This window comes from Streptomyces sp. NPDC012474, assembly GCF_042955185.1.
Taxonomy (GTDB): domain Bacteria; phylum Actinomycetota; class Actinomycetes; order Streptomycetales; family Streptomycetaceae; genus Streptomyces; species Streptomyces cahuitamycinicus.
Map to the genome: position 1 here is coordinate 394,548 of NZ_JBIBEP010000003.1, position 55,774 is coordinate 450,321.

Consider the following 55,774-nt stretch of genomic DNA (forward strand, 5'->3'; position numbering starts at 1 on the left):
CGAAGCGCCCGACCTCCAGGAAGTACCGCAGCTCCTCCGGCGTGCCGTCGATGACCTCCTCGGCGGCGGCCCGGAGCGCGTCGCTGATGGTCGGGTCGGCCAGGATGCGGGCGACGGCGACGCGGTCGTCCTCGGCCTGGGCGAGGCGGTGGCCGGTCTCCAGGAACGCGCGCAGTGCTTCCGGGGTGTTCACGTCGAGGGCCTTGCCGGCTTCCCGCTTGACGCCTCGGCCGGATTTCGGGTCGCTCAGGATGCGGACGACGGCGACGCGGTCGTCCTCGGCCTGGGCGAGGCGGTGGCCGGTCTCCAGGAACGCGCGCAGTGCTTCCGGGGTGTTCACGTCGAGGGCCTTGCCGGCTTCCCGCTTGACGCCTCGGCCGGATTTCGGGTCGCTCAGGATGCGGACGATGGCGACGCGGTCGTCCTCGGCCTGGGCGAGACGGTAGCCGGTCTTCAGGAACTCCCGCATGTCCTCCACGGTGCCGTCGAGCGCCTCGTTGGCCTCGCGGGTGACTCCGCGGCCGGTGTCCTCGTCGGCCAGGATGCGCAGGATCGCGATCCGCAGCTCCTCCTCCGACATCTGGTCCACGGGGGTGTCGTCCGCCGGTGCGGCCGACACCCCCGACCCGGGAGCCGTGCCGGTGGCGAAGGCCGGGGTGCTGAACAGGAGGGCGGGGGCCAGGGCGCCGGCGGCGACCAGCAGGGCACCACGGGTGAGTCTCATGTGCGAACCTCTCTCTCCAACTGACGGGAATCGAGAGCATGTTCGCATGCCCCGCTCGGCTGGACCGGCCATTTACGACGGCGCCTCGGCCACCCTGGCGTGGAGTTCACTTCCGGCCCTCGGGTGCGTACTCCGCCAGGAAGTGGGCGACGCGGTCGGCGTATGCGCGGACGTCCGGGGGCACGCCGCCCGCCGCGTTCACCGTGCGGTACGACCTGCGGTACGCGGCGGCTACGAGGACCCGCCGGTCGCCCGGCAGGTCACCGTGCAGGCGCGGGGCGATCCAGCACAGGTAGCGGCCCATCGCCGGGATGGATTCGGCGGGCGGGAAGGGAGGCTGGGGGACCGTCTCTCCCGGAGTGCCGTCCTCGTTCATCCACCAGCGCAGGACGCGCGGGGTCCAGCGGGCGATGCCGTACTCGTCGTTCGCGGGGTCGGAGAGGTCCGGTTCGAAGTCGCTCTCCACCTTCAGCATGGCGGCGATCAGGACCGGGCTGACCTCTTCCTGGTCGCAGTCGTGCGCCGTCTCGACGATCAGCAGGCGGTAGGCGGGCGGCACGCCCCGGTCGGTGCGGAGCTCCGCGGCGCCGTACGCGGCGGCCGAGACGTTCGCGGTCGCGCCGGCGCCGCCACCGGCTCCGCGGCCTCCGGCCCAGACGCCGGTGCCGTAGGCCAGGGCGGCCAGGGCCGCGACGGCTCCGGTCGCGACGGCCACGACGGCCGCGACGGACCTGCGACGGAAGCGGTGGCGGGCGGGACGCAGAGGGGGCAGGCGGAAGGCGCTCCGGCCCTGGCCCGCGACCGCCGTCACGCGGCGCAGCAGCGCCGTGCCGCCGATGCGCTGCTGGTGCGTCCGCGTCAGACAGGCGCGCACGATCTCCCGCCAGCCGTCGGGAAGTTCCGGCGACAGGCGCAGCTGGTCGACGCCGCGGGCGTAGGCCGCCGCCGCGTCGCGACGAGCTGCCGGGGTGGCGCCGGGCAGCGGGAAGGCGTCGGTGAGCACGAGGTGGGCGAGGACGCCGAAGGCCCAGATGTCGGCGGAGGGGCGGATGCGGCGGCCGCGTTCACCGATCTCGGTCCACAGGAGTTCCGGCGGGGTGTAGTCGGGGGTGGAGAAGGCCGACGTGTAGGCGTGGGTTCCCTCCAGCTCGGCGGCCAGGTTGAAGTCGGCGAGACGGACCGAACCGTCCGCCATCAGCAGCACGTTGGCCGGCTTCAGGTCGCCGTGCACCCAGCCGGCGTCGTGCAACTGGGCGAGGCCCTCGGCGATCTGCGCGAGCAGTGCCGGGCCGGCCACGGGGCGGGGTGTGGTGGCGAGCACGGCCGACAGGGAGCCCTCGGCCTTCTCCAGGACGAGGACGGTGGCGCCGTCCAGCTCCGGGCGGCCCGGGTCGTCGACGGTCAGCGTCTGGTACATCCGCACCAGCCGCGGACGTCTCAGCCGCCGGTACAACTCGACCTCACGCTCGATCAGCTCGCGCAGGTGGGACAGCCGGCGCGGCGTGGCCGTCCCGGTGGGCAGGAACTTCAGCGCGGCCGTGGACGGCAGTCCGGTGCCGTCACCGACGCGCCGGGCCGCGTACACACTGCCGAAGGCGCCCGTCGCGATGGGCTCGTACACCTCCCAGTCGCCGACCCGGTAGCCCTTGGGCACGGGTACGGCGTAGGCCTCGCTCACCGGGTCGCCCCGGGCCCGTGTGGACGGCCGGGGATCCGGAAGGGGCCGTGCGCGGACGCGCTGGACGTGCCGGACGCGCCGGATCCGCGGCGTTCGCCGGGCGCGCGGGTGATGGGGGTGCGGGTGATGGGGGTGCGGTTTCGCTCGTCCTCCGTGGTCGGCGGAGGTACCACGATGATGCTGTACAAGGTGCTCTCCCCGTGCCTGAACAGCTACCACTGTCAGGTTAGGGCGACGCACCAGGGCCGTGCCCCCCTCGTACGGGTGAGACACGGCCCTTGGAAGTGAATGGCGTGAACCGGTCCGGTCGACCGGGTCCGGTTCAGTGCTTGGGGCGGTTGAACCAGGCCTTGCCGTTGGCGTTGCCGACGAACACCGCGACCAGGACGGCCAGGACGGTGTGCACCAGGCCGACGATGACGAACGGGTAGATGCCGAGCACCGCCGTGATGATGGCGAACACCATGATGGTGACCCGGGCGCCGTTGCCGCCGCTCTTGAACTTCGTCGCCAGGACGGCCGCGAACACCAACCAGGCCAGGCCGAACACGACGTAGCCCCAGATCAGGCCGGTCGAGTCGCCGACCAGGTCCTGAAGGGCGGCGTTCTCCTGCACGGTCGCGTCGTTCTTCGCGGCGTTGATCGCTGCGGCGCCGATCCCGAGGATCACCACGGCGACGACCTGCAGACCGACGATGACCCACATCATCACGCGGGCCGCGCTCACCGAGCCGGGCATCGTGGTCGGCGCGGCGGGGCCGCCGTAGGGGGAGACCGGAGGGGCCTGCGGGTAGCCGTAGCCGGGAGCCTGACCCTGGTTCTGCGGGTAGCCGTAGCCCGGCTGCTGCGGCTGCTGCTGCGGCTGCCCCTGGGGAGCGCCGTAGGGGTTGTTCGGGTCGCCGTAGCTCATGGGGGACTTTCCTCCGTTGGTCCGAGTGCGGGGACGACGCGTGACATCCGCACGGAGGAAAATCTTCAGTATTGCGACCGTCCCCCCGTTGAGCTGCCCGCGGCACTTGTCGGGTCATCGTTCTTCACCACTGACCGGCTTGTCCAGCCGCATTCCCGATGTGTTGTGCAAGTGCAACATCGCTGATCATGGGCGGATAGGGGAGGACGGGCCCCGCGGTGCCCGGATTGCGGCCGGATTGGAACCGTGGCGGGTTCATCCGCGAGGATGGGGCCATGACCGCCCAGATTCTCGATGGCAAGGCCACCGCAGCCGCGATCAAGTCCGACCTGACCGCCCGCGTGGCGGCGCTGAAGGAGAAGGGCGTCACGCCCGGCCTCGGCACGATCCTGGTCGGGGACGACCCCGGCAGCCAGAAGTACGTCGCCGGCAAGCACCGCGACTGCGCGCAGGTGGGCATCGCCTCCATCCAGCGCGAACTGCCCGCCACGGCGACCCAGGAGGAGATCGAGCGGGCCGTCCGCGAGCTGAACGACGACCCGGCCTGCACCGGGTACATCGTGCAACTGCCGCTGCCCAAGGGCATCGACGAGAACCGCATCCTGGAGCTGATGGACCCGGACAAGGACGCGGACGGACTGCACCCGATGAACCTGGGGCGCCTCGTCCTCAACGAGCCCGCCCCGCTGCCCTGCACCCCGAACGGCGTGCTGACGCTGCTCCGCCGCTACGGCGTGGAGATCAAGGGCGCGGAGGTCGTGGTCGTCGGACGCGGTGTGACCATCGGCCGGCCGATGCCGCTGCTGCTCACCCGCCGCAGCGAGAACGCGACCGTGACCCAGTGCCACACCGGCACCCGTGACCTGTCGGCCCACCTCAAGCGCGCGGACATCATCGTGGCAGCCGCCGGCTCCGCCCATCTGATCCGCGCCGAGGACGTGAAGCCCGGCGCGGCCGTCCTCGACGTCGGCGTCTCCCGCAGCGCCGAGGGCAAGATCGTGGGCGACGTCCACCCCGACGTGGCCGAGGTCGCCGGCTTCATCTCCCCGAACCCGGGCGGCATCGGCCCGATGACCCGCGCCCAGCTGCTCATGAACGTGGTCGAGGCGGCGGAGCGCAGTGTCGGCTGAGCCCCGGACCCCGAGCGGGCACGAGACGCCCACCAGGCACGAGGCGCCGGGCGGGCACGAGACCCGGGACGGGCACGAGACATCGGGCGGGCACGAGACGCAAAACGGTCCTGACGCGCCGGGCGGGCACGAGGCGCCGGAGGACATCACCGTCCGGGACCCCATCAGCGCGCCCGACGCCGAAGGGCGGCCGCGGCGGGTCACCCGGCGTTTCCCGCTGTTCACCAAGGACACCGCGCGGCCCGAGGGCGGCGGCCGGGCCGCGTCCGAGGACGCTCCCGCGCCTGCGCGGCAGTGGCCCGTGCTCGCCGTGCTGGGACTGGCCGGGCTCGGACTGCTGGTGACCGCTTTCGGCCTGTTCCGGCTCGGAACGCTGCTGATCGGTGTCGCCCTGCTGGGCGGCGGAGCGATGCGCTGGCTGCTGCCGGATGTCGGCATGCTCGCCGTCCGCTCCCGGTTCACGGACATCGTCACCTACGGCCTGCTGGGCCTGGTGATCGTCATGCTGGCGCTGATGGTCCAGCCGAATCCGTGGCTGCAGATCCCGTTCCTGAAGGACACGCTGCACTTCACGGTCACCAACGAGTGACGGACGGCGGCCCGTCCTCTCCCCCGAGGAAGGACGGGCCGCCGTCACGCACCACCCTCCGGCACGGCGAACGGCCTGTTCAACGGCTGTCAGTGCGCTGTGGCACGGAAGTGACAGTTCCGGTACGTCTCGCTTCCGATACTGCACAAAGTGGTGCGACGCGGGGATTGGCAGGGACAATCAGGACGGTCCAGGGTGTACCGCGCGCGGTGACCATGCTCCTGTGCGCCCCCCGTCAGGGAACTGAGATCCTGACTGGGCGCATCCCTGTGGGTATCCAGAACGGGGACTCGGCCAAGGCCGCCACGCGCGGGGCGAACAGCGCGAGAAATATCAGCACGTACGGGGGGAAGAGGGGGAGCAATGCCTCGTTGGAAGGCCTTGCCGGATGAGCTCGATCCGCAGATCAGGGAGTTCACCAGTCAGCTGCGCAGGCTCGTGGACCGCAGCGGTCTGAGCATCGCGTCGGTGGCGGACCGCACGGGCTACAGCAAGACGTCGTGGGAGCGTTACCTGAACGGCCGGCTGCTCGCGCCGAAGGGCGCGATCGTGGCTCTGGCCGAGGTCACGGGCACCAATCCGGTGCACCTGACCACCATGTGGGAGCTCGCCGAGCGCGCCTGGAGCCGCTCGGAGATGCGGCACGACATGACGATGGAGGCCATACGGATCTCCCAGGCGCGCGCCGCGCTCGGGGAGTTCGGCGGGCAGGACTTCACCGACCCCTCGGCCGGTGGCAAGGCGGCCTCGGCGGGCGAGGGCAGAGCGGCCTCCGCGGGCGGCGGCAAGCCCGCCCGCCGGAGCGGCGGCACCACGATCACGCCGGGCGTCGCGGGACCGGCCGGTGTGGCCCCGACCGTGCCGCCGCAGCCGACGGCCCCCGAGGTCCAGGACTCCAGCGGCGCGGGTGTGCGGGAGGAGAGCGGCCGGGCCGCGGCGCCCGAGGTCAACTCGTGGGGACTGGCCGGGTACCAGGGCCCGTCGTCGACGGCAGGCCGTTCCGCCGGACCCGGTGCGGACCGGGGATCCCGGCCCGGCTCCGGTTCCGGAACCCCCACCGGGTCGCCCGGCGGGGGTCGCGCGGCCGGAGCCGGGCCCGGCTCGTACGGCGAACCGCAGGACGCCGTCCCGGCGCGGGCCGGTGGCGCGGGCGGCAGGGGTGCCGGCGGGACCCGCCGTGCCCCCTCGGCCCCCGCGGGCAAGAAGCGGACCGCGACCTTCGTCGCGGGTGTCGTGGGCGTGCTGGTGGTGATCGCCGGCGCGTTCTACCTCACCGGCGGCGGTGGCGACGACGAAGCCGGGGGCGGCGCCAAGTCGCCCTCGCCGACCGTCAGCACCGACCCGAAGCTGCCGCCCGGCGTCAAGTGCAGCGGCGCCGACTGCACCGGCAAGGACGCGGAGGCCATGGGGTGCAGCGGTGACCTGGTGACCACGGCCCGGACCGCGACCGTCGGCACGACCGTCGTCGAGGTCCGTTACAGCGAGACCTGCAAGGCGGCCTGGGGGCGTATCACCCAGGCCGCACAGGGCGACGAGGTCGAGATCAGCTCGGGCAAGGCGAAGCAGACCGGCAGCATCACCGCCGCCGGGGACGCCATCGCCTACACCCCGATGGTCGCCGTGAAGGGCGCCGCCGACGCCAAGGCCTGCGCGACCCTGGCGGCCGGTGGCCAGGGGTGCACCGACTAGGCGCGAAGGAGGTGCCGCCCGCCCGGGTGAGGAATTTCCGAGGGGGAGGAATGTCCGCACGGATCGGGGGCACGCGAACCGTACCCCCACGGGAGTCCGGCATGGTCGGTATCCCCCAGGCGGCCGCCTTCGTCCTCCTCTCCCGGACGGGGCGGCCGCCTTTTGCCCGGGGTGGGTGCGTGTGCGAGGGCGGGGCGGAGTTGTGGGCCGGGCCACATCGACCCGGACGTCCGGGATCCCGGATGCGCGGTAGCCTGACGGCTGAATGGATCTCTTGACGCCAAGAGATCGATCAAACGTCCGGGGCAGGGACCGCCCCACCGCCAGCTGTCATACGGAGAACGCCATGACCCGCACTCCCGTGAACGTCACCGTCACCGGCGCGGCCGGCCAGATCGGTTACGCCCTGCTCTTCCGCATCGCCTCCGGTCAGCTGCTCGGCGCGGACGTGCCGGTGAAGCTGCGCCTGCTGGAGATCACGCCCGCCCTGAAGGCGGCCGAGGGCACGGCCATGGAGCTGGACGACTGCGCGTTCCCGCTCCTGCAGGGCATCGACATCACCGACGACCCGAACGTCGCCTTCGACGGCACCAACGTCGGCCTGCTCGTCGGTGCCCGCCCCCGCACCAAGGGCATGGAGCGCGGCGACCTGCTGGAGGCCAACGGCGGCATCTTCAAGCCGCAGGGCAAGGCCATCAACGACCACGCCGCGGACGACGTCAAGATCCTGGTGGTGGGCAACCCGGCCAACACCAACGCCCTGATCGCCCAGGCCGCCGCGCCGGACGTACCGGCCGAGCGGTTCACCGCGATGACCCGCCTGGACCACAACCGCGCGCTGACCCAGCTCGCGAAGAAGACGGGCTCGACGGTCGCCGACATCAAGCGCCTGACCATCTGGGGCAACCACTCCGCCACCCAGTACCCCGACATCTTCCACGCCACGATCGCCGGCAAGAACGCCGCCGAGGTCGTGAACGACGAGAAGTGGCTGGCCGAGGACTTCATCCCGACCGTCGCCAAGCGCGGCGCCGCCATCATCGAGGCCCGTGGCGCCTCGTCGGCCGCCTCCGCCGCCAACGCCGCCATCGACCACGTCCACTCGTGGGTCAACGGCACCGCCGACGGCGACTGGGTCTCCATGGGCATCCCGTCCGACGGTTCCTACGGCGTGCCGGAGGGGCTCATCTCCTCCTTCCCCGTCACCACCAAGGACGGCGCGTACGAGATCGTCCAGGGCCTGGAGATCAACGAGTTCTCCCGCGCCCGGATCGACGCCTCCGTCAAGGAGCTGGAGGAGGAGCGCGAGGCGGTCCGCGGCCTCGGCCTCATCTGAGCGAGCCTCTCGCCGTTGTCGTTCGCAGGCCCCGCCCCGGTTCCCCGGTGCGGGGCCTGCGGGCTTTCCGACGGCCCGACCAAGCGCACACCTTTTGTTCCCGTTTGCCCGCATCTCCCGTGACACAGCGCACTTTCGGCCATCGACGCGCATGCATCCGGGGGAGTCGGGCAGGCGACCTCGGTCTCTTAGTGACACGCATGTGACACAGGGGCGCTGATCAGGAACGGAAGGCGAACAGCGATCATGGCGGAAAGTACCGAACTTCAGGCGCGTCAAACCATCCATGCGGGAGGAGAGTGGCGGGCGGCCACCTCCGGGGCCACCCGCGAGATCCTCGACCCCGCGGACGCCCTGCCCTTCGCCGTGGTCTCGGAGGGTGACGAGAAGGACACCGACCTGGCGATAGCCGCCGCCCGGCGCGCCTTCGACGAAGGTCCGTGGCCGCACACCCCCGCCACCGAGCGGGCCGCGCTGCTGAGGCGTGTCGCCGACCTGCTCGTGCGGGACCGTGAGGGGCTGGGCCGGCTGGAGGCCCGCGACGCGGGCAAGACCGTCGAGGAGGGCCGCGTCGACATCGACTGTGTCGCCGACGCCTTCCGCTACTTCGCCGACCTGGTCGCCGGCGAGGCTCCCGGCAGGGTCGTGGACGCGGGCTCGACCGACATCCACAGCGTCGTCGTGCACGAGCCCGTCGGCGTCTGCGCGATGATCACGCCCTGGAACTACCCGCTGCTCCAGGCCAGCTGGAAGATCGCCCCCGCCCTCGCCGCCGGCAACACCTTCGTCATCAAGCCGAGCGAGATCACGCCGATGACGACGATCGCGGTCATCGAGCTGCTCGTCGAGGCCGGGCTCCCCGCGGGCGTCGCCAACATCGTCACCGGCCCGGGTCACTCCGTCGGCGCACGCCTGTCCGAGCACCCCGACGTGGACCTGGTCTCCTTCACCGGCGGCACGGTCAGCGGCGTCAAGGTCGCCGAGGCCGCCGCCCCGACCGTCAAGAAGGTCGCCCTCGAACTCGGCGGCAAGAACCCCAACGTCGTCTTCGCGGACGCCTGCGCCACCGAGGAGGGCTTCGACACCGCCGTCGACCAGGCCCTCAACGCCGCATTCATCCACAGCGGCCAGGTCTGCTCGGCCGGTGCCCGCCTCATCATCGAGGAGTCCGTCCGGGACCGCTTCGTCACCGAACTCGCCCGGCGCGCCGAGAAGATCCGCCTCGGCCGCGGCACCGAGGACGGCGTCGAGTGCGGCCCGCTCGTCTCCGAGCAGCAGCGCGCCAAGGTCGAGATGTACGTCGAGTCCGCCCTCAAGGAGGGCGCCGTGCTGCGCTCCGGCGGCAAGCGCCCCGAGCCGTCCCCGCAGCGTCCGGAGAGCGGCTACTTCTACGAGCCGACCGTCCTCGACCACTGCCACCGCGAGATGCGCGTCGTACGGGAGGAGGTCTTCGGGCCGGTCGTCACCGTCGAGACCTTCCGGACCGAGGACGAGGCCGTCGCCCTCGCCAACGACACCGAGTACGGACTGGCGGGCGGCGTCTGGACCTCCGACGCGGGCCGCGCCCGCCGCGTGGCCGGGCGGCTGCGCCACGGCACGATCTGGATCAACGACTTCCACCCCTACCTGCCGCAGGCGGAGTGGGGCGGTTTCGGCAAGAGCGGAGTGGGCCGCGAACTCGGCCACGCCGGACTCGCCGAGTACCGGGAGACCAAGCACGTCTACCAGAACCTCGCTCCCAAGCCGGTGCGCTGGTTCGCGGGCTGATCCCCGCCGGGCCGCCGACTCTCATCCCGGGCCGACCCCCCCACACCCCGGGCTGAGCGTCCCCGCCCCCCAGCTCGTTCACTTCATCCCCACTGGAGCAAGTACCCCATGTCCCACACCAGCCATGAGTACGACTATGTCGTGATAGGCGGCGGAACCGCGGGTTCCGTCATCGCCTCACGCCTGACCGAGAACCCGGACGTCACCGTCGCCGTCATCGAGGGCGGTCCCAGTGACGTCGGCCGTGACGACGTACTGACCCTGCGCCGCTGGATGGGCCTGCTCGGCGGCGAGCTCGACTACGACTACCCCACCACCGAACAGCCACGCGGAAACTCGCACATCCGGCACAGCCGGGCCCGCGTCCTGGGCGGCTGCTCCTCGCACAACACCCTCATCGCCTTCAAGCCGCTGCCCGCCGACTGGGACGAGTGGGAGGACGCCGGTGCCAAGGGCTGGGGCGCGGTGCAGATGGAGGCGTACTTCGCCCGGCTGCTCAACAACATCGTCCCGGTCGACGAGAAGGACCGGAACGCCATCGCCTGCGACTTCGTCGACGCGGCCCAGGAAGCCCTGGGCGTGCCGCGCGTCGAGGGCTTCAACAAGAAGCCCTTCACCGAGGGCGTCGGCTTCTTCGACCTCGCCTACCACCCCGAGAACAACAAGCGCTCCTCGGCGTCGGTCGCGTACCTCCACCCGGTGATGGAGGAGCGGCCCAACCTGACGATCCTGCTGGAGACCTGGGCGTACAGGCTGGAACTCGACGGCAACCGTGCCGAGGGCGTGCACGTACGCACCAAGGACGGCGAGGAGATCCTCGTCAAGGCCCGGGGCGAGGTCCTGCTGTGCGCCGGCGCCGTCGACTCGCCCCGGCTGCTGATGCACTCCGGCATCGGCCCGAAGACGGACCTGGAGAAGCTCGGCATCCCCGTCGCACACGACCTGCCGGGCGTCGGCGAGAACCTGCTCGACCACCCCGAGTCGGTCATCGTGTGGGAGACCGACGGCCCCATCCCGGAGAACTCCGCGATGGACTCGGACGCGGGCCTGTTCGTGCGCCGCGACCCCGAACTGGCGCACCCCGACCTGATGTTCCACTTCTACCAGATCCCGTTCACGGACAATCCTGAGCGACTGGGCTACCGGCGGCCGGAGTTCGGCGTCTCCATGACCCCGAACATCCCCAAGCCGAAGAGCCGCGGCCGGCTGTACCTGACCAGCGCCGACCCCGAGGTCAAGCCCGCCCTGGACTTCCGCTACTTCACCGACGAGGACGACTACGACGGCAAGACCCTCGTCGACGGCATCAGGATCGCCCGCGAGATCGCCAAGACAGAGCCGCTGGCCGGCTGGCTCAAGCGCGAGGTGGCCCCGGGCCCGGACGTCAGCGGTGACGAGGAGCTCGGCGAGTACGCCCGCAAGGTCGCGCACACCGTCTACCACCCGGCCGGCACCTGCAAGATGGGCGCCGCCGACGACCGGCTGGCCGTCGTCGACCCCGAGCTGCGCATCCGCGGCCTGGAGGGCATCCGCATCGCCGACGCCTCCGTGTTCCCCACGATGACCACCGTCAACCCGATGATCGGTGTGCTCATGGTCGGGGAGAAGGCCGCCGAGCTGATCGGTGGTGGTGACCGGTGACCGAGATCCCGACCCTCGAACCCCCCACGGAGCAGACCATGGACAGCAGCACCCCCGTCTTCTCGGTGGAGGGCCTGTGGAAGGTGTTCGGCCCCAAGGCCGAGCGCGTTCCCGCCGACCCCGAGCTCACCGCCCTCGACCCCGCCGAGCTGCGCGCCCGCACCGGCTGCACCGCCGCCGTCCGGGACGTCGGTTTCGACGTGCGCAAGGGCGAGGTCTTCGTCGTCATGGGCCTGTCCGGCTCCGGCAAGTCCACGCTGGTGCGCTGTCTGACCCGGCTGATCGAGCCGACCGCCGGCACCATCGCCATCGACGGCGAGGACGTCCGCGCCATGGACCGCTCCCGGCTGCGCGAACTGCGCCGCCACCGCGCCGCGATGGTCTTCCAGCACTTCGGCCTGCTGCCGCACCGCACGGTCATCGACAACGTCGCCTACGGCCTGGAGATCCAGGGCATGGGCAAGGCCGAGCGGCGCGAGCGGGCCGCCGAGGTCGTCGCCAAGGTCGGCCTCGACGGCATGGAGCACCGCCGCCCCGGCCAGCTCTCCGGCGGCCAGCAGCAGCGCGTGGGCCTCGCCCGCGCGCTCGCCGTCGACCCCGAGGTCCTGCTGTTCGACGAGCCGTTCAGCGCGCTCGACCCGATGATCCGGCGCGACATGCAGGAGGAGGTCGTCCGGCTGCACCGCGAGGAGGGCCGCACGATGGTCTTCATCACCCACGACCTCCAGGAGGCCCTCAAGCTGGGCGACCGCATCGCCCTCATGCGCGGCGGCCGGATCGTGCAACTCGGCACGCCCGAGGAGATCGTCGGCTCGCCCGCCGACGACTACGTCCGCGAGTTCGTCCGGGACGTCCCGCGCGAGCAGGTCCTCACCGTCCGCACGGCCATGCGCCGCCCCTCGGCGGACCAGGACGGCAGCGGACCGGCGGTACGCCCCGACGCGACGGTGTCCGAGGCGATCGAGGCGGTCGCCCGCGCCGGCGCTCCGGCCCGGGTCATGGACGAGGGCCGGTGCGTGGGCGTGGTCGACTCCGACACGCTCCTCGGCGTCGTCGCAGGAACGGAGCAGACCGCTCCACCGGGGACGGTGCGGCCCGAGGAGGCGGTGTGATGGCGACCATCACCGCCTCCCCGCCGCGCGTCGGCCTGCCCGCCCTCCTCAAGCACCGGGCCGTCCACAAGCTGCTCCTGCTCGCCGTCGCCGCCGCGATCCTGGTGCCCCTGGCCAACGCCCGCTGGGCGAGCGGCACCTGGCCGAGCGCGCTGACCGTCGACTTCTCCGAGCCGCTCGCCAAGGCCAGCGACTGGATCATCGACAACCGCGACAGCCACCCGCTGTTCCTCTACTTCTTCGGCCACGTCAGCAACGTCGTCGTCATCGCCGTACGGGCCGTCTACCTCAGCCTCCTGGCCCTCGGCTGGGCGGGCGTCACGGCGCTGGGCGCCCTGGTCGCCTGGCGCGTGGCGGGGGTGAGGCTGGCACTCGGCACGGCCGCCGCGTTCCTCGCCTGCGGACTGCTCGGCATGTGGGTGCCGACCATGCAGACGCTCGCCCTGATGGTCGCCGCGGTCCTCGCGTCGGTCGCGGTGGGCGCGCTGCTCGGGCTCGCCGCCGGGTTGTCCGACCGGATGGACCGCCTGCTGCGGCCGGTCCTGGACACCATGCAGGTGCTGCCCGCCTTCGCCTATCTGCTGCCGGTCGTGCTGGTCTTCGGCATCGGCGTCCCGGCGGCCGTCCTGGCCACCGTCATCTACGCCGCCCCGCCCATGGCACGCCTGACCTCCCTCGGGCTGCGCGGCGCCGACAAGGAGGTGCTGGAGGCCGTCGAGTCGCTCGGCTCCACGGCACGCCAGCGCCTGCTGACCGCCCGCATCCCGCTGGCACGCAAGGAACTCCTCCTCGGCCTCAACCAGACGATCATGATGGCGCTGTCCATGGCCGTCATCGCGGCCGTCATCGGAGCGGGCGGCCTCGGTGACCGCGTCTACCAGGCCCTGGCCTCGGTCGACGTCGGTGCCGCGCTCGCCGCCGGTATCCCGATCGTGCTGCTGGCCGTCGTCCTGGACCGCGTCACCTGTGCGGCGGGGGAGAAGCTCGGCGCCGAACCCGAGCCCCACGGCGGGCGCGGCTGGCTCGTCGCCCTCGCGGGTGTCGTGGCCGTGGCGGTCGCCGGGCGGCTCGCGGGACGCCTCGACTGGCCCGACTCCTGGGTCGTCGCCATCGCCGAGCCCGTCAACCGCGCCGTCGACTGGATGACCGCGCACCTGTACTCGGGCGTCCCCGTCATCGGCGGCACCGCCGACTGGGCGGGCCACTTCACCACCTGGGTCCTCGACCCGATGCGCGACGGCCTGCAGGCGCTGCCCTGGTGGTCGGTGCTGCTGATCGTCGCCGCGCTGGCCTGGGTCATCGGCACCTGGCGCACCGCGCTCACCGCCGTCCTCGCCATGGCCGCGATCGGCGTCCTCGGCGTCTGGAAGCCGTCCCTGGACACGCTCTCCCAGGTCCTCGCGGCCGTCGCCGTCACCCTGGTCGTCGGCTTCGCCGCCGGTGTCGCGGCGGCCCGCAGCGACCGCCTGGAACGGGCGCTGCGCCCGGTCCTCGACGTGTTCCAGACGATGCCGCAGTTCGTGTACCTGATCCCGGTCGTCGCCCTGTTCGGCGTCGGCCGCGCCCCGGCCGTCGCCGCGGCGATCGTCTACGCGCTGCCGGCCGTCGTCCGGATCACCACCCAGGGCCTGCGCCAGGTCGACCCGGCCGCCATGGAGGCCTCCGGTTCGCTCGGCGCGACCAGCTGGCAGCAGCTGAGGCAGGTGCAGCTCCCGCTGGCCCGCCGGGCGCTGCTGCTCGCCGTCAACCAGGGCCTCGTCCTGGTCCTCGCCGTCGTCGTCATCGGCGGCCTGGTCGGCGGTGGCGCCCTCGGCTACGACGTCGTCTTCGGTCTCGCCCAGGGCGACCTGGCGACCGGTCTGGTGGCCGGCGCCGCGATCGTCTGCCTCGGCCTGATGCTCGACCGGGTGACCCAGCCCACCGAACGCCGCGCGAAGAAGGGAGCCTGACATGCGGATCCGTACGACCGCGGCGGTCGCCGCGATGAGTTCCCTGGCGCTGCTCACCGGCTGCGGCGCCGCCGACATGACCAAGCAGGCCTCACCCTTCGCCAACGCGCAGGGTTCCAAGACCGTGACCCTGTCCGTGCAGTCCTGGGTGGGCGCCCAGTCCAACGTGGCCGTCGCCCAGTACATCCTGGAGCACGAGCTGGGCTACCGCGTCGACACCGTCCAGGTCGACGAGGTGCCCGCCTGGGACGCCCTCAGCCAAGGCCGCGTCGACGCGCTCCTGGAGGACTGGGGCCACCCCGAGCAGGAGCAGCGGTACGTCAAGGACAAGAAGACGATCGCGCCCGGCGGCGAACTCGGCGTCACCGGCCACATCGGCTGGTTCGTCCCGACGTACTTCGCCAAGAAGCACCCCGACGTCACGAACTGGAAGAACCTCAACAAGTACGCCGATCAGTTCCGCACCCCGGAGAGCGGCAGCAAGGGCCAGCTGATGGACGGTTCGCCGTCCTACGTCACCAACGACAAGGCCCTGGTGAAGAACCTGAAGCTGGACTACCAGGTGGTGTTCGCCGGCTCCGAGGCGGCGCAGATCACGCAGATGAAGCAGTTCGCCAAGGAGAAGAAGCCCTTCCTCACCTACTGGTACTCCCCGCAGTGGCTCTTCGAGAAGGTCCCGATGACCGAGGTGAAGCTGCCGCCGTACAAGGAGGGCTGCGACGTCGACCCGGAGAAGGTCGCCTGCGCCTACCCGCACACCCCGCTGCAGAAGTACCTGAACGCGGACTTCGCCGAGAAGGGCGGCAAGGCGGCGGCCTTCCTGAAGAAGTTCAAGTGGACGACCGAGGACCAGAACGAGGTCTCCCTGATGATCGCCGACAAGAAGATGACGCCCGAGGACGCGGCGAAGAAGTGGGTGGACAGCCACAAGTCCACGTGGAAGAAGTGGCTGTCCTGACGTCCCCTACACCAACAGGCCGGCGATCTCCCGCAGGGCCCGGGCGGCCCGCCGCTGGAGCCCTGGCCCGAAGGTGATCCGGGTGGCCCCTCGCGCGCCGAGTTCGGCGGGCGTGGGGCCACCCTCGGTCGGGGCCCCCACGTTGACCGGCCCCTGGATCCCGGCCCGCAGCAGCGGCAGGATCTCCGGCGGGGCCCCGATCGGGTACACGCAGTCGGCCCCGGCGGCGACGTACAACCCGGCCCGCTCGATGGCCCGCCCGGGATCGTCGACCCCGCAGGCGAAGGTGTCCACGCGCGCGTTGACGAACAGCCGGTCACCGGCCGCCTCCCGCACCTCGGCCAGCCAGTCGGCGTGCGCGTGGGGGTCCTTCAGCACCCGGTCCTCGGAGTCCTCCAGGTTGCAGCCGACCGCCCCCACCTCCAGCAGCCGCTCCACGAGATCCTTCGGCGCGAGCCCGTACCCGCCCTCCACGTCCGCCGACACGGGCACGTCGACGGCCCGGACGATCCGGGCGACCGCCGCGAACATCTCGTCGGCCGGGACCTGCCCGTCCTCGTAGCCGAGCGAGGCGGCGACCCCGGCGCTGGGCGTGGCGAGCGCCGGGAACCCGGCCTCCGCGAACACCCGCGCGCTGGCCGCGTCCCACGGCCCGGGCAGCACCAGCGGATCGCCGGGCGCCCGGTGGTGGTGCAGGGCACGGAACTCAGCGGCCTTGCTCATGGTGTGTAGCCCCCTGGCGGAATCCGGCGACCGACCATCACCCGGTTCCAGTTGTTGATGGCGACGACCAGGCCGATCAGATGGGCGAGCCGGACCTCGTCGAAGTGCTTCGCGGCCCGCTCGTACACCTCGTCCGGCACGAAACCTCCCCCAGAGCCGAAAGCCTGGGAGGCGCCCCCAGTCAGCAAGGTCACGGCCTCCGTCAGCGCCAGCGCGGCCCGCTCCCGCTCGTCGAAGACGTCTTCGGCCTCCTCCCACGCGGCCAGCAGATCGAGCTGCTTCTCGCTCATCCCGTACTCACGGGCGATCGCGAGGTGCATGTCGAGACAGAACGCGCAGTGGTTGAGCTGCGAGGCGCGGATGACGACGAGTTCGGCGAGGGCCGGGTCGCCCAGGCCCTTCTTCGCGGCGGCGCTGAGAGCCGACATGGCCCGGCCGACCGCGGGATCCAGCAGCCGGGTACGGACCGTCACTTGTACTGCCCCGGCTGGTAGTGGCCCGGCGCCATCCGGCAGGTCACCCCGAACCGGTTCCAGGCGTTGATCACCGCGATCGCGGCGATGACCTGCGCCAGCTCCGCCTCCTCGAAGTGCTTCGCGGCGTTGTCGTAGACCTCGTCCGGCACGAAGCCATCGGTCAGCACGGTCACCGCCTCCGTCAGCTCCAGTGCGGCGATCTCCTTCGCGGTGTAGAAATGCCGCGACTCGTCCCAGGCGCTGAGCTGCACGATCCGCTCGACGCTCTCGCCCGCCGCCAGGGCGTCCTTGGTGTGCATGTCGATGCAGAACGCGCAGTGGTTGATCTGGGAGGCGCGGATCTTCACCAGCTCGTACAGCTTGTGGTCGAGGCCCTGCCGGGCGGCGATCTCCAGCCGGACCATCGCCTTGTAGACCTCGGGCGCGTGCTTGGCCCAGTCCAGGCGGGCGGGCCGCTCGGCGGCGTACTCCACGGTCGTCGGGGTGTCGGTGTGCGTCGTCATGCCCTCGACCCTAGGAGGGAAGCAGCCCAGGAGTATGGTCCATTTCCATGGCGGAACCCTGGGCCACTCTGGGCATCGACCTGCATGTGGAGCCGACCGGGCCGGGCCTGCGACGGGGGCTGACCGACGCCCTGCGCGACGCGGTGCGCTCCGGTCGGCTGGCCCCGGGCACCCGGCTGCCCTCATCCCGCGCGCTCGCCGCCGACCTGGGCATCGCCCGCAACACCGTCGCCGACGCCTACGCCGACCTGGTCGCCGAAGGCTGGCTCACCGCCCGGCAGGGCTCCGGCACCCGGGTCGCCGCACGCGAGGTCGTCCCGCCGCCCGGCACGGCGCCCCACCCCCACCCCCGCGCACCCGCCCGCCCGGCCTACGACCTGCGCCCCGGCAGCCCCGACCTCGCGTCCTTCCCACGCGCGGCATGGCTCAAGGCCGCCCGCCGCGCCCTCACCACCGCCCCGCACCACGCCCTCGACTACGGCGACCCGCGGGGCCGCCCCGAGCTGCGGGCCGCGCTCGCCGGATACCTCTCCCGGGCCCGGGGCGTGCGCACCGACCCCGAACGGATCGTGGTGTGCGCCGGGTTCGCGCACGGCCTGAAGCTGCTCGGCACGGTCCTGCGGGCACGCGGAGCACGGACGGTCGCGGTCGAGTCGTACGGTCTCGACGTCCACGGCAGGATCCTGGCCGCCTCCGGCCTGGACACCGCCCCGCTGCCCTTCGACCGGCTGGGCACCGACCCGGGCGCCGCGTCCGGAGCCGACGCGCTGCTGCTCACCCCCGCCCACCAGTTCCCCATGGGCGTGCCCCTGCACCGCGACCGCCGTACGGCCCTCGTGGACTGGGCGCGGCGCACCGGCGGGCTGGTGCTGGAGGACGACTACGACGGTGAGTTCCGCTACGACAGGCAGCCCGTCGGGGCGCTCCAGGGGCTGGACCCCGACCGGGTCGTCCACCTCGGCACCGCGAGCAAGTCCCTCGCGCCCGGGCTGCGGCTGGCCTGGATGGTGCTGCCGCCGCGCCTCGCCGAGGAGGTCGCCGCGGCGAAGGGGGGTGTCGACACCTGCGGGGTGCTGGACCAGCTGACCCTGGCCGAGTTCCTCACCTCCGGCGCCTACGACCGGCACGTGCGCGCGGCCCGCCTGCGCTACCGGCGCCGCCGGGACGCCCTGGTCGCCGCCGTCATGGCCCGGGCCCCTCAGGCCCGCGTCACCGGCATCGCCGCCGGTCTGCACGTCCTGCTGCGCCTGCCCGCGGGCACCGAGCAGTCGGTGGTGCAGGCGGCGCACTGGCGGGGCCTCGCTTTGCACGGACTGGCCCGCTACACCCACCCGGCCGCGCGGGCCGAGCCCGTCGACGCCCTGGTCGTCGGGTACGGCACGCCGCCGGACCACGCCTGGTCGGGGGCACTGGACGCGCTGTGCGCGGTACTGCCCGGATAATCCCGCGCATTCCCCCTCCTGAATGTCGCGCGACGGATATGGTCACCTTATGAGCGAAAGCACTTCCCCCTCTCGTGTGGCCCTGAAGAAAGTCACCCCCGACGTCTCCGCGGCCATGGGCTCCCTGCATGCCGCCGCCGTTTCCGCGGCTCAGGGAGCACAGCTCGAACCGGAACTGCTGGAATTGGTCAGGATCCGCGCCTCACAGATCAACGGCTGCGCGTTCTGCCTCGACATGCACACCGCGGACGCCCGCGAACGGGGCGAGAGCGAGCGGCGCCTCTACACCCTGAACGCCTGGCGGGAGACGCCCTTCTTCACCGAACGGGAGCGCGCTGCCCTGGCGTTGACGGAGGCGGTGACGCTCGTCCACGACAGCCGTGTCCCGGACGCCGTCTACGCCGAGGCGGCCGCGGTCTTCGACGAGAACCAGATCGCGGCCCTCATCTGGGCGGCCACCGTCATCAACGCCTACAACCGGATCGCGGTAGCGACGCGCATGGCCCCGAAAAACTGAAAAAGGCATCCCTGATAGGCACGGAAAAGGCGCCGGGTCGAATTTCGACCCGGCGTCGCTCTTTCCTCCGCATCAGTCGGCCGGCAGCGGCTCCATGACGCTGTCCAGCCAGGTGCGCCATTCCCCCGCCCGTTCCGCCGGCGGCACCCGCATCGGCCGCCCGGCCCAGCCCGTGACGGGCCGGATCCCGTGCAGCGCGTTCACCAGCCACACCTCACGGCCGTCCAGTTCCGCCACGGTCCGCTCGCGGTGCGCGATCCGCAGCCCGGAGCGCAGCGCCCGCTCCTGCACCAGCCCGGCCGTCACACTCGGCAGGACGGGCAGCCGCGGCGGGGGCAGGCACAGGGTGTCGTCCTCCCACCACAGGACACCGGCGGTGGCCGACTCCAGGACCGTGCCCGAGGGGGTGATCAGCACCGCCTCCTCCGCGCCCTCGCCGGTGGCGCGGCGGCGCACCCGGGCCAGGGTGTCCAGGTCCGGGCCCTTGCGGCGGGGTACCGTCCGCGGGTCGGACTGGCCCGCCGCCCACAGGTGCACCCCCGCACCCAGCGGCGGAGCGGGCCGCAGCAGCAGCCGCAGCTCCAGGGATCCCGCCGCGAGTTCCACCCGGGGGAACCACTCCCCGGTTCTCGGCAGCGCGGCGGTCACGTCCTGCCAGAACGCCGTGAGCAGACGCGGCTCCGGCCCGCCGCAGTCACCGCAGGCCCGCGAGAACCGCTCCCGGTGCCTGGCGTAGGCCCGTACCCGGCCCTCGCGCAGCAGCCAGGAGTCCGCGACGAGCAGCCGCCCCCCGGCCGTCCGCTCCGGGGCCGGGGCCAGGCCACGGCCGGGCGTCCAGGTCCACAGGCCTTCCGCCGCCGCCGTGGCCGGGGCCAGGCCACGGCCGGGCGTCCAGGTCCACAGACCCTCCGCCACCGCCGGTCTCGTCACCATGAGCCCCTCCTCAGTACCTGCGGCCCGCGACGGCGGGCGCCCCGTGCCGGGGCCCGTACGGCGCGTGCTCCAGCCAGGATCCACACCACGGCAGCACCGGCGCCAGGGCCGCCGCTGCCCGCTGCCCGACCCGGACCATCCTGCCCGGCCGTAGATGGTCCAGGGCCGTACCCGCGGCGGCCAGGTTGAACAGACCCGCCGCGCGCCGCACCTCGGCGAAGCGCGCGACCGCCTCGGCGCTCCCGGCGGCGATCGCCCCGGCGGCGGCAGCCGCGTCGGCGATCCCGCTGTTCATGCCGCGCGCCCCGAACGGCGGGAAGAGATGCGCCGCCTCACCGGCCAGCAGCACCCGCCCGTGCGGATCGGTGAAGGAGGCGGCCACCTTGCGCAGGAAGCGGTACGTCGACACCCACAGGATCCGGTCGCCGTAGCCGTCCCCGACGATCGCCGGCAGCCAGCGGCGTACGGCCTCCTCGGTGCCGAACTCCTCCGGCCGGTCGTCGTCGCGGCACTGGAGGTCGATCTGGAAGCCCCCGGTGAACGGCACCCGCATCACACTGCGCCCGCCCGCCCCGGGATGCTCGTAGTGGAAGACCCGCTCCAGCGGCAGCTCGCCGCCCGGCACGTCGGCGACGTCCACGACGACGTGGAAGCCCTCACCGCGGGTGCCCGCCAGCTCGATGCCCAGCTCGCGCCGGACCGCGGAGCGGGCCCCGTCGGCGGCGACCACGTGGGAAGCGCTCCACTCCCGCCCGTCCGCGCCCGTCAGCCGGACCCCGCTTTCCGTGCTGCGCACGCCCGTCACGCGGGCGCCCCACTCGAAGCCGGCCCCGGCCCGCTCACAGGCCGCACGCAGAAAGCGCTCGGTGTCCGCCTGGCGCAGGCTGGTGAAGGGCGGCGGGCCCGACGGGGGCGGGAACGTCCGGGCGTAGACCTCGCGCCCCCGGTAGAGAGTGCGCCTGGTGTGCCAGGTCCGCCCGTACGCGGTGATCTCGGCGGCGAGGCCGGGCAGCATCGCGTCCAGCAGGCCGAGGGTCTCCCGGTGCACGAACAGCGCCCGGCTGCCGGGCCGTTCACGGTCCTGCGAGTCGGCCTCCAGCACGGTGACGGGCAGGCCGTGGGCGCGCAGCGCGAGGGCCGCGGACAGGCCCACGGGGCCGGCCCCCACGACCACGACCGGGGTCACGCCCTGACGCCTTCGCCGAGCATCCGGGCGATCTCCACCCGCTTCACCTTCCACGTCGCCGTCATCGGCAGCTCCTCGAACCGCCACTGCCGCGGCTCGGCCATCGCCGGCAGCCCGGCCGTGGCCCGCCGCCAGCGCTCCGGGTCCAGAGGCCGCTCGCCGCGCACGCACACCACCGGCACCGGCTCACGGCCCGCCCCCGGCACGATCACGACCTCGCGCAGCTCCTCCAGCCGGGACATCAGCGTGTCCTCCACCTCCAGGTTGCTGTGCACGGCGTCGATCCGGTCGATCTCCCGATCGATCAGGTACAGCGCGCCGAGACGGCCGCGGTAGCCCAGGTCGCCCATCTCCCACCAGCCGTCGGTGAGCTGACGGTCGTAGCGCTCCGGCATGCCGAGGTAGGTGAGGATGCGGCCACGGGTGCGCGCCTCGATACGGCCCGGTGTGCCGGGCGCGACCCGCCGCCCCTCGGCGTCGGTGACCCGGACCCGGGTGAAGCCGGGTATCCCGAAGCCGACCCGGCGGCCGTCCGCCCGGGCCGCACCGCGCCGGGTCACCACCTGGAACGCCACCGGGCCCGTCTCGCTCTGCCCGTACAGCTGGATCAGCCAGGGCGTACGGCGCCGCGACGCGTCCAGCAGCCGCCGCACGGTGCGCGGATGGATCGCGTCGAACGTCGAGCCGTACGACCGGACCCGCGACAGCGGCGCCCCGGGCAAACCGGCCAGTTCCTCCCACAGCACGAACGTGTTGGGGTGCGTCTCCACGATGCCGGGCCGGTGACGGACCAGCAGCGGGCCGACCGAGGCCGGGTCCGGGTCGGTGATCAGCACCAGCGGGCTGCCGAAGTGCAGCAGCACGCCGAGCAGGTGGTAGAAGCGCGAGTGCACGAACGACATGTGCAGTGCGGCCGTCTCGCCCCGGGTGGGCCAGCCCATCGCCTGCTGTGGCACGAGCCGGTTCCACATGGTCCGCGCGCAGTGCACGGCCAGTTTGGGGACGCCGGTGGTGCCCGAGCTGTGGGTGATCAGGGCGGGTTCGCGAGGGTGGAGCCGGACCGGCGGCGGCGGTTCGGCGCCGGTGTACCGCGCCAGGGGCTCGGCACCGGGCGCGTCGTCCACGGACAGCGTCCGTCGCACGAGCCCGGACAGGGCGACGTCCTCCAGGCCGTCCAGCGTCGGGCCGTCGGTGACCAGCCAGGGCTGCCGCAGCCGTCCGAGGAGCTGCCCGGCCACGGTCGGGGCCAGCGCGGGCGACAGCAGCACGGGCACGGCCCCGATACGGGAGACGGCGCAGGTCAGCAGCATGATGTCGACGTTGTCCGCCTTGTGCACGACGACCTGCTCCGAGGGCCGCACCCCGGCCTCCCACAGCCGTCCGGACAACTCCTCGACCACCTCGGCCAGCACGGTGTAGCTCAGGTCGGTCCCGAGGGAGGGGGCGACGTCGAGCGGCCGGTCGAGGGTGACGAAGACCGCCCCGTGCCGGTCGGCCGCACGCCGGAAGAGCGGCCCCAGGTAGAAGCCGCGGTCCGCGAGCAGGGGCTGTCGCATGGGGTCGTTCCTCTCCGTGGTGTTCACCAGGCGCCCTTCCGGACCAGATGGCGGCGCAGCTTCCCGGTCGGTGTGCGGGGCAGCGAGGGGACGAAGCTGACGCTGCGGGGGACCTTGAACGCGGCCAGGCTCTCGCGCGCCAGGCCGGTCAACTCGTCGGCCAGACCGTCCCGGACGGGCGGGACGGGAACCACGAAGGCCCGCAGCCGGCTCGCGCCGTGCCCGTCGGGAACGGCGGCGACCGCCACCTCCCGCACCGCCGGATGGCCACGCAGCACCGCCTCCACCTCCAGCGGGGAGACGGTGATGCCGCCGACCATCTCCATGTCGTCGGCGCGGCCCAGGTGCCGGTAGGTGCCGTCCGGTTCGCGGCGGGCCCGGTCCCTCGTGGCCAGCCAGCCGCCCACGAGGGTGTGGGCGGTCTCCTCGGGCCGGTTGAGGTAGCCGGGCGTCACCGTCGGCCCGCGCACCCACATCTCGCCCTCGTCGCCGTCCGGCACCGGGTGGCCGTCACGGTCGCGCAGCTCCACCTCGAAGCCGGGGACGGGCGGGCCGACGGTGCCCGGGTGGTTGTGGGCGAAGCCGTTGGCGCAGAACGCGTGACCGGCCTCGGTGGAGCCGATCTGCTCCAGCACCGGCGCGCCGAGCAGCGCGGCCACTTGCGTGGCCAGTCCATCCGGCAGTCCCTCACCGGCCGACACCGCGGCCCGCACCGACGCGAAGCAGCCCTCGTGCCCGTGGCCCCGTTCGGCGACCAGCGCCGCGTACGCGGACGGCACCGAGTACAGCAGCGTCACCCGGTGCCGGACGACCAGCTCGTCGACGGTGGCCGGGCCGGGACGCCGGTCCACCAGGACGGCGGAGGAGCCGGAGAACAGCGGGAAGACGAATGCGTTGCCGAACCCGTAGGCGAAGAACAGCTTCGACACCGACAGGGTGACGTCCTCCGCGGTGATCCGCAGCACCCGCCGCCCGACCAGGTCGTGGTACGTCCGTGGATCGCCGTGCGTGTGCACGACGCCCTTGGGGCGGCCCGTGGTGCCGGAGGTGTACTGCACGTACAGCGGGGTGTGCGCGTCGGCCTGGTGGGCGGCGGCGGGCCCGGCGGTGGAGGCGAGGGCCATCAGCTGGTCGGCGCCCAGCGCGGCCCGGCCGGTGAACCGCTCCTCCAGGCCCGGCCCGGTCACACACAGCACGGCGCCGGTGTCCTCGGCCAGGAACGCGTGGTCGGCCGCGGGGAGTTCCGGGTTGACCGGCACCGCGACGGCACCGAGGCGGGCGGTGGCGAGGAACGCCGTCACCCAGGCCAGGGAGTCCGGCAGCGCGAGCAGCACCCGGTCGCCGGGGCGCACCCCGTGGCCGGCCAGCACGGTGGCCGCGCGGGCGGCGAGGTCGTGCACCTCGCCGTGGGTCCAGGACCGGTGCCCCTGGTGGAAGGCGGTTCTGCCGGTCCATTCGCGCCGCTCGGCGAGTTCCGCCAGGTGGGCCGCGAGATTCCCGGGCGCCTCGGCCTCCACCGGGCTCGACATGACCTGCGCACTGGTCATCGCCTGACCTCCTCCTCCGCCCCGGCCCGCTGCCCCGGCGGACCCTCCTGCCGTATCCGGTCGGCCGTGTGCCGGTGGAGGGCGCGCATCGGGGCCGCGGTCTTCAGCAGCATCTCCTCGTACTCGGCGTCCGGATCGGAGCCGAGCACGATCGCGCCGCCCGCCCCCAGGTGCATCGCGCCGTCCGCGAAGACGGCGGTCCGGATCACGATGCTCAGGTCCGCCCCGCCACCGCAGCCGAAGTAGCCGAGGGCGCCGGAGTAGACGCCACGGGCCTCGGTCTCCAGCGCGTCGATGATCTCCAGCGTGCGCAGCTTCGGCGCGCCGGTCATCGACCCGCCCGGGAAGCAGGCCCGCACGCAGTCCACCGCGTCCGTGCCCTCCCGCAGCTTGCCCCGCACGGTGGACACCAGCTGGTGCACGGTGGCGTAGGTCTCCGTGGCCATCAGCTTGGCAACCTGCACGGTGCCGGTCCGGCAGACCTGCCCCAGGTCGTTGCGCAGCAGGTCCACGATCATCAGGTTCTCGGCCCGGGTCTTGGCGTCCGAGGCGAGCGCGTCCCGCAGCCGGGCGTCCTCCTCCGGCCCGTCGCCCCGGGGCGCGGTGCCCTTGATGGGGCGGGCCTCCACGGTGCCGTCCCGGTCGATCTGCAGGAACCGCTCGGGCGAGGAACCGGCCACCTCCAGCTCCCCGAACCTCAGGAACGCCGCGTACGGGGCCGGGTTGTCGCGGCGCAGCGTCCGGTAGAACTCCAGCGGGTCGGGCGGAGCGGGCAGCCGGGCGGCGTTCGTCAGGCAGACCTCGTAGCTGGTGCCGGACCGCAGCGCCCGCCGGCACGCCTCGATGTCCGCGAGGTACGTCGCCCGGTCGCGCACCAGCCAGGGCTCGGCGGCGCCGGGGTCGGCCGGGGCCGGCGGTCCGGGCAGCGGCGGGCGTTCCGTCGCCACGCAGGAGAGGCCGGCCAGCACGCCCTCGAGCCAGTCGGCGGCCTCCCGCGCGGCCTGCGGGGTGTCCTCCGCCAGGCACACGGCGTAGGTGAAGCCCTCCTCGTGATCCACCGCGATCACCCGGTCGGCGAACAGCCACGCGGCGTCCGGGGTGGGGGAGCGGTGCCGGTTGGCCGACCCGCAGTCGGCCTTCATCTCGTAGCCGAAGTAGCCGACATAGCCGCCGGTGAAGTCGAACGGCAGCCCGGTCGCGTCCACCCGGCGGTTGGTCAGCTGCCGCTTGAGGTAGTCGAAGACACTCGCCCGGATCCGCCGCACCGGCCGGCCCGCGCGCTCGATCTCACACCGCCCGGCACCGACGTCGTACCGCACGAACTCGGCGAGCGGCCCCTGGTCGTCCCCGAGGAACGAGAACCGCGACCGCCCCGGCTCGACCAGCGAACTGTCCAGCCAGAAGCTCCGCGGCGACCCCGCGAACATCCGACTGAAGACCGCTTCGGCGTCAACGGCACCGCTGACCCTCCGGGTGTGCAGCCGATACCCGACCCGATCGGGCCGGCGGGGCCGGGGGATGGCGACGGGGGCCGGTGCGGCCTCGGCGAGCGTCTTCCGCGGCTCCCGGCCGACCGGTAAGGCCGACGCGTCCGCGGGCCCGACACGGGAAGCCGCGCAGTCGGCCGCGGCGACACCGCCGGCTGCCCCCTGCCCGGTGTCCGGCAGGGCCTCGCCGGGTGCCGGGCTCTTGCCGGGCGTCGGCAGGCTCCCGCCGGGCGTCGGGCTCTCGCCGGGCGTTCCCCGCTCTGCGGTAGAGGTGGCCCTGGCGGGTGCTTGAGGATTCGGGCCGGGTGGGGTGGCGTCGGTGGATGTCTCTTGCCGGGAGGCGGGGATGCCCTCGCCGGGTGTCGCCGCGGCCGGGGTGGAGGGGGCAGCCTCGGGTTGTGGGCCTGGGTCCGTAGCGGGGATGCCCTCGCCGGGTGTCGCCGCGGCCGGGGTGGAGGGGGCAGCCTCGGGGCGTGGCCCCGGCCCCGCAGGCGGGGCCGTCCTGCTCGACGGGTTGGTTTCGCCGGCCGCCCTCCCCCCGGCGCCGCCGGGCGGGTTCGCTGCCGCCTGCGTGACCGCGGCGACCTGGAAGACGGCCGCGGCCACCGGACGGCGCAGGCCGCCGAGGCCGAGGAGACCCCCCGAGAGCCGACGGGCTCCCGCGTCGCACTCAGGGACGACGGCCCGCCGCCGGATCTCCTGGTGCGAGGGCACGGCCGTGTTCTTCGCGCGCAGTTTGCCCGCCCGCTCGGCGGTGAGGTTGCGGAAGTTCACGAGCATGCGGTGCCCGTACTCCGTGAGGACCGACTCGGGATGGAACTGCACCCCCCACAGCGGCCGGCTGCGGTGCCGGATCCCCATCAGGACGCCGTCCTCCGCCCAGGCCGTGGCCTCCAGCGTCTCCGGCAACGGCTCACGCACGGCCAGCGAGTGGTAGCGGACGGCGGTGAAGTGCTGCGGCAGACCGTGGAACAGGTCCCGGCCGTCATGCCGGATCGTGGACAGATGCCCGTGCCGCGGCTCAGGAGCGGGCCCCACCAGCCCGGCCTCGCCGAGCGCGATGCCCTGATGCCCCAGACACACACCGAGCACGGGAACCGGGGAGGTCGCGAGCAGCCTGTCCCCGATACCGAAATCACGTGCCTCGCCCGGATGCCCGGGCCCGGGGGACACCACGAGGTTGTCGAACGCCCGGAGATCGGGAAGACCGTCGACGGGAGCGTCGTTCCGGATGACAACCGGCTCCTCGCCATTGACCTCGGCGATCAGCTGGAACAGGTTGTACGTGTACGAGTCGTAATTGTCGATGAGCAGGGTCTTCACCCGCCCACCTCCCTCTGTTCGTTCGCGGGCCTATACGGCCCGGCGCTTGTGCCGCCCGCGCAATGCCTGGAGCGACGGGTACAGCCATTTCCGGAAGAAACGCTGGAGCCGTGGCATGAGAATCCAGGTGACAAGGGCCGTTACACACAGACACAGCAACAGCGTGCGAAACAGTGCATTGAGGTCACCGAGATAGGGAAGCACCGTCAGATTGAACAGGAGCACCGGCGGGAAAACCGCGCTCATATTCACGAACCACAGTTTCCATTTCGACGGCGGTGCCGGTGGCGGGGGCGTCAGTGTCTGGGCGTCGAACCAGGCCCGGGCGCCCGGCATCTGCCTGCGCCCCGTCTCCCGTGCGACGCCCGCCAGCCGGGCGTCCCATTGTTCCCGGGAGGCCGATTTCTCCCAGGCCAGGGCCAGACCCTCACTGGCGAAGCGATAAACGACATGCCACTCCGCCCCTCCGTCGACAAGTACCCCACCCCCCATGAATCCCGGCTGCCGCGCGGTCGCGCCCAGCATCGCCCACCCCCAGGAGTGAAAGTCGGCAGCCCGGCCCGGCGTCACGTGATAGGCCACGGTGACCGTGACGGGATTACTGGTCACGCCGTCTCATACGGAAAGCGCTCACCGCGCGTTCACGATTCAACTAAAAACTTTCCGGGTGGCCCGGAAGGTCACCCCGAACGTGAAGACTCTCCGCAGGTGGGAAAGCGCGTCCGCTCAGCTCGGCGTGGCGGCGCTCTCCTTCGCCTCCACCGGCGCCTCCCCGAACCGCGACAACGCCAGCGCCCCCGCCACCGCCACCGCGAAACCGAGGATCGCCAGCCACCCCAGCCCCGGCCGCGTACGGTCCCCGAGCCACACCACGCCGATCAGCGCCGGCGCGACGGTCTCCCCGAGCACCAGACCGGCCGTCGCCGTGGTCACCGACCCGCGCTGCAGGGCCGAGGTCAGCAGCAGGAACGCCGCCCCGCCGCCGAGCAGCAGCGCGTACGTCGCCGGATTGGGGAACAGCTCACCGGATGAGAACCCGTCGATGAGCCGCACCGACACCTCCACCACCCCGAACCCGAGCCCCGCCCCCACGCCGAGCGTCAGCGCCCGCCCCCGCTCCGGCAGCCGCCCGGCCACCGCCCCGAGCAGCAGCACCCCGGCCGCCGCCCCGAGCATCGCCCACTTCAGCCAGCCCGGCCCCTCCTCGTCACCCTCCGCCCCGGAGGCCAGCCCCAGCAGTGCGAGCCCGGCACACACCACCGCCACCGCCGCCCACTCGACGCGGCTCAGCCGCACCTTGAGCAGCCGTGCCGCGACCACGGCCGTCACGGCGAGGCTCGCCGCAAGCGCCGCCCCCACGGCGTAGATCGGCACCGACCGCAGCGCGAGGATCTGCAGCACGAACCCGAGCCCGTCCAGCGCGAGCCCGGCCAGGTACCGCCACTGGTGCAGCGCCCGCCACAGCAGCGCCACGTCCCCGCCCGGCCCGGTCGCCGCCGCCGACCGCGCGGCGATCGCCTGCAACACGGTCGCCGTACCGAAGCACACCGCCGCACCGAGGGCACACACCATTCCAAAGATCACAAATCGACAGTAGGGCAGCGCTCGGGGACGGGGGGCCATGCGCGGCCGTTCACACCGATCTCTAGGCTGACCGTCTGTCAGTGCACACGGGGAGATGCGGGGAGACACGCACATGGCTGAAACACGGCGGCGGTTGCGCTCGAGCACGGTGGTGCTGGGTGGCATGGGCGTCCTCGCGGCGGCCCTGTCCGCCTGCGGCTCCGACCCCGATCGCCGCTGTGTGGACCGGGACAGCCACGACTACATCAACGGCTACCGGATCGTCGCCGACGACAACTGCTCGTCCGGCACGTCCTCCGCCGGCAAGGCCCGGAAGAAGACCGGCACGTCCAGGGCCGCCGACGCCGACTGGTACTACGACGCCGACGTCAGCGGCGGCTACGCCGACCACGGCACCTTCAGCCGCAGCGAGGCCGTCGACCGGGGCGGCTTCGGCTGCTCCGGCAGCGGCGGCGGCTGACCGGGCGGAGACAGCAGATGGAACGCCGGACCATGGAGCCCCGCCCCGGCTGGCAGCAGACCGTCGAGGAACAGGGCCTGATCTACCCCCTGACCCGCTACCCCGACGACTCCCTGCGCCCCTACTGGGACGAGAGCGCGTACTACGTCTTCTCCCTGGAGGAGATCGAGGCCCTCGAAGAGGTGGTCGAGGACCTGCACCGCATGTGCCTGGCCGCCGCCGGCCACATCGTCGCCGAGGACCGCTTCGCCGACCTGGGCATCACCGACCCCCGCGTCGCCCGAGCGGTCGCCGAGGCCTGGCACCGCCGAGCCGAACTCCCCTCCGTCTACGGCCGCTTCGACCTCCGCTACGACGGCACCGGCCCGGCCCGGCTCCTGGAGTACAACGCCGACACCCCCACCTCACTGGTCGAGGCCGCGTCCCCCCAGTGGTTCTGGATGGAAGACCGTTTCCCCGGCGCCGACCAGTGGAACTCCCTGCACGAGCGCCTCATCGACGCCTGGAAGAAGCAGGCCGCCCTCCTCCCGCCGGGCAGCCCCCTGTACTTCGCGTACTCCTCCGCCGACGAGCTCGGCGAGGACATGATGACGGTCGCCTACCTGAAGGAGACCGCCGAGCAGGCCGGCCTCGCCACCGACTGGATCGCCATGGAGGAGATCGGCTGGGACCGCCTCTCCCGCCGCTTCGTCGACAACCGCCTCCGCTTCATCCGCAGCGTCTTCAAGCTCTACCCCTGGGAATGGCTCACCACCGACCGCTTCGCCGACCACGTCCTGGACACCCTCGACAACGGCGGCGGCACCGGCTCCACCCTGTGGATCGAGCCGGCCTGGAAGATGCTCCTCAGCAACAAGGCACTCCTCGCGATCCTCTGGGAGCTGTATCCGGACCACCCGAACCTCCTCCCCGCGTACCTGGACGGTCCCCGGGACCTGCCCGCGAAGGGATGGGTCGCCAAGCCCCTCCTGGGCCGCGAGGGCGCGGGCGTCACGATCCACGAACCCGGATCCCTTCCCACCCTCCGCGACGAACCGTGCGTCTACCAGCAGCTGGCGCCGCTCCCCGACTTCGACGGCAACCGGGTGGTCCTGGGCGCGTGGGTGGTGGAGGACGAGTCGGCGGGCCTGGGCATCCGCGAGTCATCGGGCCTGATCACGGACGAGTACGCCCGCTTCCTGCCTCACGTGATCCTTTAGCGTCCCTGAGGGGGACGCCCCTCTCAGGGACGCGGGGCGGTGACCTGTGCGGCTCCGCCGCGTGGGCGCGACCAGCCACGACCCACCCGCACCCGGCAACGTAGAGCGACCCGGCAGACGACCCCCGCCCACCCCACCCGGTAGGCTGATCGCCGGGCCGTGACTGGCGCGCTGGGATGGGACGAACCATCGGGGAGCGGTCCGAGCAGAGAGAGCCGTGCGCCTGGGCCGTACCGTGAACGCTGAACGCAACGTCCGGAGGTCCACCATGTCAGCCGAGCCCCTCTCCACCGCTTCCACCGCCTACCGCGCCGCCCTCGACGTGATCCGCGCCGTCGAACCCCGCGTAGCGGACGCCATCGGCCAGGAGGTCGCCGACCAGCGCGAGATGCTCAAGCTGATCGCCTCGGAGAACTACGCCTCCCCGGCCACGCTCCTGGCGATGGGCAACTGGTTCAGCGACAAGTACGCCGAGGGCACCATCGGCCGCCGCTTCTACGCCGGCTGCCGCAACGTCGACACCGTCGAGTCCCTCGCCGCCGAGCACGCCAAGGAGCTCTTCGGCGCCCGCCACGCCTACGTCCAGCCGCACTCCGGCATCGACGCCAACCTCGTCGCCTTCTGGTCGGTCCTCGCCCAGCGCGTCGAGGTCCCGGCCCTGGAGAAGGCCGGCGCCCGCCAGGTCAACGACCTCTCCGAGGCCGACTGGGCCGAGCTGCGCCGCGCCTTCGGCAACCAGCGCATGCTCGGCATGTCCCTGGACGCCGGCGGCCACCTCACCCACGGCTTCCGCCCGAACATCTCCGGCAAGATGTTCGACCAGCGCTCCTACGGCACCGACCCGGCCACCGGCCTCATCGACTACGAGGCGCTGCGCGCGAGCGCCCGTGAGTTCAAGCCGCTGATCATCGTGGCGGGCTACTCGGCGTACCCGCGCCTGGTGAACTTCCGGATCATGCGCGAGATCGCCGACGAGGTCGGTGCCACGCTCATGGTCGACATGGCGCACTTCGCCGGCCTGGTCGCGGGCAAGGTCCTCACCGGCGACTTCGACCCGGTGCCGCACGCCCAGATCGTGACGACGACCACCCACAAGTCGCTGCGCGGCCCCCGGGGCGGCATGGTCCTGTGCGACGACTCCCTCAAGGACCAGGTCGACCGCGGTTGCCCGATGGTCCTCGGCGGCCCGCTCCCGCACGTCATGGCCGCCAAGGCGGTCGCCCTCGCGGAGGCCCGCCAGGAGTCCTTCCGCGGCTACGCCCAGCGCATCGTCGACAACTCCCGCGCGCTGGCCGAAGGCCTGATGCGCCGCGGCGCCACCCTCGTGACCGGCGGCACGGACAACCACCTGAACCTGATCGACGTCGCCTCCTCCTACGGCCTCACCGGCCGCCAGGCCGAGGCCGCCCTGCTGGAGTCGGGCATCGTCACCAACCGCAACGCCATCCCCGCCGACCCCAACGGCGCCTGGTACACGTCGGGCATCCGCATCGGCACGCCGGCGCTGACCACGCGCGGACTGGGCACGGCGGAGATGGACGAGGCGGCGGGCCTGATCGACCGCGTCCTCACCACCACGGAGCCGGGCACGACCAAGTCGGGCGCCCCCTCCAAGGCGGCCCACGTGCTCGACGCCAAGATCGCCGACGAGATCTCCCGCCGCGCCACCGACCTCGTGGCCGGTTTCCCGCTCTACCCGGAGATCGACCTGGGCTGACGCCCCGGGCTCGTCACTCCTCGTCCAGGTCGATCAGCACCTGACGCGGCTCCTCCCGCGGTGGTCCGGCTTCCCCGCCGGGCCGCCGCGCGGCATATCAGCAGCGTGCCGCCGACGCCGGCCGCGAGCCCCAGCGCCCCGGCCGTCACCGCCCACCGGACGTCACCCCGCACGGAACCGGGCGGGTCCGCGGCGGCCGTGCCCCCGACGGACCCGCCCGCCGCGTCACCGAGCAGCCGCGCCATGTCCAGCCGCTCGAAGACCGACCGCGGCGCCCGGTGCCAGCGGATGTCGTCGTCCTCCACGGTGGGCGCCGGATCCGAGCGCACCCAGGGCGTGCCGTCCCCGGCCACCACCAGCTGGTCCTGCCGCTCGACGGCCACGTCCCCGCCCGGCGGCCGGTTCGTGCTCGGCCAGCCGCCGACTCCGGACAACCCCCAGACCACCGTGAGCCGCACCGGCGGGAAGTTCCCCTCCAGCCAGTCCTCGGGCACCCGCTCCGTCTGCGTGTGTGTGGGCTGCAGCAACTGCCACAGGCGGGCGAAGGACCGTTGGCCCGAGCGCACCGCCGTCGTCCGCCCCGTGCCGCCCGCGACGACCATCGCCACGTCGGGGACGTCCCGCTCCCGCGCCGGGAGGGCCTCGGCGGCCGTCACCGTCGCACCTGCGGCCAGAGCGGCCACCACCGCCACCACCAGCGCGCGCCGTGCCGCCCCGCTCCGGCGCGGCGCCCGCCCCGCCGCGTCCCCGCCCCGCGCTCTCCCCGTCCCGCCCCGTGCCCGCATCGTTCCCCCTCCGGGTCCGCACCGCCCCGAGCACGGCGGGGACAGTGCCCCTGGCGTGCCTCACCCTCTTGTTACACCGCCGGGGCCGAACGGGATCCCGTCTGTTCCCGGCCCGTTCCGGATCGGCCCCCGGGACCTGAGAGAATGGTGAGCATGGCCTCTGACCGACCTCGCGTGCTCTCCGGGATCCAGCCCACCGCCGGCTCGTTCCACCTCGGCAACTACCTCGGCGCCGTCCGCCAGTGGGTGGCCCTGCAGGAGACTCACGACGCGTTCTACATGGTCGTCGACCTGCACGCGATCACCATCCCGCAGGACCCGAAGGACCTGCGCGCGAACACGCGCCTGGCCGTCGCCCAGCTCCTCGCCTCGGGTCTCGACCCGGACCGCTGCACGCTCTTCGTGCAGAGCCACGTCCCCGAGCACGCCCAGCTCGCCTGGATCATGAACTGCCTCACCGGCTTCGGCGAGGCCGGCCGGATGACCCAGTTCAAGGACAAGTCCGCCAAGCAGGGCGCCGAGCGCGCCTCGGTCGGCCTGTTCACGTACCCGATCCTCCAGGTCGCGGACATCCTGCTCTACCAGGCCCACGAGGTCCCGGTCGGCGAGGACCAGCGCCAGCACATCGAGCTCACCCGCGACCTCGCCGAGCGCTTCAACGGCCGTTTCGGCCCAACCTTCACCGTCCCGAAGCCGTACATCCTCAAGGAGACGGCGAAGATCTACGACCTTCAGGACCCGTCGATCAAGATGAGCAAGTCGGCGTCCACGCCGAAGGGCCTCATCAACCTCCTCGACGAGCCGAAGGCCACGGCCAAGAAGGTCAAGAGCGCCGTCACCGACACCGACACGGTGATCCGCTACGACGCCGAGAACAAGCCGGGCGTCAGCAACCTGCTCACGATCTACTCGACCCTCACCGGCGAGAGCATCGGCGAGCTGGAGGAGAAGTACACCGGCAAGATGTACGGCGCGCTCAAGACGGATCTCGCCGAGGTCATGGTCGAGTTCGTGACGCCGTTCCGGGAGCGCACCCAGCAGTACCTGGACGACCCCGAGACGCTCGACTCGATCCTGGCCAAGGGCGCCGAGAAGGCCCGCGCGGTCGCCGCGGAGACCCTCGCGCAGACGTACGAGCAGGTCGGCTTCCTGCCCGCCAAGCACTGAACCCACCCCCCGCGCACAGCCGTACCGCCGAACAGCGCTGTACATCACTCCGGTTGCGCCTGCCCGTAACCCGGTCGTGGCCGTACAGTCGATATCCGGGTGGTCGTATCAGCGGCCACACTGACACGACAGGAGACGACGTGGGGACCGTAACGATCGGTGTCTCGATCGCGGTCCCGGAGCCTCACGGCAGCGAGCTCCAGCAGCTGCGCGCGGGCTTCGGCGACGCCGCCGCTCACGGCATCCCCACGCACGTCACCCTGCTGCCGCCGACAGAGGTCGACGAGGCCTCCCTGCCGGCCGTCGAGGCGCATCTGGCCGAGGTCGCCGCCGCCGGGCGCGCGTTCCCCATGAGGCTGTCCGGCACCGGCACCTTCCGCCCCCTGTCGCCGGTGGTGTTCGTCCAGGTCGTCGCGGGCGCGGAGGCCTGCACGGTGCTCCAGCAGCAGGTCCGCGACCCCGCAGGGCCGGCCGCACGGGAACTGCAGTTCCCGTACCACCCGCACGTCACCGTGGCCCACGGCATCGACGAGGCGGCCATGGACCGCGCCTTCGAGGAACTCGCCGGTTACGAGGCCGAGTGGCCCTGCACCGGCTTCGCCCTCTACGAGCAGGGCGCCGACGGCGTCTGGCGCAAGCTCCGCGAGTTCCCCTTCGGCGGCTCGGTGGTCCCCCCGCAGGCCGGGCGTGTGGAGCGCGGCTCGGTCCCCACCCGCTGACCCGCCCGCGAGTCAGACCGGCAGCCGCCGGAAGACCCCGCGCGGCAGGTGCCGCAGCGCCGCCATCACCACGCGCAGCGTCCCGGGCACCCACACCGTCTCCGAGCGGCGCCGCAGCCCCAGTTCCACGGCCGACGCGACCGCCTCGGGCGTGGTCGCGAGCGGCGCCTCGGGCAGACCGGCGGTCATCCGCGTCCGGACGAAGCCGGGGCGTACGACCATGACGTGCACGCCCGTGCCGTACAGCGCGTCGCCCAGGCCCTGCGCGAAGGCGTCGAGACCGGCCTTGCTGGAGCCGTAGATGAAGTTCGCGCGGCGGGCCCGCTCGCCCGCGACGGAGGACATCACGACCAGCGAGCCGTGCCCCTGGGACTGGAGGGAGCGGGCGCACACCAGACCGGCCGAGACCGCGCCGGTGTAGTTGGTCTGCGCCACCCGCACCGCCGCCTCCGGCTCCCGCTCGTCACGGGCCTGGTCGCCGAGCAGCCCGAAGGCGAGCAGCACCAGGTCGACGTCGCCCTCGGCGAAGACCTTGCCGAGGACGGCCTCGTGCGAGGCGGGGTCGAGCGCGTCGAAGGCGACGGTGTGCACGTCGGCCCCGAGCCCGCGCAGCTGCCCGGCGGCCTCCTCCAGGGCGGGGGAGGGGCGGCCGGCCAGCCAGACCGTGCGGGTGCGGCGGGCGATCAGCCGGCGGGCGGTCGCCAGCGCGATCTCCGACGTACCGCCGAGGACGAGCAGGGACTGGGGGAGGCCGAAGGCGTCCTTCATGACAGCTCCTAGAGGTTGCTCAGAGACTGAGGCGGCGGGCCAGGTCGGACACGAACACCCCGCGCGGGTCCAGCCGGGCGCGCAGTTCGCGGAAGTCGTCGAGGCGCGGGTACATGGCCGCGAGCAGCTCCGGGCGCAGCCGGGCGTCCTTGGCGAGGTAGACGCGCCCGCCCGCGGCGGCGACCTCCTCGTCGAGTTCGTCGAGGAACGCGCCGAGGCCGGGCAGGCCCGCCGGGATGTCCAGGGCCAGCGTCCAGCCCGGCACGGGGAACGACAGCCAGCCCGGGTCGGACTCCCCGAAGCGCTTCAGGACGGCCAGGAAGGACGGGCAGCGGCGTTCGGAGATGCGGCGCACGATGCGGCGCAGCGCGTCCTCGCGGCCGTAGCCGACGACGAACTGGTACTGCACGAAGCCGCCCCGGCCGTAGACGCGGTTCCAGTGGGGCACGCCGTCCAGGGGGTGGAAGAAGCCGGAGATCCGCTGGAGCCGGCCGGTCCGCACGCGGGGGGACTTGCGGTACCAGAGCTCGTTGAAGAGGCCAACGCTCGTCCGGCTGAGCAGGCCCTCGGGGAGGATCGCGGGGGTGGCCGGGAGGCGGGAGGTGCGGAAGGCCAGCGGGTCCCGGCGCAGGCGGGCGGGGAGCGCGTCCAGCGGCGCGTGGTCGCCGCGGGTGAGGACCGCGCGGCCGGTGGCGGCGCCCCGGGCCAGCAGGTCGATCCAGGCGACCGAGTAGCGGTAGCGGTGGTCGGTGGCCGCCAGCCGGGCCATCAGGTCGTCGAGGTCCGTCGCCCGCTCGGTGTCGACCGACATCAGCGAGGTCTCCACCGGCTGGAGCCGGATCGTCGCGGTGAGGATCACGCCGGTCAGGCCCATGCCGCCGGCCGTGGCGTCGAAGAGCGGCGTGCCGGGGATCACCGTGCGGATCTCGCCGTCGGCGGTGAGCAGTTCGAGGGCGAGCACGTGTCGCGCGAAGGAGCCCGAGACGTGGTGGTTCTTGCCGTGGATGTCGGCGCCGATGGCCCCGCCGACGGTGACGTAGCGGGTGCCGGGCGTGACCGGCACGAACCAGCCGAGCGGCAGCAGCACCTCCATCAGCCGGTGCAGGGAGACGCCCGCGTCGCACAGCACGGTGCCGCCGTCGGCGTCGATCGCGTGCACCCGGTCCAGCGCCGTCATGTCGAGCACGGACCCGCCCGCGTTCTGCGCCGCGTCCCCGTACGCCCGCCCCAGGCCCCGGGGGATCCCGCCGCGGGCGCCGCACTCCCGGACGGCCGTCGCGGCCTCCTCGTACGTGCGCGGGCGGATCAGCCAAGCGGCGGTGGGGGCGGTGCGGCCCCAGCCCGTGACGGTGGTGTGGTCCAGGCCCATGACGTCGGGGTCGGAATCGGTGTCGGCAGACATGCCTGTGACCGTATCGCCCTACTGTGAGCGATTAGTTAGTGAACATGGCATCCCTCCCCGAAATGGGTGATTAATGGGATGTCGCTCAATATTGCCGGAGTTCAGGCCTGATGGGCGTGGACAGTGAGTCCACATGGACGACCTCGACGACCTGCACGACATGGACCACCGGATCGTTTCGGCGCTCAGGGAGTGCGGCAGCGACCCGCGCGTGGCCGGCGCCGCCCGCGCCCTGTCCTGGGCGGGGGAGCACGCGGCGCTGTGGCTGGCGGCGGGCCTCGCCGGAGCCGCCGTCGACGGCAGGCGGCGCGGCGCCTGGCTGCGCGGCACGGCCCTCACCGCCGGGGCGCACCTCGTCAGCATGGGAGTGAAACGGGTCGTGCGCCGCCCGCGCCCCGCACACGTCGAGCCCCTGGTTCCCACCGCCGGCCGGCACTCCTTCCCCAGCTCGCACGCCACCTCCGCGGCGGCCGCCGCCGTCGCCTTCGGCGCCCTGGGAGCACACGCCGTCCCGCCGCTCGCCGGCCTGGTGTGCGTCTCACGGCTGGTGGCCGGCGTCCACTTCCCCACGGACGTCGCCGCCGGCGCGGCCCTGGGCGCCCTCACGGCCCGGCTGGGCGCCCGCTGGATGCGGGGAGGCGCCGACCATGACTGAGACGGCCGTCCTGCGGCAGCGCACCCACCAGGAGCGGCCCGCGCCACCCCGCAAGGGCGGTCTCCTGGCCGGTCTCCTCAGGACCGCGCGCCCCAGGCAGTGGGTCAAGAACGTCCTCGTGGTCGCCGCCCCGGCCGCCGCCGGCGAGCTCTTCTCCCGGCACGCCCTGAGCCGACTCGCCCTGCTCTTCGTCCTCTTCACCGCCTGCGCCGCCGCCGTCTACCTCGTCAACGACGCCCGCGACGCCGACGCCGACCGCGCCCACCCCGTCAAACGGCACCGCCCGGTCGCCGCCGGGCAGGTCCCCGTGCCCCTCGCCTACGCCGTCGGCGGCTGCCTCGCCCTCACCGCGCCCGCCGCCGCTGCCTGGCTGTGCGGCCCGGCCGTCGCCGCGCTGCTGACCGCCTACCTCGCCATGCAACTGGCCTACTGCGTCAGCCTCAAGCACGTCCTCGTCGTCGACCTCGCCGTCGTCACCACCGGCTTCCTGATGCGGGCCATGATCGGCGGACTCGCCCTCGGCATCCCGCTGTCGCGCTGGTTCCTCATCACCACCGGATTCGGCGCCCTGTTCATGGTGTCGGCCAAGCGCTACTCGGAGGCCGTCCAGATGGCCGGAAAGGCGGGCGCCACCCGGGCGTTGCTCACCGAGTACACCACCGGCTACCTCCGCTTCGTCTGGCAGCTCGCGGCCGGCGTCGCCGTCCTCGGCTACTGCCTGTGGGCCATGGAGGAGGGCGGCGTCCCGCACACCAGCGTGCTGCCCTGGCGCCAACTGTCCATGGTGGCCTTCATCCTGGCGATCCTCAGGTACGCCGTCTTCGCCGACCGCGGCACGGCCGGCGAACCCGAGGACGTCGTCCTGCGCGACCGCGCGCTCGCGCTCATCGGCGTGGCCTGGGTGGCGATGTACGGCCTGGCCGTGGCGAACTGGTGACCACGCGCGCGTGGCGGGGCCCCGCGCTCCCCGACCGCCGGGAGCTCATCGGGTTCGCCACCGTCGGCCTCCTCGCCTACGCCGTCGACCTCGCCCTGTTCACCTACCTGCGCGGGCCCGCCGGACTCGACCCGCTCACCGCCAAGTCCCTGTCCTTCCTGGCCGCCTGCACGGTCGCCTACGCGGGCAACGCCCTCGGCACCTACCGCACCACGCGCGCCCCGGGCCTGCGCCCGTACGCGGTGTTCTTCGCCGTGAACCTCGCGGGCGCCGCCGTGCAACTGCTCTGCCTGGCCGTCAGCCACTACGGCCTCGGGCTCACCTCGCAGCGCGCGGACACCGTCTCCGGCGCGGTCATCGGTATGGCGCTGGCCACAGTCCTGCGGTTCTGGGGTACCCGTACATGGGTGTTCCGGGCGGAGGGCAGAGTCGGATCATGGACTGGCTGAAAAAGCTACCGCTGATCGGGCCGTGGGCGGAACGGCTGATGATCACGCACGCCTGGCGGTCGTACGAGCGGCTGGACCGCGTGAAGTGGACGCGGCTGGCCGCCGCGATGACCTTCACGAGTTTCGTCGCGCTGTTCCCGCTGCTGACGGTGTCCGCCACCATCGCCGCCGCCACGCTCAGCACGGGCCAGGAGGAGAAGCTGCAGGACAAGCTCGCCGAGCAGGTCCCCGGCATCTCCGACCAGCTGGACCTCGCCGGCCTCGTGGACAACGCCGGCACGATCGGCCTCATCGCGGGCGCGCTGCTGTTCTTCACCGGCGTCAGCTGGGCCGGCTCGATGCGCGAGTGCCTGCGGGCGGTGTGGGACCTCGACGACGAGGAGGAGAACCCCGCCGTGCGCTACGGCAAGGACGCGGGGGTCCTGCTCGGCCTCGGCGGCGCGCTGCTCGTCACCATCGCCGCCTCCGCCGTCGCCTCCGCGATGATCGGCTGGATCACCCGGGAACTCGGCATCGACGAGGGCGGCTGGGGCGGGGTCCTGCTGCACATCGCCGCGTTCGTGATCGCCGTCCTCGCGAACTTCCTGCTGCTGCTCTACGTCCTGACGCTGCTGCCCGGCGTCGAGCCGACGCGCCACCGCCTGTTCGTGGCGGCGCTGACCGGCGCGATCGGCTTCGAGCTGCTGAAACTGCTGCTCAGTGGCTATCTGCAGGGCGTGGCCGCGAAGAGCATGTACGGCGCGTTCGGGGTGCCCGTCGCGCTGCTGCTGTGGATCAACTTCACCTCGAAGCTGGTGCTGTTCTGCGCCTCCTGGACGGCGACGCAGAGCAAGGAGGACGAAGTCCCGGGCCTCACGGGCGAGTCCGGCGGCGCACCAGATCCGGCAGCGGCCAGCGGCGGTTGACCAGGAACGCGCCGCCCGCGAGCAGCACCAGCACCCCGCCCGTGATGCCGAGCGCGGTCCCGATGCCGCTGGAGCCGTCCGCGGTCGGGGCGCCGGCCACCGGCTTCGAGCCGGTCCCCGCCGTGCCGCTGCCGCCGTCCCCGGAGCCGCCGGCCTCGCCGGAGGGGTTCGCGCCGGGCTGGGCACTGGCCTGCGCGGCACCCCTGGGCGGCACCAGCTCGCCCACCGGCTGCACCTTCCCGGCCGCCTTGAAGCCCCAGTCGAACAGCCGGGCCGTCTCCTTGTAGACCTCGTTGGACTCAGGCTTCTCCGGGTTCATCACCGTCACCAGCAGCACCTTGCCGCCGCGCTCGGCGACGCCGGTGAACGTGGCGCCCGCGTTGGTGGTGTTGCCGTTCTTGACGCCCGCGATGCCCTCGTAGACGGGCACGTCCGAGTCGCCGGACAGCAGCCGGTTGGTGTTCTGGATCTCGAAGGACTCGCGGACGGTCTTGCCCTTCTTGCCCTTTTTCGTCTTCCCCGGGAACTTGGCCCTGACCGTCGACGCGTACTCGCGGAAGTCCTTCTTCTGCATTCCCGAGCGGGCGATCAGCGTCAGGTCGTACGCCGACGAGACCTGCCCCTCGGCGTCGTAGCCGTCCGGGCTGACGACGTGCGTGTCGAGGGCCTGGAGCTCCTCGGCGTGCTCGTTCATGTCCTCGACGGTGTTCTCGACGCCCTCGTTCATGGCGGACAGCACGCGCACGGCGTCGTTGCCGGAGCGCAGGAAGACGCCCAGCCACAGGTCGTGAACCGTGTACGTCTCGTCCTCCTTTATCCCGACCATGCTGGAGCCCGAGCCGATCCCGGCCAGGTCGGAGGGGGTGACCTTGTGTTTGGTGTCCCTCGGAAACCTCGGCAGCAGCGTGTCCGCGAACAGCATCTTCAGCGTGCTCGCCGGGGCGAGGCGCCAGTGCGCGTTGTGCGCGGCCAGCACGTCACCGGACTCGGCGTCCGCGACGATCCAGGAGCGGGCGCTCAGGTCCTTCGGCAGCACCGGCACACCGCTCGCCAGGTTCACCTGTGTCCCCGGCCTGCCGAGCCGGGCGCCGCCCACGGTCGACATCGACGCCGGGGGAGTGGCCGAGGGGCTCGCCGACGGGCTCGCCGAGGGGCTGCCCGAGGGGTTCGGGGCGGCGACGGCGGCGGGCGCGGCCAGGGCGAGGGACGACAGGACGGCGGAGGTGACCAGCAGGGATCGCCTGACGGTCTTCTTCGGAGCGGGCACGGTCGGAAACGTACATGCCGTACGGGGTGAAGTCCCGCTTCCGCCCCTACCCCGCGAACGGAACCGGACAGGCTCTGGCGATACTGGTCTCATGCTGTGCTCATCCGGGGGACAACCCCCGGACCCCCGGCCGGCCCCGGGAGCCCGGCGCTGTGACGAAAGGTCTGTTTCTGTGAAGCTCAGCCGCCCCGTCTCCTGGTTCCTGCTCGCCTTCGGGGTGTGGAGCTGGGTCATCTGGATCACTTTCGTCAAGAACCTGGTCGCGGACGGCAGCGGGCTCGCCTTCGACGACGGTCGTCCCACGGCCTACTTCTGGGTGCACCTGCTGCTCGCCGTCGTTTCCTTCGTATTGGGGACGGTCGTCGGGGCCATCGGGTTGCGTGGTCTGCGCGCACTGAGCCGGACGTCATAGGGCGATCGGGAGACAGGGACACCGTGGTCATCGTTTTCGTACTAGTCGCAGTGCTGGTCCTGGCCGTCGTGGTGACGGGCAACTGGTACGTGTGGCGCCGCCTGTTCCGCGACACGACCCAAGGCCCGGGCCTCACGCGCCGCGCGGGAGCGGTCCTGATCGCCGGCGGCTGGACCTTGACGGTCACGGCCCTGGTCGCCGAGCGCTCGGGCGCCCCGTTCTGGCTCCAGCAGGTCCTCGCCTGGCCGGGCTTCCTGTGGCTGGCCCTGTCGATGTACCTGCTGCTGGCGGTGGTGGCGGGAGAGCTCGTCCGGCCACTCCTGCGCCGCTTCCTGGAACACCGCGCGAGACGCGCGAACCACCACCCACGACCGGCACCGCCCTCGGGGGAGCCGGCCCCGGCCGGTGACGCGCCCGCCCCGCAGCCCGGCCACGGCGGTGGCCCGGCTCCCGTACAGGGCAGCGCCGAGGGAGCGACCGCCTCCGCGGCGTCGGCAGGCGCGCAGCCGGGCGGCGGCGCGACCCGCGCGCCCGTGCCCACGGCGGCACTCGCGGCCGGCTCCGGGCCGGACCACGGCTCCGGCGTGCCCACGGCCGCGACGCAGGCGAACGGCAGCGGTACGGCCCCCGAGCCCACGGCGGCCCCTGTGCCCGCGGCGGCCCCCGAGCCCACGGCGGCCCCCGCGGCCGGCTCCCGGCCGGACCACGGCGCCGAGGCGCCCGCGCCTCACCCGTCGGCCGACCCCGCGCCCCAGCCGCTCCCCGCGGCGGACGCCGTCCCCACCGGGCCCTCCCGGCGCCTCTTCGTGTCCCGCGTCGTCGCCGGGGCCGCCGCGGCCGCGGCCGTCGGGACCGTGGGGTACGGGACGTACGGCGTGCTGCGCGGGCCGAAGGTCAAGCGGGTCACGGTCCCGCTGGCCAGGCTGCCGCGCGCCGCGCACGGGTACCGGATCGCCGTGGTCAGTGATGTGCACCTCGGCCCGGTCCTGGGACGCGGCTTCGCGCAGAAGGTCGTCGACACGATCAACGCGACCCAGCCCGACCTGATCGCCGTCGTCGGCGACCTGGTCGACGGCAGCGTGAAGGACCTGGGCCCGGCGGCCGCCCCGCTCGCGCAGCTGAGGGCCCGTCACGGCTCCTACTTCGTCACCGGCAACCACGAGTACTTCTCCGGTGCCGGACAGTGGGTCGAGGAGGTCCGCCGACTGGGTCTGGACCCCCTGGAGAACGCCCGCAGGGAGATGCCGCACTTCGACCTCGCCGGAGTCAACGACGTCGCGGGCGAGGACGAGGGTCAGGGCCCCGACTTCGCCAAGGCGCTCGGCGACCGGGACACAGCGCGCGCGTGCGTCCTGCTCGCCCACCAGCCCGTCCAGATCCACGACGCCGTCGAGCACGGCGTCGACCTCCAGCTCTCCGGCCACACCCACGGCGGCCAGCTCTGGCCCGGCAACCTCGTCGCCGCGGGCGCCAACCCCACCGTCGCGGGCCTGGAGCGCTACGGCGACACCCAGCTGTACGTCTCACGCGGCGCCGGTGCCTGGGGCCCGCCCACCCGCGTGGGCGCGCCGTCGGACATCACCCTGATCGAGCTCGCCTCGAAGCAGGCCTGACGGCACGCGCACGCCCCCTGTGAGAACGCTGTGAAACCAGCCCGAATCACCCATCGGTAAGTTCTTTCCCAACTCGTCAGATCTCCCTTCCCCCTGCTCAAAATCCTGTGATTGGGTGAGCCCGCCACAAAAGGGTGTGGCACACGCACAAGTGCCTCAATTGGTCCTCAAGGGGGCTCATTGGGCCGCTGAGGGGCTGGGGAGGGCGAAGCCGATGCGATCGGTTCGCATACGGATACTCGCGGCACTGCTCGTCCTGGCCGCCGCGGGTGTGGGCGCCTGGCAGCTCCTGCCGTCGAAGGGCGACGCGAGGACCATCACCGTCGGCACCACGGACGGCGTCACCTCGCTCGACCCCGCCGGCGCCTACGACGCGGGCTCCTGGGCGCTGTTCAGCAACGTCTTCCAGTCGCTGCTGACCTTCGCGCCGGGCGGCACCGCCCCCGTGCCGGACGCGGCGAAGAGCTGCGCGTTCGTCCGCGGTGACCTCACCACCTACCGCTGCGAGCTGCGCGCGGGCCTCACCTTCCCGAGCGGCCGGACGATGAACGCCGAGGACGTGAAGTACTCCTTCGACCGGATCCTGAAGATCAAGGCCCCGGTCGGGCCGGCGTCCCTGCTCGGCACGCTCGGCTCCGTGGACGCCGACGGCATGACCGTCACCTTCCACCTGGACTCGCCGGACGCGACGTTCCCCTTCAAGGTCGCCACCGGCGCCGGCTCGATCGTCGACCACACCGCGTACCCGGCCGGCAAGCTGCGCACCGGCGACCGCGTCGACGGCACGGGCCCGTACACCCTCACCTCGTACACGAAGGAACGTGACGCCGTCCTCGCGCCCAACCGGCACTACCGGGGCGCCGTCGGCGGCACCGGCCGGCCCGTCGAACTGCGCTACTACGCGAACCCCGAGGCCCTGAACACCGCCTGGAAGGACAAGCAGGTGGAGGTGGCGACCGACCAGCTGCCGCCCGGCGTCCTCGCCGGCCTCAACCCGAGCGACCCCACCCAGCGCGTCTACGAGTCCGACGGTTCCGAGACGCGCAACCTGTACTTCAACACCCGGGCGGGCAAGCCGCTGCACGAGCCGGAGGTCCGCCGGGCCATCGCCTGGCTGGTCGACCGCGAGCGGCTGGCCGCCACCGTCTACGACGGCACCGTCGACCCGCTGTACTCCCTGATCCCGGCCGGTCTCACCGGGCACACCGCCTCGTTCTTCGACGACTACCCGAAGCCCGACCCGCAGAAGGCCAGGCAACTGCTCACCCGGGCGGGCGTGAGCCTGCCGGTGCACTTCACCTACGGCTACGCCGAGGGCCGCGGTGCCGGCGAGCAGGAGGGCGCCGAGATCAAGAAGGAACTGGAGGCGAGCGGCCTGTTCAAGGTCACCCTCAAGGGCTATGAGTGGACCGCCTTCCAGAAGCAGTGGGCGAGCGGCGGGCTCGACGCGTACGCCGTCGGCTGGATCGCCGACTTCCCCGACCCGGACACCTTCGGCGCCGCGCTCGTCGGTACCGGCAGCGCCATGAACACCGGCTACAGCAGCAAGACCGTCGACCGGCTCATCAAGGACAGCCGGCGCTACGCGGAGCGGACCGAGGCCGACCAGGACTTCCGCTCGGTGCAGCAGACCGTCGCCCGGGACGTCCCGGTGCTGCCGCTGTGGCAGGCCGAGGAGTACGTCGTCGCCACGGAGGACGTCGGTGGCGGCCAGTACCTGTCGGACGGCACGGGCGTGTTCCGCCTGTGGAGCCTCACCACGCTCTGACGGTCCGCCCGCCGGCGGCTCAGGGGTCGGTGCGCCGCCGGGCCGCCGGATCGGGGATGGCGTTCGTCATGCCCGGCAGGAACTCCGTGAACAGCTCGTGCACCTCGCGCACGAGCGGCCGCAGCACCCGGAAGCGGGCCAGGGCGACCCCCCGCGCGGTGAGCCGGGCTCCGCGCTCGGCGAGCCGGTAACTGCGCTCGCGCCCCTCGGTACGGTCGAAGATCCAGTACAGGACGAGCCCCATCTGGGACAGCCACATCAACTCGGGCAGGACGTCGCGCAGTTCCTCGGGCACCTTGGTCTTGGTGGCCCCGGCGAGCACCTCCCGGTGAACGCTGATGGCCTCCTCGCGCGCGTGCTCCGACTCGGGCGAGAAGGGGCTGAGCGGGCTGTCCGGGTCGGCGGCGTTCTTGAAGAACTGCACCGCGAACTCGTGGTAGGGCGCCGCGATGTCCAGCCAGGCCCGCAGCACGCCCGCCAGCCGGGCCTCCAGGTCGCGCTCCCGGTCCAGGATCTCCCGGACCGCCACCTGGTGTTCGGCGGCGATCCGGTCGTAGAAGCCCTGGATCAGATGTTCCTTGCCGGCGAAGTAGTAGTACGCGTTGCCGACGGAGACCCCTGCCTCCTGGGCGATGGCCCGCATCGTCGTCTTGTCGTAGCCGCGCTCCTGGAACAGCCGCATGGCCGTCTCCAGGATCAGGGCGCGGGTCTGCTCGGACTTGGTCGGGGTGGCGCCGTCGCCGGGGCCGTCGTTCATCGCGGGCACGGGAAGAGAGCCTAACGTCAGCACCGGTGCGGCTACCGGTGCGGCTACCGAGGCGGCTACCGGGGGGCGCAGGTGCCGTCGGCGCAGCCCGGCGCGGTGTAGCTCCATCCGCTGCCGGGGGCGTACGACCAGCCGTCCGCCCGCCGGTACACCCGGCCGCCCCACTGGGCCCCGTCGCGCTGCCCCCGGTGCCCCTGCGCCCCGCGCCACTTGGCGGCGGCGAGCACCGCGCCCTTGGCCAGCCGGGCACCGGACGGGGTGCTCAGCCGGTGGGCGAGCGGCCGGTGCTCACGCAGCGCCCACAGGGTGACCACCCAGGCGGCGGGGCCCCGGTAGACCTGCCCGGCGTCGCCGACGACCGTGATCTCGTCGAGGGTGGCGCCGTGGTCGAGGCCGGGGAAGCGCCGCCGGGCCTCCTCGGAGGCGGCCGGGACCAGCTCCAGCGGCACCAGGTGGGCCTGCCGCAGGAGCCAGTCGCGCAGGAACGCGCACAGGGAGCACTCGGCGTCGTACAGGACGGTGAGCCGGCGGACCGGGGCGGGTGCGTTCGTGCCGGTCGCGTTCGTGCCGGTGGCGTTCACGTGGGCCTCCTCCGTTCAGGCCCGCGCCTGCGGGGCGACCCAGCCCTGCGGCGGCACCGGCGGGACCTGCTCCCGCTCCATGGCGCCCCGGCGCCGGATCCGGTTGAGCACGTAGACGTTGGCCAGGTGCATCACACCGAGCATCAGCAGCACCACGCCGAGCTTGGTCGACAGGGCCTCGAAGATGCCGCGCGCGTCCATGATCGTCTCGTCGTCGCTCAGATACAGCGCGACGAACCCGAGGTTGACGAGGTAGAAGCCGACCACCAGGAGGTGGTTGACGGCATCGGCGAGCTTCTCGTTGCCGTGCAGCACGTCGGCGAGGAAGACCTTCCCGTTGCGGCTGAGCGTGCGGGCCACCCAGACGGTCAGACCGATGCTGACCAGCAGATAGATGACGTAGGCGATGACCGTGCGGTCCATAGCCCCACCCTTCTTGAACACGTTCAAAATGCTGTCGGAGATGACTCTAGACCCATTTTTGAACGTGTTCAACACGCGGGGGCCGGGTGATTGTCGTCCGCCGCGCGCCGGGCCGAGCGGGCCACCGGCGGCTACTCCGACCGCTTCGCGGCCCACGTCCTGCGCCGGCACCGGTTCCACTCGTCCAGCGTCGGCATCGCCGAGGAGTCCAACCGGCTGGTGACCTTGTGTGATCGCCGGTGGCGTACGGCTCCAGGTCCCTCTGGGCGCCTTCATCGACCACGGCCGGGGCCTTTGAGCCCGCTGATAGATTCCTGCGGTGAGCGAGCAACTGCCCAGCGGTGGCATCGAGTTGTCACCCGACGAGATCGAAACCCTCAACGCCAGGTGGTCTTCCTGCTGGACCCCGAGTGAGGTCGCGCAGCAGTTGGCCGGGATCGGCACGCCCTGGTGCGTGGCCGCGGGCTGGGCGCTGGACCTGTTCCGCGGCAGGCAGACGCGCGCTCATGGGGACATGGAGATCGCGATTCCGGCCGCGAGCTTTCCCGAGGTCCGCTACCGCTTCCCCGGATACGTCTTCGATGCGGCAGGCAGTGGCCGGATCTGGGAGGACGCCACACCGGAGGTGCTGGTCGCCGTACATCAGACTTGGCTCCGCGATCCGGCCACCGGCAACTACCTGCTGGACGTGTTCCGCGAACCGCACGACGGCGACACCTGGATCTGCCGACGCGATGAGAGGATCCGGCTTCCCTACAGCGACATCATCCACCACACCCAGGACGGCATCCCGCATCTGGCGCCCGAACTGGTCCTGCTGTTCAAGGCCAAGCATGCCCGCCGAAAAGATCAATCCGACTTCGACGAGACCGTCCCACACATGTCCCCGGCCCAGCGCTCGACCCTGGCCGAGCTACTCGACCGCGTACACCCAGGGCATCCCTGGATTGCGGATCTGTAGCCCACGGTGAGCGGAACAGCACGCTTCGGCGGCGCAGCAACGGGACTCGTCACGGCCCGCATCGATGCCGCGCGCAATCCGTTCTCACGCCACAGTCGGACGGCACTGCCACCCCGTGACCCGACCGGTGGAGCACCGTACTCTGTTCAGCCCTTACAGCCCCCCACCCGCCGCGAACTCACCGCGATGTCGTCCATCCGCACGTCGTACGACGACGGGCTCGGGTCGGCCTGATACAGCTGCCAGCCCAGCTTCAGCTTGTCGAAAGCCGGGAAGACGAACGCGTCCGACGTGCCGCCGTGCTGGTCGGTGGAGACGGTCAGGTCGGGCTGCGGCACGCCGTCGAAGTAGACGGTGACGCGGTTGTCGCCGGCGTCCAGGTGGAACTCGACGCACTGCCACGTGCCGGCCGTCGCCGGGGCCGAGGTCTTCCAGGACGTCCAGTCCCCGGTCGGCCCGAGGTCGGAGCCGACGCCCCAGAAGTTGCCCCGGTCGGTGGGGGCGTACTGTCCGCCGAGCGGCCGGACGAGCGTGGGGGAGCCGGTGCCGGACGCCTCCGCGAGGGTCCAGTGCGCCCAGTCGGGGGCGGTGGGGAAGGCGTCCACGCGCAGCCGCAGCCGGGCCCAGAAGCTGTTGCCGGGCGGCTTGAGGCTGGGGAAGACGAGGAAGGCGTGGCCGTTGCCCTCGGTGCGGATACGGAGTTCGCGGCCGTGGCCGGCCGACGAACGGGCGATCGTCAGCGCGCCGTCGGACGTGTCGGTGGTCCACCCGCGGCCTTCGGTAGCCGGGCCGAGGGGAAGGCGGTCGAAGGTCTCGCGTGCGAGGACCGGGGAGGGACTTGCCGAGGCGGTGGGGGATACCGGCAGCAGCGCGGCGGCCGTGGCCACGAGCGCGACGGCGGCTTTCCTCAGGGGCGTCATGGCCGTCAGTCTGGTGTCACCCGGCCCCATCAGTCGCAGGAGCCCTACGACAAGCGGCCGGAACCAGCCTGAATCCGGCCGGTTCCGGACCCCGCGACTCAGTCGCTCGTTCTGGGCTGACCGGCCCTGAGGACCTCGGCCACGTCGAGGGTCACCTTCGCGCCGATGGAGTCGGGGAGGGTGACCAGTTCGCCGGAGGCATGCGGACGGTGGTTCTCGTAGGTGCTTCCGACCGGGCCGGTCAGGACGTGCAGGCGCTGGTGCTTGCGGTCGACGACGACGTAGACCGGGACCTTCGCCTCGGCGTAGGCGGCGACCTTGGTCTTGAGGTCGTCCTTCCAGTTGGCGGAAGTGACCTCCAGAACGAGGCGGAAACAGACCGGGTCGTACGCGTTGTTCTCGACGAAGTGGTCGTCGATGTCGGCGTCCACCACCACGAGGTCGGGGATGGCGTAGTCCTCGGCGCCGGTGGGAAGCCAGAGCCCGACGTTCTGGAGGACCTCGGTTTCGCCGCCGTGCATGCCGGCTGCGATGAACGGGATCATGAGGCCGGTCAAGGCACGGGCGTGGGGAACATCCGGGGACGGGGTCACGAGGAGATGGCCTCCGATGATCTCGACGCGGTAGCCCGGATGGCGCTCCATGATCTCGTCGGCGATGGTCGTGAGGGTGACCGGCTCTTCGTCGTGGAAGGGCTGCCCGACGGAAGCTGCGGACATCAGGTGCCTCCTGGGGGGCTGGTGTTGAGAGCATCATCGTAGGTCGGACACCGCCTCTGCGTCCGTCCCTGGACTCGTTCACCCGATGGTGTGGCATATGCCAGAAGGCCCCGTCTCCAGTGGAAACAGGGCCCTCATCAGCAAGCGGTCGATCTCAGTAGCGGCGCGTGATCAGCGCACGCTTCACCTCGGCGATCGCCTTCGTGACCTCGATGCCGCGCGGGCAGGCGTCCGTGCAGTTGAAGGTCGTGCGGCAGCGCCAGACGCCGTCGCGGTCGTTCAGGATCTCCAGACGCTGCTCGCCCGCCTCGTCACGCGAGTCGAAGATGAAGCGGTGCGCGTTGACGATGGCGGCCGGGCCGAAGTACTGGCCGTCGTTCCAGAAGACCGGGCACGACGTGGTGCAGGCCGCGCAGAGGATGCACTTCGTCGTGTCGTCGAAGCGCTCGCGGTCCTCGGCCGTCTGGAACCGCTCACGCGTCGGCTCGTTCGTGTCCTTCGTGATGAGGAAGGGCATGACGTCGCGGTACGCCTGGAAGAACGGATCCATGTCGACCACGAGGTCCTTCAGGACCGTCAGGCCCTTTATGGCCTCGACCGTGATCGGCTTCTCGGGGTTGATGTCCTTGATCAGCGTCTTGCAGGCCAGACGGTTCTTGCCGTTGATCCGCATGGCGTCCGAGCCGCAGATGCCGTGGGCGCAGGAGCGGCGGAACGTCAGCGTGCCGTCCAGTTCCCACTTGATCTTGTGGAGGGCGTCGAGGACGCGTTCCTTCGGGTCGATCTCGACCTGGAAGTCCTCCCAGGTCGCGTCCGCCGCGACCTCCGGGTTGAAGCGGCGGACCCGGAAGGTGACCGTGATGTAGGGGGAGTCGGCGAAACCGGGCTCGGGCTTGCCGGCCGCGTCTTCCTTGTCCAGAACAGGGGTAGCCATCAGTACTTACGCTCCATCGGCTGGTAGCGGGTCTGGACGACCGGCTTGTAGTCGAGACGGACGGTTTCGGAACCGTCGGCGCCGACCTCGCGGTACGCCATGGTGTGCCGCATGAAGTTGACGTCGTCGCGGTTCGGGTAGTCCTCGCGGTAGTGACCGCCGCGGGACTCCTTGCGGGCGAGCGCGGAGACGGCCATGACCTCGGCCAGGTCGAGCAGGTTGCCCAGCTCGATGGCCTCCAGCAGATCCGTGTTGAACCGCTTGCCCTTGTCCTGGATCGAGACGTTCAGGTAACGCTCGCGCAGCTCCGCGATCTTCTCGACCGCCGTCTTGATCGTCTGCTCGGTGCGGAACACCATGACGTTGGCGTCCATGGTCTCCTGCAGCTCGCGGCGCAGGATCGAGACCCGCTCGGTGCCCGTCGCGTCCCGCAGCCGCTCCACCTGAGCGACGACCAGCTCCGCCGGGTTCTCCGGCAGCTCCACGAAGTCCGCCTTCTGCGCGTACTCCGCGGCGGCGATGCCCGCCCGCTTGCCGAAGACGTTGATGTCCAGCAGCGAGTTGGTGCCGAGGCGGTTGGCACCGTGGACGGAGACGCAGGCGACCTCGCCGGCGGCGTACAGACCGGGAACGACCGTGGTGTTGTCCGCCAGGACCTCACCTTCGACGTTCGTCGGGATGCCGCCCATCGCGTAGTGCGCGGTCGGCTGGATCGGGATCGGGTCCGTGTAGGGCTCGATGCCGAGGTAGGTGCGGGCGAACTCCGTGATGTCGGGCAGCTTCGCGTCCAGCTGCTCCGGCGGGAGGTGGGTGAGGTCGAGGTAGACGTGGTCGCCCTCGGGGCCACAACCGCGGCCTTCCCGGATCTCCGTGTAGATGGAGCGGGACACGACGTCACGTGACGCGAGGTCCTTCATCACCGGCGCGTACTTCTCCATGAAGCGCTCGCCGTCCTTGTTGCGGAGGATGCCGCCCTCACCGCGGGCGCCCTCCGTCAGCAGGATGCCCATGCGCCAGATGCCGGTCGGGTGGAACTGGAAGAACTCCATGTCCTCCAGCGGCAGACCGCGGCGGTAGACCGCCGCCTGGCCGTCGCCCGTCAGCGTGTGCGCGTTCGACGTCACCTTGAAGAACTTGCCGCAGCCGCCGGACGCGTAGACCACGGACTTCGCCTGGAAGACGTGGATCTCACCGGTCGCCAGCTCGTAGGCGACCACACCCGCCGACCGCTTCACGCCGTCGACCTCGGTGATCAGCTGGTCCAGGACGTAGAACTCGTTGTAGAACTCCACGCCCTCCTTGACGCAGTTCTGGTACAGCGTCTGGAGGATCATGTGGCCGGTGCGGTCGGCCGCGTAGCAGGAGCGGCGGACCGGGGCCTCGCCGTGGTTGCGGCTGTGACCGCCGAAGCGGCGCTGGTCGATCGTGCCGTTCGGGGTGCGGTTGAACGGCAGGCCCATCTTCTCCAGATCGAGGACGGAGTCGATGGCCTCCTTCGCCAGGATCTCGGCGGCGTCCTGGTCGACCAGGTAGTCACCGCCCTTGACCGTGTCGAAGGTGTGCCACTCCCAGTTGTCCTCCTCCACGTTGGCGAGCGCGGCGGCCATGCCGCCCTGCGCGGCGCCCGTGTGGGAGCGGGTGGGATACAGCTTGGTCAGCACGGCGGTGCGGCTGCGCTTCGTGGACTCGATGGCCGCACGCATGCCCGCGCCGCCGGCGCCGACGATGACGGTGTCGTACTTGTGGATCTTCATGATTCTCGCAGCCCCGTGCCTAGCGGATGTTCGGGTCGAAGGTGAAGATCACCAGCGTGCCCAGCAGGATGGTGAACACCGTGGCCGTGTAGAGCAGGCCCTTGAGCCACAGCCGGGTGTTCGCGCGCTCCGCGTAGTCGTTGATGACCGTGCGCAGGCCGTTGGCGCCGTGCAGCATGGCGAGCCACAGCATCAGCAGGTCCCAGACCTGCCAGAACGGGGACGCCCAGCGGCCCGCCACGAAGGCGAAGCCGATCTTGGAGACGCCGCCGTCCAGCACGAGCTGGATCAGCAGGTGGCCGAGGACCAGGACGACCAGCACGACGCCCGACAGGCGCATGAAGAGCCAGGCGGCCAGCTCGAAGTTGCCCCGGGTGGTCTTCGGGGTCTTCTTGGTGCGCTGGCGTGGCGCCTCGATGAAGGGCGCCGGGTTGTCGACGGTGTAGACGGCGCCGCCCTCGACGGGGCCGACGCCGGCGGCGGTCTTCTCAGACGTGGACATTGGCGTCAGCTCCCGAACAGTTCACGAGCGGCGTGGCCGAGGACGGGGTAGATCGCCCCGAGCATCAGCACGACCCACAGGGCGACGACGGTCCAGAGCATCTGCTTCTGGTAGCGGGCGCCCTTGATCCAGAAGTCGACGGCGATGACGCGCAGGCCGTTGAGCGCGTGGAAGAGGATGGCGGCGACGAGGCCGTACTCCAGCAGCGCGACGATCGGCGTCTTGTACGTGGCCACGACGGTGTCGTAGGCCTCGGGCGACACACGGACGAGTGCGGTGTCCAGCACGTGAACGAACAGGAAGAAGAAGATGAGGACGCCGGTGACTCGATGAGCCACCCAGGACCACATTCCTTCCCGGCCGCGGTACAGCGTTCCAGCCGGCACGGAAGTTTCCTCCGGGAGCGGGGATTGGGGCCGCGCCGGCTTGGTGTGTCGGTCGGGCCCGGCCGGGTACGGTCCACCGGCCCCCAGCATCGTAGCGAGGCGCTGCCGCTGGGCTGAGCCGGGGTCTGGCTGTGTGATCAAACTGGCATGCGTACGGGCTAGCCTTCGGCGGCTTCTGGGGTGGGGTGTCCTGTTATCTGCCGGGTACGGGTTCGTTGTGGTTGGTCGGCCCCACGCGGCGGTAGCCGCATATCGATCACAGTCCCGCGCCCCGCAGGGCGTCGACCAGCCGTTCCTTCGCGAGGCGCCGGAGTTCGTCGGCCACCACCGTCCGCTCTTCCTCCGGATCGTTGGTCAATCGTGACCGGATGGCTTCGAGGATGTGGTCCAGCGTCCGGCTCGGGGTCAGGTCGCCCAGGCAGGTGACGAACACATGGCCGAAGCGGGCCTCGTAGGCGGCATAGGCCGCGCTGAGGGCCGTGTGGGCCGCGGCGTAGGTGTCCGGCGGGAGGGTGGGCAGGGGCTCGGCCGCCAGTGCTTCCGTGAGGTCGGGCCAGGTCAGGTCGTAGGCCGCCTCGTCCGCTGCGGCCAGCAGGGAATCCAGGTCCGGATAGGGGCGGTGGTCCGCGACACGCCGGGCCCAGCGGAGGCTGCGCAGGCAGGAGAGGAGGGCCTGCTCCAGCTCCTGTGCGGAGGCTGTGTTGAAGTGCTCCACCGGTATGGCGAGTCGGCCGGGGAGATCTGGGAGACGGTGCGCAGGCAGCGTGGGTCCTCGTGGGCGTCACGTGTGTCAGCAGGGTGAACTGTGAGAGATGTGACGTCACGCTATCGAGTACGACCATGACGTGTCCGAAGGATGCCCGAATTTCACCCGGGAGAGAGAGATTCGGCATGCGTGGTGGACGCGCGCCATGCGGGCCGGGGTTTTAGGTTGGCGGTGTGAGTCAGCACAGGCGCCGGACTCCGGCGAAGCAGGAGAAGCAGCGGCAGGTGCTGGTCGTGGCCATGGCCGTGGCCCTGGTCGTGGTCGCGGCCGGGGTCGGTCTCGGGCTCTGGGCGGCCTCGGGCGGCGACGGCGGGTCCACCGGTTCTCAGGCCGGGTCCTCGCAGCGGGCCGCCGCGCCCCCGGACGGAGCGCGGGAGGCGGCCCCGACCCCCAGTCCGACCCGGTCCTACCCCCTGTCCGAGGCGCCCCGCACCATTCCCGCCGTGCGCGGCCACGAGCCGGCGCGTGGCCCGGGCTGGCGTCCCGAGAAGGGCAACCGGGTGGTCGTGGACGACCCGGCGCTGGCCGACGAGGGGCGGCTGGTCGCCGGCGAGCTGGGCATGGCCTACGCGGGCGAGAAGAGCGACAAGCGGGCCGGAGACCTGCGGCTGGCGCTGAACGGCGACGAGGGCGCCAACCCGGAGTCGTACGTGATGACCGTGCGCGACGGGCGGGTGGAGATCGACGGGCCTTCCGACGCAGGGGTCTTCTACGGCACCCGCACGCTCAAGCAGGAGACGCACGACGGCGGCACGGCACCCGAGGGGGTCGTGAAGGACGAGCCGGCCAAGGCGCAGCGCGGGTTCATGCTGGACATCGCGCGCAAGAACTTCACGGCCGGCTGGATCGAGGACCGGATCCGGGAACTGGGCGACCTGAAGTTCAACCAGCTGGGGCTGCACTTCTCCGACGACCAGGGCTTCCGGATCGAGTCCTCCTCGCACCCCGAGATCGTGTCGCGTCAGCACCTCACCAAGGCGCAGGTGCGGAAGATCATCGACCTCGCGCGGAGCCGGCACATCACGGTCGTGCCCGAGATCGACTCGCCCGGCCACCTCGGCGCGGTCCTCGACGCCCACCCCGACCTGCAGCTGCGCACCGCGCAGGGGTCTGCGGTGCAGGGCGCCATCGACATCTCCAAGGCCCAGAGCGCCCAGATCGTCGACGACCTGCTGAACGAGTACGCGGACCTCTTCCCGGGCGGGCCCTGGCACCTCGGCGGCGACGAGTACCAGGCGCTGACCCGGTCGAACCCGGAGGCCTCCTTCCCGCAGCTGGCCGCCGCCGCCCGGGAGAAGTACGGCTCCGGCGCGACGGTCGCCGACCTCACCACCGGCTGGCTGAACGACCGGGCCGACACCGTCCGCAGGCATCAGCGCGTCCCGCGCGCCTGGAACGACGGCTTCTTCCGCGGCACCTCCGTCCAGGCCGCCAAGGACATCCAGGTCGCCTACTGGACGGGCAAGGAGATCGGCGCCCGGCCGCCCCTGGAGTACCTCCAGGCGGGCCGCAAGATGATCAACTACAACGACGAGTTCCTGTACTACGTGCTCGGCGAGCCGCAGACGTTCGTCTACCCGACGGGCGAGCGGATCTACCAGCAGTGGACGCCGCGGGTGCTGCGCGGCACCGAGGCCGTGCCGGCGCGCTACGACGGCCAGATCCTCGGCGGGTCCTTCGCGGTGTGGTGCGACCTCGCGAACTCCCAGACGGAGGACCAGGTGGCGGCCGGGATCCGGATGCCGCTGCGTGCGACCGTCCAGAAGCTGTGGGACCCGGACAGGCCCGAGCTGTCCTGGGCGGAGTTCCGGGCGCTGGCCGACCGGCTCGGCTGACCGGCGGGAATTGGCGCATACGGCTGCGAACCTCCGTACGGCTGTGGTGGTCTTCTGGCGCGAGTGGAGTCGAAAATGCCGGGGGGAACCGGGACATGGGCTACTGGGGATACTTCGTGGTGGGCCGGGGGGAGCGGCCGCTGCCGGAGCTGGACGCGCTGGCGGGAGCCGGGGAGGGGGCGACGCAGCGCGTCTCGGCGCCGGGCGGATGGCAGGTCTGGGAGTACCCGAGCAGCGACGGCGG

52 protein-coding genes, 1 pseudogene and 1 riboswitch (2 of these 54 only partly in view) are annotated in these 55,774 nt (G+C 72.0%); of the genes and pseudogenes, 26 read left to right on the forward strand and 27 right to left on the reverse strand.

The window, feature by feature from the left end; all coding sequences use genetic code 11:
- The 3 genes from ACFY9S_RS09990 to ACFY9S_RS10000 all read right to left on the reverse strand — a co-directional run.
- Positions 1-724: the 5' portion of an ALF repeat-containing protein gene (locus ACFY9S_RS09990; protein ID WP_391125115.1), read on the reverse strand. 14 nt of this gene lie to the left of the window's left edge; the window shows 724 of its 738 coding nt (coding positions 1-724); the start codon lies at positions 722-724; its stop codon lies beyond the left edge, outside the window.
- Positions 725-830: 106 nt separating this feature from the next.
- Positions 831-2,402 (reverse strand): protein kinase, encoded by a 1,572-nt coding sequence (locus ACFY9S_RS09995; RefSeq protein ID WP_391125118.1) that lies wholly within the window; start codon positions 2,400-2,402, stop codon positions 831-833.
- Positions 2,403-2,724: 322 nt separating this feature from the next.
- Positions 2,725-3,312 (reverse strand): hypothetical protein, encoded by a 588-nt coding sequence (locus ACFY9S_RS10000; RefSeq protein WP_391125121.1) that lies wholly within the window; start codon positions 3,310-3,312, stop codon positions 2,725-2,727.
- Positions 3,313-3,587: 275 nt separating this feature from the next.
- On the opposite strand from ACFY9S_RS10000, the gene ACFY9S_RS10005 reads away from it, so the two are divergent.
- From ACFY9S_RS10005 to ACFY9S_RS10045, 9 genes are all read left to right on the forward strand, one after another.
- On the forward strand, positions 3,588-4,442 hold the full coding sequence (locus tag ACFY9S_RS10005; RefSeq protein WP_391125124.1) for a bifunctional methylenetetrahydrofolate dehydrogenase/methenyltetrahydrofolate cyclohydrolase: 855 nt from the start codon (positions 3,588-3,590) through the stop codon (positions 4,440-4,442).
- A 145-nt stretch (positions 4,443-4,587) separates the two neighbouring features.
- Positions 4,588-5,031 carry a DUF3017 domain-containing protein gene (locus ACFY9S_RS10010; RefSeq protein WP_102910970.1) on the forward strand — a complete coding sequence of 148 codons (444 nt, stop codon included), beginning with the start codon at positions 4,588-4,590 and terminating at the stop codon, positions 5,029-5,031.
- A 381-nt stretch (positions 5,032-5,412) separates the two neighbouring features.
- Positions 5,413-6,720, forward strand: a complete 1,308-nt coding sequence (locus ACFY9S_RS10015) for a DUF2690 domain-containing protein (RefSeq protein WP_391125127.1) — start codon at positions 5,413-5,415, stop codon at positions 6,718-6,720.
- A 346-nt stretch (positions 6,721-7,066) separates the two neighbouring features.
- Positions 7,067-8,056, forward strand: a complete 990-nt coding sequence (locus ACFY9S_RS10020) for a malate dehydrogenase (RefSeq protein ID WP_102912072.1) — start codon at positions 7,067-7,069, stop codon at positions 8,054-8,056.
- Positions 8,057-8,302: 246 nt separating this feature from the next.
- Positions 8,303-9,823, forward strand: coding sequence for an aldehyde dehydrogenase family protein (locus ACFY9S_RS10025; RefSeq protein WP_391125131.1), 1,521 nt, complete (start codon positions 8,303-8,305; stop codon positions 9,821-9,823).
- 108 nt (positions 9,824-9,931) lie between these two features.
- Positions 9,932-11,464: a GMC oxidoreductase gene (locus ACFY9S_RS10030; protein ID WP_391125134.1), complete on the forward strand. Its 1,533-nt coding sequence runs from the start codon at positions 9,932-9,934 to the stop codon at positions 11,462-11,464.
- A 38-nt stretch (positions 11,465-11,502) separates the two neighbouring features.
- A complete protein-coding gene (locus ACFY9S_RS10035) occupies positions 11,503-12,576 on the forward strand; it encodes a betaine/proline/choline family ABC transporter ATP-binding protein (protein ID WP_391125509.1) in 1,074 nt (357 codons plus the stop codon).
- On the forward strand, positions 12,576-14,525 hold the full coding sequence (locus ACFY9S_RS10040) for an ABC transporter permease subunit (protein WP_391125137.1): 1,950 nt from the start codon (positions 12,576-12,578) through the stop codon (positions 14,523-14,525). Before ACFY9S_RS10035 ends, ACFY9S_RS10040 begins: the two co-directional genes overlap by 1 nt.
- Position 14,526: 1 nt before the next feature.
- Positions 14,527-15,483, forward strand: coding sequence for a glycine betaine ABC transporter substrate-binding protein (locus tag ACFY9S_RS10045; protein WP_391125140.1), 957 nt, complete (start codon positions 14,527-14,529; stop codon positions 15,481-15,483).
- A 6-nt stretch (positions 15,484-15,489) separates the two neighbouring features.
- On the opposite strand, the gene ACFY9S_RS10050 is transcribed toward ACFY9S_RS10045, so the two are convergent.
- From ACFY9S_RS10050 to ACFY9S_RS10060, 3 genes are read right to left on the reverse strand one after another with little or no spacing between them, the layout of a single operon-like run.
- Positions 15,490-16,206, reverse strand: coding sequence for an isocitrate lyase/phosphoenolpyruvate mutase family protein (locus tag ACFY9S_RS10050; RefSeq protein ID WP_391125143.1), 717 nt, complete (start codon positions 16,204-16,206; stop codon positions 15,490-15,492).
- Entirely contained in the window at positions 16,203-16,679 is a 477-nt protein-coding gene (locus ACFY9S_RS10055; RefSeq protein ID WP_391125146.1) for a carboxymuconolactone decarboxylase family protein, read from the reverse strand. Before ACFY9S_RS10055 ends, ACFY9S_RS10050 begins: the two co-directional genes overlap by 4 nt.
- On the reverse strand, positions 16,676-17,185 hold the full coding sequence (locus ACFY9S_RS10060; RefSeq protein WP_391125149.1) for a carboxymuconolactone decarboxylase family protein: 510 nt from the start codon (positions 17,183-17,185) through the stop codon (positions 16,676-16,678). Before ACFY9S_RS10060 ends, ACFY9S_RS10055 begins: the two co-directional genes overlap by 4 nt.
- 47 nt (positions 17,186-17,232) lie before the next feature.
- Between ACFY9S_RS10060 and ACFY9S_RS10065 the strand changes: the two genes are divergently transcribed.
- The gene (locus ACFY9S_RS10065) at positions 17,233-18,627 is read left to right on the forward strand and encodes an aminotransferase class I/II-fold pyridoxal phosphate-dependent enzyme (RefSeq protein WP_391125152.1); all 1,395 of its coding nucleotides are present in this window, start codon (positions 17,233-17,235) and stop codon (positions 18,625-18,627) included.
- A gap of 49 nt (positions 18,628-18,676) precedes the next feature.
- Positions 18,677-19,144: a carboxymuconolactone decarboxylase family protein gene (locus ACFY9S_RS10070; protein ID WP_391125155.1), complete on the forward strand. Its 468-nt coding sequence runs from the start codon at positions 18,677-18,679 to the stop codon at positions 19,142-19,144.
- A 72-nt stretch (positions 19,145-19,216) separates the two neighbouring features.
- Here the strand turns inward: ACFY9S_RS10070 and ACFY9S_RS10075 are convergent, their stop codons facing one another.
- From ACFY9S_RS10075 to ACFY9S_RS10105, 7 genes are all read right to left on the reverse strand, one after another.
- Positions 19,217-20,074, reverse strand: a complete 858-nt coding sequence (locus ACFY9S_RS10075) for an aminotransferase class IV (RefSeq protein WP_391125512.1) — start codon at positions 20,072-20,074, stop codon at positions 19,217-19,219.
- Between the two features lie 13 nt (positions 20,075-20,087).
- On the reverse strand, positions 20,088-21,263 hold the full coding sequence (locus ACFY9S_RS10080) for an FAD-dependent oxidoreductase (RefSeq protein ID WP_391125158.1): 1,176 nt from the start codon (positions 21,261-21,263) through the stop codon (positions 20,088-20,090).
- Positions 21,260-22,819 (reverse strand): AMP-binding protein, encoded by a 1,560-nt coding sequence (locus ACFY9S_RS10085; RefSeq protein ID WP_391125161.1) that lies wholly within the window; start codon positions 22,817-22,819, stop codon positions 21,260-21,262. Before ACFY9S_RS10085 ends, ACFY9S_RS10080 begins: the two co-directional genes overlap by 4 nt.
- 23 nt (positions 22,820-22,842) lie before the next feature.
- Positions 22,843-24,366 (reverse strand): AMP-binding protein, encoded by a 1,524-nt coding sequence (locus tag ACFY9S_RS10090; RefSeq protein ID WP_391125164.1) that lies wholly within the window; start codon positions 24,364-24,366, stop codon positions 22,843-22,845.
- Positions 24,363-27,176 carry an aminodeoxychorismate synthase component I gene (gene pabB, locus ACFY9S_RS10095; RefSeq protein WP_391125167.1) on the reverse strand — a complete coding sequence of 938 codons (2,814 nt, stop codon included), beginning with the start codon at positions 27,174-27,176 and terminating at the stop codon, positions 24,363-24,365. The genes ACFY9S_RS10090 and pabB overlap by 4 nt, the downstream gene beginning before the upstream one ends.
- A 30-nt stretch (positions 27,177-27,206) precedes the next feature.
- A complete protein-coding gene (locus ACFY9S_RS10100; RefSeq protein WP_391125170.1) occupies positions 27,207-27,785 on the reverse strand; it encodes a hypothetical protein in 579 nt (192 codons plus the stop codon).
- Between the two features lie 117 nt (positions 27,786-27,902).
- On the reverse strand, positions 27,903-28,748 hold the full coding sequence (locus tag ACFY9S_RS10105; RefSeq protein WP_391125515.1) for a hypothetical protein: 846 nt from the start codon (positions 28,746-28,748) through the stop codon (positions 27,903-27,905).
- Positions 28,749-28,872: 124 nt separating this feature from the next.
- Between ACFY9S_RS10105 and ACFY9S_RS10110 the strand changes: the two genes are divergently transcribed.
- The 3 genes from ACFY9S_RS10110 (at position 28,873) to ACFY9S_RS10120 (ending at position 32,136) form a co-directional block, all read left to right on the forward strand.
- Positions 28,873-29,220: a hypothetical protein gene (locus tag ACFY9S_RS10110; protein WP_391125172.1), complete on the forward strand. Its 348-nt coding sequence runs from the start codon at positions 28,873-28,875 to the stop codon at positions 29,218-29,220.
- A gap of 17 nt (positions 29,221-29,237) precedes the next feature.
- Positions 29,238-30,419 (forward strand): glutathionylspermidine synthase family protein, encoded by a 1,182-nt coding sequence (locus ACFY9S_RS10115; RefSeq protein WP_391125174.1) that lies wholly within the window; start codon positions 29,238-29,240, stop codon positions 30,417-30,419.
- A gap of 149 nt (positions 30,420-30,568) precedes the next feature.
- A riboswitch (ZMP/ZTP riboswitch) is annotated at positions 30,569-30,655 on the forward strand.
- A gap of 32 nt (positions 30,656-30,687) precedes the next feature.
- Positions 30,688-32,136 (forward strand): glycine hydroxymethyltransferase, encoded by a 1,449-nt coding sequence (locus ACFY9S_RS10120; protein WP_391125177.1) that lies wholly within the window; start codon positions 30,688-30,690, stop codon positions 32,134-32,136.
- A gap of 13 nt (positions 32,137-32,149) precedes the next feature.
- Here ACFY9S_RS10120 and ACFY9S_RS10125 read toward each other — a convergent pair.
- Positions 32,150-32,738: pseudogene (locus ACFY9S_RS10125) on the reverse strand (hypothetical protein).
- 336 nt (positions 32,739-33,074) lie between these two features.
- Here ACFY9S_RS10125 and trpS point away from each other — a divergent pair.
- Together trpS and ACFY9S_RS10135 are read left to right on the forward strand one after the other, a co-directional pair.
- Complete coding sequence (trpS, locus tag ACFY9S_RS10130; RefSeq protein ID WP_102913371.1) at positions 33,075-34,088, forward strand: tryptophan--tRNA ligase; 1,014 nt, start codon at positions 33,075-33,077, stop codon at positions 34,086-34,088.
- Positions 34,089-34,228: 140 nt separating this feature from the next.
- A complete protein-coding gene (locus ACFY9S_RS10135) occupies positions 34,229-34,807 on the forward strand; it encodes a 2'-5' RNA ligase family protein (protein ID WP_391125180.1) in 579 nt (192 codons plus the stop codon).
- Positions 34,808-34,819: 12 nt separating this feature from the next.
- Here ACFY9S_RS10135 and ACFY9S_RS10140 read toward each other — a convergent pair whose 3' ends face one another.
- Together ACFY9S_RS10140 and ACFY9S_RS10145 are read right to left on the reverse strand one after the other, a co-directional pair.
- Positions 34,820-35,575, reverse strand: a complete 756-nt coding sequence (locus tag ACFY9S_RS10140; RefSeq protein ID WP_102913370.1) for a decaprenylphospho-beta-D-erythro-pentofuranosid-2-ulose 2-reductase — start codon at positions 35,573-35,575, stop codon at positions 34,820-34,822.
- A 19-nt stretch (positions 35,576-35,594) separates the two neighbouring features.
- Positions 35,595-36,977, reverse strand: coding sequence for an FAD-binding protein (locus tag ACFY9S_RS10145; RefSeq protein WP_391125183.1), 1,383 nt, complete (start codon positions 36,975-36,977; stop codon positions 35,595-35,597).
- A gap of 133 nt (positions 36,978-37,110) precedes the next feature.
- On the opposite strand from ACFY9S_RS10145, the gene ACFY9S_RS10150 reads away from it, so the two are divergent.
- The 4 genes from ACFY9S_RS10150 to ACFY9S_RS10165 are packed head-to-tail and all read left to right on the forward strand — an operon-like array spanning position 37,111 to position 39,923.
- Entirely contained in the window at positions 37,111-37,632 is a 522-nt protein-coding gene (locus ACFY9S_RS10150) for a phosphatase PAP2 family protein (RefSeq protein WP_391125186.1), read from the forward strand.
- Complete coding sequence (locus ACFY9S_RS10155) at positions 37,625-38,569, forward strand: decaprenyl-phosphate phosphoribosyltransferase (protein ID WP_391125189.1); 945 nt, start codon at positions 37,625-37,627, stop codon at positions 38,567-38,569. Before ACFY9S_RS10150 ends, ACFY9S_RS10155 begins: the two co-directional genes overlap by 8 nt.
- Positions 38,566-39,018: a GtrA family protein gene (locus ACFY9S_RS10160; protein WP_391125192.1), complete on the forward strand. Its 453-nt coding sequence runs from the start codon at positions 38,566-38,568 to the stop codon at positions 39,016-39,018. Before ACFY9S_RS10155 ends, ACFY9S_RS10160 begins: the two co-directional genes overlap by 4 nt.
- Positions 39,006-39,923: a YihY/virulence factor BrkB family protein gene (locus ACFY9S_RS10165; protein WP_102913346.1), complete on the forward strand. Its 918-nt coding sequence runs from the start codon at positions 39,006-39,008 to the stop codon at positions 39,921-39,923. Before ACFY9S_RS10160 ends, ACFY9S_RS10165 begins: the two co-directional genes overlap by 13 nt.
- Here the strand turns inward: ACFY9S_RS10165 and ACFY9S_RS10170 are convergent.
- A complete protein-coding gene (locus ACFY9S_RS10170) occupies positions 39,871-41,190 on the reverse strand; it encodes a D-alanyl-D-alanine carboxypeptidase family protein (protein WP_391125196.1) in 1,320 nt (439 codons plus the stop codon). The genes ACFY9S_RS10165 and ACFY9S_RS10170 overlap by 53 nt on opposite strands.
- A gap of 172 nt (positions 41,191-41,362) precedes the next feature.
- Between ACFY9S_RS10170 and ACFY9S_RS10175 the strand changes: the two genes are divergently transcribed.
- From ACFY9S_RS10175 to ACFY9S_RS10185, 3 genes are all read left to right on the forward strand, one after another.
- Complete coding sequence (locus tag ACFY9S_RS10175) at positions 41,363-41,602, forward strand: SCO4848 family membrane protein (protein ID WP_102913348.1); 240 nt, start codon at positions 41,363-41,365, stop codon at positions 41,600-41,602.
- A gap of 23 nt (positions 41,603-41,625) precedes the next feature.
- Entirely contained in the window at positions 41,626-43,215 is a 1,590-nt protein-coding gene (locus tag ACFY9S_RS10180) for a metallophosphoesterase (RefSeq protein WP_391125199.1), read from the forward strand.
- Positions 43,216-43,429: 214 nt separating this feature from the next.
- A complete protein-coding gene (locus tag ACFY9S_RS10185) occupies positions 43,430-44,983 on the forward strand; it encodes an ABC transporter substrate-binding protein (protein WP_391125202.1) in 1,554 nt (517 codons plus the stop codon).
- A 19-nt stretch (positions 44,984-45,002) separates the two neighbouring features.
- Here the strand turns inward: ACFY9S_RS10185 and ACFY9S_RS10190 are convergent, their stop codons facing one another.
- The 3 genes from ACFY9S_RS10190 to ACFY9S_RS10200 are packed head-to-tail and all read right to left on the reverse strand — an operon-like array spanning position 45,003 to position 46,753.
- The gene (locus ACFY9S_RS10190) at positions 45,003-45,749 is read right to left on the reverse strand and encodes a TetR/AcrR family transcriptional regulator (protein WP_102911621.1); all 747 of its coding nucleotides are present in this window, start codon (positions 45,747-45,749) and stop codon (positions 45,003-45,005) included.
- Positions 45,750-45,805: 56 nt separating this feature from the next.
- Complete coding sequence (locus tag ACFY9S_RS10195) at positions 45,806-46,330, reverse strand: DCC1-like thiol-disulfide oxidoreductase family protein (protein ID WP_391125205.1); 525 nt, start codon at positions 46,328-46,330, stop codon at positions 45,806-45,808.
- A 15-nt stretch (positions 46,331-46,345) separates the two neighbouring features.
- Complete coding sequence (locus ACFY9S_RS10200) at positions 46,346-46,753, reverse strand: hypothetical protein (protein WP_391125208.1); 408 nt, start codon at positions 46,751-46,753, stop codon at positions 46,346-46,348.
- A gap of 319 nt (positions 46,754-47,072) precedes the next feature.
- Between ACFY9S_RS10200 and ACFY9S_RS10205 the strand changes: the two genes are divergently transcribed.
- A complete protein-coding gene (locus ACFY9S_RS10205) occupies positions 47,073-47,714 on the forward strand; it encodes a nucleotidyltransferase domain-containing protein (protein WP_391125211.1) in 642 nt (213 codons plus the stop codon).
- Positions 47,715-47,860: 146 nt separating this feature from the next.
- Here ACFY9S_RS10205 and ACFY9S_RS10210 read toward each other — a convergent pair whose 3' ends face one another.
- The 7 genes from ACFY9S_RS10210 to ACFY9S_RS10240 form a co-directional block, all read right to left on the reverse strand.
- Positions 47,861-48,634 carry a hypothetical protein gene (locus tag ACFY9S_RS10210; RefSeq protein WP_391125214.1) on the reverse strand — a complete coding sequence of 258 codons (774 nt, stop codon included), beginning with the start codon at positions 48,632-48,634 and terminating at the stop codon, positions 47,861-47,863.
- A gap of 98 nt (positions 48,635-48,732) precedes the next feature.
- The gene (locus ACFY9S_RS10215; protein WP_391125217.1) at positions 48,733-49,353 is read right to left on the reverse strand and encodes a Uma2 family endonuclease; all 621 of its coding nucleotides are present in this window, start codon (positions 49,351-49,353) and stop codon (positions 48,733-48,735) included.
- Between the two features lie 154 nt (positions 49,354-49,507).
- Positions 49,508-50,287, reverse strand: a complete 780-nt coding sequence (locus ACFY9S_RS10220; RefSeq protein ID WP_391125220.1) for a succinate dehydrogenase iron-sulfur subunit — start codon at positions 50,285-50,287, stop codon at positions 49,508-49,510.
- Positions 50,287-52,041, reverse strand: a complete 1,755-nt coding sequence (gene sdhA, locus ACFY9S_RS10225; protein WP_391125223.1) for a succinate dehydrogenase flavoprotein subunit — start codon at positions 52,039-52,041, stop codon at positions 50,287-50,289. Before sdhA ends, ACFY9S_RS10220 begins: the two co-directional genes overlap by 1 nt.
- 19 nt (positions 52,042-52,060) lie before the next feature.
- On the reverse strand, positions 52,061-52,543 hold the full coding sequence (locus ACFY9S_RS10230) for a succinate dehydrogenase hydrophobic membrane anchor subunit (protein ID WP_107455798.1): 483 nt from the start codon (positions 52,541-52,543) through the stop codon (positions 52,061-52,063).
- 5 nt (positions 52,544-52,548) lie between these two features.
- Positions 52,549-52,929, reverse strand: coding sequence for a succinate dehydrogenase, cytochrome b556 subunit (gene sdhC, locus ACFY9S_RS10235; protein WP_031107855.1), 381 nt, complete (start codon positions 52,927-52,929; stop codon positions 52,549-52,551).
- A 256-nt stretch (positions 52,930-53,185) separates the two neighbouring features.
- Positions 53,186-53,644, reverse strand: coding sequence for a 2-oxo-4-hydroxy-4-carboxy-5-ureidoimidazoline decarboxylase (locus ACFY9S_RS10240; RefSeq protein ID WP_391125226.1), 459 nt, complete (start codon positions 53,642-53,644; stop codon positions 53,186-53,188).
- A gap of 290 nt (positions 53,645-53,934) precedes the next feature.
- Between ACFY9S_RS10240 and ACFY9S_RS10245 the strand changes: the two genes are divergently transcribed.
- Both ACFY9S_RS10245 and ACFY9S_RS10250 read left to right on the forward strand, forming a co-directional pair.
- Positions 53,935-55,530 (forward strand): family 20 glycosylhydrolase, encoded by a 1,596-nt coding sequence (locus tag ACFY9S_RS10245; RefSeq protein ID WP_391125518.1) that lies wholly within the window; start codon positions 53,935-53,937, stop codon positions 55,528-55,530.
- A 95-nt stretch (positions 55,531-55,625) separates the two neighbouring features.
- A protein-coding gene (locus ACFY9S_RS10250; RefSeq protein ID WP_391125229.1) for a hypothetical protein crosses the window boundary here: on the forward strand, positions 55,626-55,774 show its 5' end (the start). Its footprint extends 382 nt past the window's final position; only the first 149 of its 531 coding nucleotides appear in the window; it begins with the start codon at positions 55,626-55,628; its stop codon lies beyond the right edge, outside the window.

Excerpts from the sequence above, each read along its gene's own strand:
- ACFY9S_RS10070 (WP_391125155.1), top strand. The coding sequence starts at position 18,677 with ATGAGCGAAAGCACTTCCCCCTCTCGTGTGGCCCTGAAGAAAGTCACC.
- ACFY9S_RS10105 (WP_391125515.1), bottom strand. The coding sequence starts at position 28,748 with ATGGTGTGTGCCCTCGGTGCGGCGGTGTGCTTCGGTACGGCGACCGTG.
- sdhA (WP_391125223.1), bottom strand. The coding sequence starts at position 52,041 with ATGAAGATCCACAAGTACGACACCGTCATCGTCGGCGCCGGCGGCGCG.
- ACFY9S_RS10215 (WP_391125217.1), bottom strand. The coding sequence starts at position 49,353 with ATGTCCGCAGCTTCCGTCGGGCAGCCCTTCCACGACGAAGAGCCGGTC.
- ACFY9S_RS10115 (WP_391125174.1), top strand. The coding sequence starts at position 29,238 with ATGGAACGCCGGACCATGGAGCCCCGCCCCGGCTGGCAGCAGACCGTC.
- ACFY9S_RS10220 (WP_391125220.1), bottom strand. The coding sequence starts at position 50,287 with ATGGCTACCCCTGTTCTGGACAAGGAAGACGCGGCCGGCAAGCCCGAG.
- ACFY9S_RS10030 (WP_391125134.1), top strand. The coding sequence starts at position 9,932 with ATGTCCCACACCAGCCATGAGTACGACTATGTCGTGATAGGCGGCGGA.
- ACFY9S_RS10000 (WP_391125121.1), bottom strand. The coding sequence starts at position 3,312 with ATGAGCTACGGCGACCCGAACAACCCCTACGGCGCTCCCCAGGGGCAG.
- ACFY9S_RS10050 (WP_391125143.1), bottom strand. The coding sequence starts at position 16,206 with ATGAGCAAGGCCGCTGAGTTCCGTGCCCTGCACCACCACCGGGCGCCC.
- ACFY9S_RS10065 (WP_391125152.1), top strand. The coding sequence starts at position 17,233 with ATGGCGGAACCCTGGGCCACTCTGGGCATCGACCTGCATGTGGAGCCG.
- ACFY9S_RS10230 (WP_107455798.1), bottom strand. The coding sequence starts at position 52,543 with ATGTCCACGTCTGAGAAGACCGCCGCCGGCGTCGGCCCCGTCGAGGGC.
- ACFY9S_RS10035 (WP_391125509.1), top strand. The coding sequence starts at position 11,503 with ATGGACAGCAGCACCCCCGTCTTCTCGGTGGAGGGCCTGTGGAAGGTG.
- ACFY9S_RS10145 (WP_391125183.1), bottom strand. The coding sequence starts at position 36,977 with ATGTCTGCCGACACCGATTCCGACCCCGACGTCATGGGCCTGGACCAC.
- ACFY9S_RS10185 (WP_391125202.1), top strand. The coding sequence starts at position 43,430 with ATGCGATCGGTTCGCATACGGATACTCGCGGCACTGCTCGTCCTGGCC.
- ACFY9S_RS10110 (WP_391125172.1), top strand. The coding sequence starts at position 28,873 with ATGGCTGAAACACGGCGGCGGTTGCGCTCGAGCACGGTGGTGCTGGGT.
- ACFY9S_RS10005 (WP_391125124.1), top strand. The coding sequence starts at position 3,588 with ATGACCGCCCAGATTCTCGATGGCAAGGCCACCGCAGCCGCGATCAAG.
- ACFY9S_RS10165 (WP_102913346.1), top strand. The coding sequence starts at position 39,006 with ATGGACTGGCTGAAAAAGCTACCGCTGATCGGGCCGTGGGCGGAACGG.
- ACFY9S_RS10085 (WP_391125161.1), bottom strand. The coding sequence starts at position 22,819 with ATGCGACAGCCCCTGCTCGCGGACCGCGGCTTCTACCTGGGGCCGCTC.
- ACFY9S_RS10210 (WP_391125214.1), bottom strand. The coding sequence starts at position 48,634 with ATGACGCCCCTGAGGAAAGCCGCCGTCGCGCTCGTGGCCACGGCCGCC.
- ACFY9S_RS10025 (WP_391125131.1), top strand. The coding sequence starts at position 8,303 with ATGGCGGAAAGTACCGAACTTCAGGCGCGTCAAACCATCCATGCGGGA.
- ACFY9S_RS10020 (WP_102912072.1), top strand. The coding sequence starts at position 7,067 with ATGACCCGCACTCCCGTGAACGTCACCGTCACCGGCGCGGCCGGCCAG.
- ACFY9S_RS10245 (WP_391125518.1), top strand. The coding sequence starts at position 53,935 with ATGGCCGTGGCCCTGGTCGTGGTCGCGGCCGGGGTCGGTCTCGGGCTC.
- ACFY9S_RS10090 (WP_391125164.1), bottom strand. The coding sequence starts at position 24,366 with ATGACCAGTGCGCAGGTCATGTCGAGCCCGGTGGAGGCCGAGGCGCCC.
- ACFY9S_RS10060 (WP_391125149.1), bottom strand. The coding sequence starts at position 17,185 with ATGACGACGCACACCGACACCCCGACGACCGTGGAGTACGCCGCCGAG.
- ACFY9S_RS10045 (WP_391125140.1), top strand. The coding sequence starts at position 14,527 with ATGCGGATCCGTACGACCGCGGCGGTCGCCGCGATGAGTTCCCTGGCG.
- ACFY9S_RS10120 (WP_391125177.1), top strand. The coding sequence starts at position 30,688 with ATGTCAGCCGAGCCCCTCTCCACCGCTTCCACCGCCTACCGCGCCGCC.
- ACFY9S_RS10140 (WP_102913370.1), bottom strand. The coding sequence starts at position 35,575 with ATGAAGGACGCCTTCGGCCTCCCCCAGTCCCTGCTCGTCCTCGGCGGT.
- trpS (WP_102913371.1), top strand. The coding sequence starts at position 33,075 with ATGGCCTCTGACCGACCTCGCGTGCTCTCCGGGATCCAGCCCACCGCC.
- ACFY9S_RS10200 (WP_391125208.1), bottom strand. The coding sequence starts at position 46,753 with ATGGACCGCACGGTCATCGCCTACGTCATCTATCTGCTGGTCAGCATC.
- ACFY9S_RS10040 (WP_391125137.1), top strand. The coding sequence starts at position 12,576 with ATGGCGACCATCACCGCCTCCCCGCCGCGCGTCGGCCTGCCCGCCCTC.
- ACFY9S_RS10155 (WP_391125189.1), top strand. The coding sequence starts at position 37,625 with ATGACTGAGACGGCCGTCCTGCGGCAGCGCACCCACCAGGAGCGGCCC.
- ACFY9S_RS10150 (WP_391125186.1), top strand. The coding sequence starts at position 37,111 with ATGGACGACCTCGACGACCTGCACGACATGGACCACCGGATCGTTTCG.